Genomic DNA, 56,741 nt, shown 5'->3' on the forward strand with positions numbered 1-56,741 from the left:
CCTGGACGGACAAGGACGAATACGACGCCACCGCACAGAAACTCGTCCAGCTCTTCGTCGACAACTTCGCCCAGTTCGAAGACCACGTCGACGATAGCGTCAAACAAGCCGCACCTGGAACCGTGGATGCCTGAAGTTACCAGGCCCTTCGATCGGGAGAATGCCGGCCATGACGCAGTGGCGGTATCCGCTGCTGCCCACGAGCCGGACAGCCTCGTGGCCATGCCGCCACCGCATAGCGTATGGGCAGCCATTCTCCGGGGATTGAAGGGCCGGTGCCCGCGCTGCAACGGTGCGCGGCTGTTCAGGAAATTCCTCAAGCCAGTGGATACCTGTCCGGCATGCGGACAGGACTGGACGCCGCAGCGTGCCGACGATTTTCCTGCCTATGTCTCCATTCTGGTGACCGGCCATGTCATGGCGCCCGTTATCATCGGGCTGGTTCAGGAAACGCAGCTGCCCGTCTGGGCGCTTGCAACGATTGCAGTCACGCTGGCGTTACTGCTCATCATTGCCACTTTGCAGCCGGCCAAGGGCGGGATCATCGCAATGCAGTGGTGGTTTGAAATGCATGGTTTCCAGCGTGACAAGCCGGAAACGAGGGAAACCATAGACGAGCCAGTTCCGGAACACCTGAAGTGAATACAAGCAATTCGGGCCCGGAGCGGGTTGTCGTCCCGCTCCGGGCCCGAAGGCTGTTGTATTGGACCTGCTTTTAGAAGCTGATCTTGGCGTCGACGCCATATGTGCGCGGCTTCTTGAAAGTCGCACCGGCAAAGCCGAGCGACCCGAAGTCGATGCCATAGACCAGGATCTTCTCGTTAGTGAGGTTGTCGCCCCACACGCCGATTTCCAGTGTCGAACCACCCAACTGAATGTCTTCGATCGACAGACGCGCTCTCAGATTGTTGTCCGGCGGCGACTTGATGTTTTCGTTGAACGGCGTCGTCAGGTCCAGCGCATTGACGTACATCGACGTGCGGTAGGAATAGTCCACCCGCAGCCGGGCGGTCGCGTCGCCCAGCGGCTGTTCGAACTCACCACCGATCCTTGCAGTCCAGCGGGCGGTATAAGCCGGCTTCGCAATATCCGCGACATCGACGATGTCATTCGTATTGGGGTCGCGAAACAGGAACGTCTTGTAGTTGGTATCGACATGGCCGACCGATCCGTCAATCGTCAGGCCAGGTAAGGGCATGATGGCTGCTTCGGCCTCAAAGCCCTTGAGCTGAACCTTGCCCGCATTGACGATCAGTGAAGTGGCGCCGGCTGATCCGGCTGCAAACTGCTGAATCTGCAGGTTGTCATAGTCGGTGATATAGGCGGCAAGGTTCAAGCGAACCCGGCGGTCGAACAGTTCCGACTTGATCCCGACTTCGTATGATGTCGCTTTTTCCGGTTCGAAGGTATTGATGACCGAAGCGCGCGGGTTGATCCCGCCCGAGCGGTAGCCGGTAGAAACGCGGGCATAGGCCATCACATCGCGCGAGAACTTGTAAGATAGCGAAGCCAGCCAGGAGAAGTTGTCATACTTCACCTTGCCACGGAGCACCGGATTGACATCCCCGGCCAGATAAATCGTTTTCTTGTCCGATGTGTAGCGCCCGCCCAACGTCAGTTCGAGCTTTTCATCCAGGGCGGACGGTTTCCAACTTACCTGACCAAATACGGCCTTCGACTTCGCAGTTCCGCCAAATGCCTGAACCGGGAAGAGGTTAAGGCCGACGTTTTCGAGACCAGGATTGAGTGCGGCTACCGCGTCGGCGGTTTCAGGCTCGAATCCGGCATAGGCCAGGGCGGAGACGGGCAGAACCGCAGTCAACGCCTGACGGTTATATTCCGAAGCCTTCTCATAGAAGTAATAGAGACCGAACAGATAGCTGAAGTCGCCCGCCGTACCCAGCGCCTGGAATTCCTGGCTGAACTGGTGTTGCTTCTGCGGTGCGTTGTTGCCGGTATAGGGAACCACGGTCTGAACCGATGTCAGCGTGGGTGAATCGAAATCCAGTACCACACCCTTCAACGTCCCGTTGCCGGTGAGGTTGAGTGTCGTGTCCTGGAAGAACTTGCGATAACCCGTGATCGACTTGATCGTCAGCTCAGGCATCGCTTCGTAGCTGAGCGTCAGGCTGTGCCCCTGAACGCGGGTGATCGAATCGTAACGGTAATTCCCCTTGCGATCGACGAAGCCAGCCTGCTGAACATCCTGGCGCCGCACCGTGTCGACTACGAACGGCGCTCCGCCCAGGCTCTCGGACTGGCCGAAATAGTCCGCATAGCTGGGGGTGGTCGCAACCATCTGGAAGAACGCAGGCGTGCCGCGCCGATGGTCATAGTCGAAATTGTAATTGATGGTCAGGTCACTCAGGTCGGCCTGCAACGCGACGGCCAAGGTGTCGGCATTCAGAGAGCCAGGATCCTTCGAAGACGGGGTCAGCGTATTGTTGGTGTACCCGTTCGCTTCGCGGTGCTGGGCGGAAATGGAAGCCTTGATGGGGGAATTGCCGATATAACCGGTGTCGATCCGGCTGCGGACATACCAGTCGTTATAGCGGGCAAAACCTGCCTTCGCGGTGGCGTGGAACTCGTCGGTCGGCTTCTTCGACACCAGCTGCAATGCACCGCCGATGGTGTTGCGGCCAAACAGTGTACCTTGCGGGCCGCGGAGGACTTCGACGCGTTCGAGATCGAGCAGATCGAAGACAGCACCGGCCGCACGGGCCAGATAGACGCCGTCGAGATAGACGCCCACGCCCTGTTCGGACACAGCGGATGGTTCGTTGTTGCCGATACCGCGAATGAAGATCGATGCTGCCGACAGGCTGGACGGTTGCTGTTCGATGGTCAGGCTGGGGGCCAGCCGAGGCAGCGACGTGGCATCAGTCACGTTCTGCCGTTCAAGAAATTCGCCGGAAAGCGCTGTAACCGCAACGGGCACCGATTGCAGGGATTCGCTCGAACGCCGCGCCGTCACCACGATATCCTGCAGGCCCTGGCTGGTGGTGTCGGCTTGGGGGGCGTTGCCATCCTGTGCGTAGGCCGCCTGTGAAAAAGCCAGCGCGGCCAAGCTTATGGCACCATAACGTGTAAGTATTCTCATCTTGCCCTCTCCTGAGATGTTTTATGTTCATTTTGATTTGTCGGCATTTTGAAGCACGGAGACGGGCAACAAAATACCCTATTGGCCCGTCCCCGCCAAAGCGCGCTGGATATGTCTCAAATGGTTATATTGTCAGATATGGTGTGATTTATCGGACCTGATCCATGCAATATTACAACAATTTCATGAATGAAAATTTCATATCAACGCGGTTGAAATGCGCTCCCCGGCTGCAGGGAGAGCGAGACTGAAAAACGGGGAGACGGATCGCGATAGGGTGATGACGCGGCGATTGCGCCTTGTGCGCTACCCATTGGAAATCGCGCTCGATCTCCGGTAGGCCATGCGGAGATGGCAATCGTACTCGCCTGGCTTCAGTTCGCTGCCTGCATGGCGGTTATCGGCGTTGCCGGGCCGATCCTGACGCGCAATGGTGAACGGATCGCCCGGTTGACCGGCATGTCTCATAGCTGGGCAGGGCTGGTGATGCTGGCCACGGCCACATCATTGCCTGAATTGTACACCGGGGTCAGCGCGTCTGCGCTGGCCGATGCACCGAACATCGCCATGGGCGACGCCTTGGGCAGCTGCATCTTCAATCTTGTCATGCTCGTCGTGCTCGACGCCCTGTCGCGGGACGAGCCGGTTTGGCGGCGGATCGATCAGGGCCACATCCTGACGGCAGGTTTCGGGGTGATCCTGATCGGCTTTGTCGGGGCTCTGGTGCTGGTGGCGCGTGAAGGGCTCGATTTCCGGATCGGCCATGTCAGCGTCTATTCACCGTTCCTGATCCTGCTTTACATCGTGGCGATGCGCGCCGCCTTTTTCTACGAACGGCGCCCGCATCTCAGCGCCAGCGAACCAGTACGGCCGCCGCAGGAAGAGGAAACGCTGCGCCGTTCTGTCGTCCGCTATTGCCTGGCGGCTCTGGTAATCGGCGCGGGCGGCGCGGCGCTGCCATTTGCCGGACTTGCCGTGGCCGAAGCGATGGCATGGAAGACGACGTTCGTGGGGACGCTGTTTGTAGCGGCGGCAACTTCGCTGCCCGAACTGGTCGTGACGATCACCGCACTTCGGCTCGGCTCAGCCGATATGGCGATCGGCAATCTTCTGGGCAGTAATCTGTTCGTGATCCTGGTGATTGCCATCGACGACATTGGCTATAGCCAAGGATCCCTGTTTTCCGCCGTTTCGCCAGCTCATGCTGTTACGGCCTTTGCCGGTGCGATCATGGCCGGAATCCTGATTGTCGGGCTGCTATATCGGCCGGGAAACCGGTTTTTTGGTGTGATCGGCTGGATCAGCCTCTCGCTGCTCGCGGTCTATCTGCTCAGTTCCTATGCCATTTATCTGCACGGGCATTGAGGGCGCTCTCAACGGGTGAGGGCAGTGCGGAAACGTCTCTTCATCAGGGCCAGCGCGAGGATGAGCATTGAGCCCATGAAAGCCACGGCGACAACACCGGCGGGTTGCAGGACGGCGAAGCGGAAAACCCCGGCAACCGGCGGCACCAGAAACAGCAGCATATAGATCGTGGCCGTCACGCCGAGGATAATGGCAAGGGTAAGGTTGTGCCCTTTGCGATGGGCCCCGTGGCCCGTCCGGAAGGTGCGGTTGGCGAGGACGAGAACCAGAACAGCAGCGATCAGACCGGCAAAACATGTCGCCCTGGCGATTTCCTCTCCCATACCGGAAAGGTTGGCCCAGGCAGCAAGTGCCAGCAGGAGAAGCAGCGCAGTTGCGCCTTGTGCCACCGACCATTCGGCAAGCCCGCGTGTTACCAGCGGGCTTGCAGGATCGCGTGGCTTGCGTCGCATGATGTCGCTCTCCTCCTGTTCCGCCTCGAATGCCAGCGAACAGACAGGGTCGATAATCATCTCCAGCAAAGCAATGTGGACCGGCCCGAGGATAAGGGGCCAACCGGTGAGCAGTGGGGCGATGGCAAGTCCGCCGATAGGCAGGTGAACTGCGAAGATGAAGCCGGTCGCCTTGTGGATATTGTCGTATATTCGCCGTCCCAGCCGGACCGCCGTGACGATGGTGCCGAAGTCGTCATCGAGCAGGACAATGGACGACGCCTCACGGGCTACGTCCGTCCCCCGCTGGCCCATTGCGATACCGATATGAGCGGCCTTCAGTGAAGGCGCATCGTTCACGCCGTCGCCTGTCATGGCGACGACTTCACCCGCAGTCTTGAGCGCCCGCACGATGCGCAGCTTTTGTTCCGGCATGACCCGCGCAAAAACGGTGATGGAGCCGATCCGCCGGGCGAGTTCGGCATCGCCCATTTCCGTCATTTCAGGGCCGGATAAGACCTCGCCAGCGGCGATGCCTGCCTGGGCGGCGATGGCGCTGGCCGTAGCCGGATAGTCGCCTGTCACCATGACGACGCGGATGCCGGCTTCCTGTAATTCCCGCACGGCGGCGGGCACGGTGTCGCGGACGGGATCGGCCAGTCCGACGAGCCCGGCGAAAGAGAATGAGAACCGCCGCTGGCTTTCCGGCAGCGCGCTATCGTCCCAGCGCGCTTCGGCAACGCCAAGTACGCGCAAGCCGTGGTTGGCCATGTCGGACACTGCGTCCAACATTGCCTGTCGTTCTGCTGGGGCAAGGCCGCAAAGGTCCGCGATCGCTTCCGGGGCACCCTTCGCGGCCACGATCCGGTCTGCCTGGTCGCCGGTGTCCCACACTTGTGACATGGCCAGCAATTCCGGTGCCAGTGCGTAGTGATGGTGCAGGGCCCAGCCGTTTTCCATATGATCCTGCAGGGATGCCTGCGGATGCTGTCTGGCCAGGGCATGAAATGCCTTTTCCATGGGGTCGAAGGGATCTTCCGGGCAGGCAAGGATGCCGGTGCGGGCAAGTCGGGCGAACTTTTCCGAAAAAGTCGCGCCATTTTCCGCGGGGCAGAGGGCGGTCCCGTCCGGCAGGCGCAGCTCGGCGATTTCCATGCGGTTTTGCGTCAATGTCCCGGTCTTGTCGGTACACAGGACAGTGGCGGCGCCCAGCGTTTCGATTGCCGTACCCTTGCGCGCAAGCACTCGCGAGCGTGACATGCGTAACGCGCCCATGGTCATGAACAGGGTCAGCACTACCGGCAACTCTTCCGGTAGAAGCGACATTGCCAAGGCAATGCCGGACAGGAGAGCATCCAGCCATCCGCCCCTGAGCAACCCGTAAAGCAGCACTGCCAGTAAACTGACGCCGAGCCCGGCAACCGCGAACCAGCGCACCAGCTTGCGGGTCTGAAGCGCAAGACGAGGGGTTTCGGTTTCCAGCGTCGCCAGCGACCGGCCGATTGCGCCAATCTGGGTGAGCGGGCCGGTAGCGGCAACATGAACCAGCCCGGACCCGCGCACGACCAGCGTACCCGAATAGGCATAGGGAACGTCGTCCCCACCCGGCAGAGGCGGGTGGTCCGGTTCCGCCCCATCGACCGGAATCTTGGCGACGGGAATGGATTCCCCGGTCAGAATGGCCTCGTCCGCTTGCAGGGCATCGGCCTCGATGATCCAGCCATCGGCAGCGACACGCCCGCCTTCCGCAATGGCGAGCAGGTCGCCCCGAACCACTTCGCGCGATGGAATGGTCTGTTTCCGACCGCCACGGATAACAGTGGCCTGTGGCATGCTGAGATCGCGCAAGGCGTCTATCGCCCGTTCGGTGCGCGCTTCCTGAACAATGGCGATGACAATGGTCAGCCCGGCAAACGCCATCAGGATCAGTGCATCATGCAATTCGCCAAGCAGGAGGTAGATCAGTCCTGCGGCCAGCAGCAACAGCAGCATCGGCTCCTGCAACACGCCGAAGATAATGCCGAAGACCGAACGCCGCCTGCCGCCGGGAAGCTCGTTCGGCCCGTCAGTTGCCAAGCGTGCGGAAGCTTCCGCCGGGGAAAGGCCTCTCTGGTTCGGCTGGGAAAAACGATCCGTCATATCGCACAATCAGTTTGCTGGTTGTGCATCGCGGTTTCAAGGCGATTTCCGGGCCTTGGATGATTCCTGCCGAGCGGCAGAGCGGGCCCGGACATCGCCGTCAGGCGGAGGCGACGAATTTCAAATTCATATACGCTTCCAATCCTTCGATCCCCCCTTCGCGCCCATGGCCGCTATATTTTACCCCGCCGAACGGTGTTTCAGGGGTGGAAATAGCGAGTGTATTGATACCCATCATCCCGGCCTCGATTGCGTCCGAAACCGCCTGGCTGGTCTGGAGTGAACGAGTGAAAGCGTAGGAAGCCAGGCCGAACGGCAGTGCGTTCGCGCGTTCGATGACTTCATCGAACGTCCGGAAGGGGACGATCGGGGCAATCGGGCCGAACGGTTCGTCCGTCATCAGCTTGCAGGTATCGGGCAGATCTTTGATGACCGTCGGTTGGAAGAAGAACCCCTGATTGCCCAGTTTGCTTCCCCCGGTAAGGAGTTTGCCCCCCGCTTCGCGCGCATCGCGGACGAAGTCTTCCATCGCGTCCACGCGGCGCGGGTTCGCCAGCGGGCCCATCTGGCTTTCGGGATCTATTCCGGGGCCGACTTTCCACGCGGATGCCAATTCCGCAAAGCGGGCGGCGAAAGGTTCGTAGATGTCCTGCTGGATATAGAACCGGGTCGGGGAAACGCACACTTGCCCCCCGTTGCGGAACTTGCCTGCGACAAGGCTCTGGACGGTCTTTTCGACATCGACATCATCGAACACGATCACGGGCGCGTGGCCGCCCAGTTCCAGCGTCGTACGCTTGAGAGTGTCTGCTGCCTGCCGCATCAGCAGCTTGCCCACTGGCACGGACCCGGTGAACGAGATCTTGCGGACCGTATCCGATTTCATCAAATGTTCGGAGACGAAGGCGGGCTGGCCGAATACGACGTTGAGCACTCCGTCAGGAAGCCCCGCTTCGACGAAGCATCGGGCCATCTCAACGCATGTGCCCGGTGTTTCCTCGGATGGCTTGATAATGATCGAACATCCTGCCGCGATGGCCCCCGCGATTTTCCTGATCGGGGTCAGTGCCGGGAAATTCCAAGGTGAGAAAGCGGCGACTACGCCGACTGGTTCCTGCATCACCAGTTGGCGAGTGCCGGGAACCCGGCCGGGGACAATGCGCCCGTATGTCCGCTTGCACTCTTCCGCGTACCATTCGATGACGTCGGCGGCATAGATGACTTCCGTCCGGGCTTCGCCGATCGGCTTGCCTTGTTCCAGGGTCAGCACTTCGGCCACTCGGTCGGCCCGTTCCCGTAACAGGTCGCTGGCCTTTCCCATGATGCGTGCCCGGTCGATCGCAGCCGTCTTGCGCCAGGATTTGAAAGCGGCTTCGGCCGCAGCCAGTGCTTCATCAAGGACTTGCGCCGTGGCCATGGGGCAGTCACCGAGCGAGGCCCCGGTGGCGGGATTGAGCACCGGCTCGGCATCGCCGACGCCATCGCGCCATGTGCCATCGATCAGGAATTGAATTGCAGGATACATGGTGGCCTCGGACGGTTGGTTGCTGGGCGCGCGGCAGAGCTTGATCACTGGGGCCAGGACGCGTCTGGCCCTCGGCAAAAGGGTAAGGCCATCGGAGGGGCGTGTGAAGGCCCTGTCGCTATTGCGTTATTGCCTTGGGGCGACAGGCAACGGTCGCGGTCTGGATACTGCGCGGTGCATATGGAGATTGCGCGGCGATGGCTCTCTAGAGGCCGACCCGCATGGCCCGGCTCGACCATGGCAGGCCGACCAGCAGACCGGCGAACATTCCCGGCAAACCTTCGTAGAGCATGTCCTGCAGGCCCGCCTGACGCCAGGCGAGCGCAACGCCAATTCCAGCCAGCATCATTATGATGGCGCGGATCTGGCTCACCTGTCGGCCTATCGCGAGCAGGATCAGCAGTGGACCGAAAGTGACGGCCAGTGTCGACCAGGCCAGGATGACGAGATCGAATACGCTCGAATTGTCGGAAATCGCGATACCAAGTGCAAGAATCGTGACCCCGGCAGTGGCGAGTTTCATCAAGGCCGGATGTTCGATCCGTTCGGGCAGGAGATCGTGTGTAAGTGCGGCGGAACAGCTCAGCACCAGCGAGTCAGCCGTAGACATGGTCGCCGCGAAGACTCCGGCCAAAATTACGCCGACCAGGAACGGCGACAGCAAATGGCGTGCCATTGTCGGCAAGGCCATTTCCGGGTCGAGCCCGCCCAGTTGGGGCAGGTGCAGGCGCGCGAGCATTCCGGCCATAGTCGCAAGGGCATAGAAGGCCGTGAAGAAGCCGTAATACCACGCCCGCGCGGATGTCATATGGGTGGCGTTGTCCAGTGCCATGAAACGGACCATGACGTGAGGCTGGCCGATTACGCTCAGCCCGGCGAACAGCCATCCGAGAATGAACAGGGCGAGGCCGGGCAGACCGGGCGTGATGAGGTCCGGCGGTGTCAGGTCGAAATAGCCGGGGATTGCCTGCCATTCGGCAACCGTGTGACCTATGCCACCCAGTGCCGACACGCCCGCGAATACGAGAATGGCCATGGCGATGACCATGACCGCGCTTTGTGCGACGTCGGTCCATATGGAAGCACGTATTCCGCCGGCAATGGAATAGGCCAGCACCATCGCGGCGACGATCCATGCACCGGTCGTGCGATCCCAGCCCAGCACCCCTTCGAGGGCCTTGCCGCCGGCGGCGATCTGCGCCGCCGCATAGGCGCCCAGGAATAACACTGTGACCAACGCGGCAATGCGGCGCCATGCCTGCATGTCCGTCCCGTTCCAGCGTGCGAGTACGGCACCGAACGAGGCTTCGCCCGTTTGTTCGGTCGCAACGCGCAGACGCCTGTGAATGAACAGGGAGGCGAGGAAATCCCCGGCGATCCACCCGAACATGAGCCAGATGGAGGCGAGGCCGACGGCGTAGGTGTAGCCGATCACTCCGATGAACATGTAGCCGCTGTTGTTCGTGGCAACTGCCGACAGCCCGACGAACATTGGCGAAACCGTCCGGCTTGCAAGATAATAGTCCTGCCTGTCCCCTCGGGCCTGTCTGGCCGAAGCGAGCCCGATTCCGAGAAAGAGGATCAGGAACCCGAGGAAACTGGCAATGACCATCAGCGGCGATCTGCCCCGGCAAGCGGTCCGTCGACCGGGGTTATGGGAGTGACTTTGCGCGAGGCGATAAAGTCGGGACGCGGGTTTTCGGGCCCGAACGGCTTCACCAGCCGATTGGATACCGCATTGAAGACGAAAAACGCGTTGGAGCGCGGAAACGGCGTAATATTCCCGTTGGAACCGTGCATGACGTTGCAGTCGAAGATCACGACGCTGCCGGGCAGGCCGACCGGTGCGGTAATGCCGTGCTCTGTCGCCAGTTCGGCAAGGCTATATTCGTCGGGAACGCCGTAATCCTGCTTCCTGAGCGATTGCTTGTAGTGATCTTCCGGCGTTTCGCCGACGCAACTTAGGTATGTGCGATGTGATCCGGGGATCAGCATCAACGGGCCATTGTTCGGTGTGTTTTCCGCCAGCAGGACGGAAATCGACAAGGCCCGCATGCGCGGCATGCCATCTTCCACGTGCCAGGTTTCAAAGTCGGAATGCCAGTAGAATTCCTTGCCCTGAAAGCCCGGCTTGTAGTTCAGGCGTGACTGGTGGACGTAGACTTCGTCATCCAGCAGGAACGAAGCGGCGCCTGCCAGGCGCTGATCTTCCGCCAGCCGACGCATCAGTGCGCTCTGTTCGTGGATCGCGAAGATCGAACGCACTTCGTCGCTTCCGGGTTCGAGTATCAGCGTTTCATCGTCCAACGTGGCGGGATCGCCCAGAAGCGTACCGGCCTCCTGCTGGAGCAGGGTCACTTCCTCTTCCGTGAAGACTTCCGGCAGGACGAGGAAGCCGTCACGGTCGAAGCTGGCGGCTTGTTCGGCGCTCAACGGAGCCCCTTCGTGCCATTGGCCATGAAAAACGGGGTCGATCCGCTCGCGCCGCTCCGGCCGCGCGGCGAAGCGCGATGGATAAAGGTCGATCGGAGACTGATCCGTCATGCCTTCAGGCCTCCTCCGCCAATGCGGGGTCGGCCGGATAAGCGCCGGTTTCGTCATGCACTTCCTTGCCGGTGACCGGTGGATTGAACACGCAGGCCGTCAGGATGTCCGTTTCGGGGCGGACGATATGCAGGTCGTTGTTGTTCAGGGCATAGAGGGTGCCCGGCCGCAATTCGTGCGTCTCACCGGTGGCCAGATCTTCGATCGTGCCCGTGCCCTTCAGAACCATCACCGCTTCGAGATGGTTCTGATAGTGCATCTTCAGTTCGGAACCGGCGTAGAGCTTCGTGATGTGAAACGAAAAGCCCATGCCGTCGTCTTTCAACAGCATGCGGGCGCTCTCCCACCCGTCTGACTTTACGTTGAGGTCGGAAGCGCGAGTTTCGCGCAAGGTTCGGATAAGCATGTCTGGAATTCCTTATGCGGCCGCCCCGAGCACCGGGGACATGGCCAGATCGATACATTTGTCGAGGATATCGAGGCCCGCGGTCAGTTCGCTGTCCTCGATGGTAAGCGGGGCAAGAACCTTCACAATCTGATCGTGCGCGCCGCTGGTTTCGATCACCAGGCCGCGTTCGAAGGCCTGGGCGCAGACGGCGCTGGCGGTTTCGCCGTCGCCCATGTCGATTCCCTGCATCATCCCGCGCCCGCAAGTCGTGAGACCGTGCCTGCTGGCGATAGTCGACAGACGATCCCCGAGGATTTCAGAGCGCCTTGCGATGTCTTCCTCGAATGAGTCGTTCTGCCAGAAATGGCGCAAGGTAGCAGTGGCGGTCACGAACGCGTGGTTGTTGCCGCGGAAAGTCCCGTTGTGTTCGCCCGGGGACCAGATATCGAGGTCGGGCCGGAACAGCGTCAGCGCGAACGGCAGGCCCATGCCGGACAGGGACTTCGCCAAAGTGACGATGTCGGGCGTAAAGCCCATGGATTCGAAGCTGAAGAAGCTGCCGGTGCGGCCGCAACCGGCCTGGATGTCGTCGATGATCAACAAAGCGCCATGGCGCTTTGCGATCCTGGCGATCGAACGGAGCCATTCAGGCGATGCGACATTGAGGCCGCCTTCGCCCTGAACAGTTTCGACGAGGATCGCTGCCGGCGCATCCAGTCCGCTGGAAGGATCGGACAGACGCTGCTCGAGCAACTCCGCAGTGTCGACATCAGGGCCGAAATAGCCGTCGAACGGTTCATGCGAGACATGGTTGAGCGGCACACCCGCGCCGCTGCGCTTGCCGGCGTTGCCGGTGCAGGCGAGGGCGCCCAGAGTCATGCCGTGGAATCCGTTGGTGAAAGCGATCACCATTTCGCGTCCGGTCACTTTCCGCGCGAGCTTGATCGCTGCTTCAACCGCGTTCGTGCCGGTCGGCCCGGTAAACATGGCCCGGTAGTCGAGCCCGCGCGGCTTCAGAATGACGTTTTCGAATGTTTCGAGGAAATCGGTCTTGGCGCTCGTGTACAGATCGAGGCCGTGGGTAACGCCGTCGCTGGCGATATAGTCGAGCAAAGCCTCTTTCAGTACGGGATGGTTGTGCCCGTAATTGAGCGAGGAGCAGCCCGACAGAAAATCGAGATAGCGCCCGCCCTCGCTGTCATGCATCCAGGCGCCCTTGGCGCTGGTGAACTCGCGTGGCATGGCGCGGGCGTAGCTCCGGACACGGGACTCCCTCCGCTCGTAAATAGCGGTTTCGGGACGTTTTCGGGTCGGTTTAGGAGTAATCGTCATGGAAGTATCTTCCTCTCGATAAGTGTTTCAGGGCGTCAGAGGCCCAATCGCGATTTGCCATTCGCTGTCGTGTTTGCCGGCGAAATGGCGGTCGCGGTCGAACAGTTCGCTTTCGTTGAGCGGGGCGTCGTGCCTGTTGGCCCAGTTGCGGAACATGGCCCGCGATGCGTCGTTGTCGCGCGTGACAGTCGTCAGGACATGCGTGACGCCCGTCGCTTCGTCACGCTCCAGCAGGCCGTCGAGCATCTTCCCTGCGAGCCCCCGTCCGCGCTGGGACGAAGACACGGCAACCTGCCAGACGAAGAAGCGGCTGGCGTCTTGAGGGAGGCGATAGCCCGAAATCCAGCCGACGACCTTGCCGTCGCATTCCGCCACAATGCATGTGTCCGAGAAATGCGAGCATTGCAGAAGGTTGCAATAGGCAGAGTTGGGATCGAGCGGCGGACAGGATGCGATCAGGGCGGTCACTGCCGGGCCATCTTCCGCCACAGGTTTGCGAAACCGTATTGGCGGATTGCTGGATGTTGCCGTGTCCGACGGCCCACTCTCGGCTGCCGGTACGGACGATGCAACGTCACTATGAATTAGTTCACCCTCCGAAGCGTTATTCTGTTCACCTCAAGGCGGAGTCGGCCCCGCCGCGCGGCCATATGGCCCTAATATGTTGTTTTTTCAACCGCAGGAGTGTCCACCAGCCTGTCAGATATGCTTTGAAACCCGAAATTACCCTTTGAAAATCGAAATATAATCAGTGTGGAAATGTGTGGGAGAGAAGCTAATTTGCGGCTATGGAAACGGCGATCGCCACAGAAACCCTGCGTGCCTTGCGCCGCATTCTCCGCGCATCGGAACTGAGCAGCCGGAAGCTTGCCGCTGCCACAGGGCTCGCGCCTTCGCAGTTGCTCGTGCTGCAAGAGGTGGGACGACGTGGAGAGGCGACCCCCACCGGTATCGCCAGCGCCCTGAACTTCGGCCAGGCGACCATTACGAATATCGTCGATCGCCTTGTCGCGGCGGGCTATCTTTCCCGCACTCGCGCAGATTTTGACCGGCGGCGGATGCTGCTGCACGTAACCGATGCCGGCAAGGCCACCCTCGAAAACGCACCCGATCTGCTGCAGAACAGGTTCAGGGACGACTTCGGTTCGCTCCCCGCGTGGGAACAGGCGATGATTCTCGCTGCGCTTGAACGGCTGGCCGAAGTGCTGGGAGCCGACGATATCGATGCCGCGCCGCTCATTGATGCCGGGACGATCCAGCCGCCTGACCGTTAATGGCCTGAACGTTAATGGGGTGACGGGGGCGGTCGTCCAAGTTAGGACCGCGGGCAATAGATGACCAATTTGGAGAAGGAAGTTCGATGGCGCGCAATGTTGTTGTGACGGGTGGTTTCGGGGCTCTGGGCAGAGTCGTTGCGGATACGTTCAAAGCGCAGGGGGACACGGTTGCACGGGTCGATTTCGCGCCGTCCGCACCGGATGGGTCCGGTGGAGACCTCGATTTTGCAGGCGTCGACCTGACCGATGGCGAGGCGTGCCAGCAACTTGTCGCCAAGATTGTCGACAAGCTCGGTGGCATTGATGTGCTGGTCAATATCGCAGGCGGCTTTACCTGGGAAACGCTGGGCGACGGGCACATGGACAGCTGGCGCCGGATGTTCACCATGAACGTGATGACGGCAGCCACGATCACTCAGGCCGCGCTTGAGCCGATCAAGGCCAGTGCCGCGGGCCGCATCATCAACATCGGCGCTGGCGCCGCGATCAAAGCGGATACCGGCATGGGGGCCTATGCGGCGTCGAAAGCCGGCGTGCATCGCCTGACCGAAGCGCTCGCTGCTGAACTGGCAGGCAGTTCGGTGACTGTAAATGCCGTACTCCCGAGCATTATCGACACGCCCACCAACCGTGCGGATATGCCCGACGCCGATGTCAGCGAATGGGTAAAACCACAGGCGATTGCCGATGCCATCGCTTTCCTCGCATCGTCGGAAGCGCGCGCGATCAGCGGGGCGTTGATCCCTGTGACCCGCGGCGGCGAAGGCTGAGGCAGGAACAGAGCAAGACGTAGGGAGAGCATTTTCTCCCGGCAGGGCACTTGCGAAGGTTCACCCTTCTCAGGTGCCCGCTTGACCGGATCGCCTGGTAGGGCCATCGGGATCCGGTGAGCGATTTGACATCCCCCGAACGTCCGGCACCGGGCCGGTTTACCGCGCCCGGTTCGACTTTGGGCCCGTTTCGATTTCCGGCCTTTCGGGCGATCTGGATCGCCAACCTGTTTTCCAATGTCGGGTCCATGGTTCAGACGGTCGGGGCCGCATGGCTGATGACCGATCTGACCGATTCGCATCGGTTGATCGCGCTGGTGCAGGCATCGACAACTTTGCCGCTGCTGCTGTTCGGAGTTATCGCGGGCGCAATCGCAGACAATTTCGATCGTCGGCGAGTTATGCTGGTTGCGCAGTTCGGGATGCTCGCCGCGTCGGGTCTGCTGGCGTTCGTGACCTTTGAAAAGCTGGTCAATCCCTACATTCTGCTGGCTTTGACGCTGACAGTCGGAATTGGCACCGCACTGAATTCACCGGCGTGGCAGGCTTCTGTACGCGCTCAGGTCGGGCGCGAGGACCTGCCCCAGGCGATCAGTCTCAACACCATTGCTTTCAATCTGGCACGCAGTGTCGGTCCGGCGCTGGGCGGCCTGCTGATCTCATTATGGGATATCAGCCTGGCCTTCGCGGTGAACGCCTTGAGCTATATCTTGCTGATCGTCGTATTGTTGCGGTGGCGACCTCAGGTCGCGCCCCCCGTCAGGGGGCCGATGTTCGTTTCGATCATGGCGGGCCTGCGCTTCTGTCTGAGGTCACGGCCGGTCCGCAAGGTCTTGTTGCGTGGCGCTTCGATCGGGTTCGGGCTGTGTGCCTATCAGGCGCTGCTACCAGCCGTCGTACGGGATCAGCTGGGCGGCGGTGAGATCGGTTTCGGTATATTGCTCGGCATGTTCGGGATCAGTTCGATCATGAGCGCTCTGATCGTTGGGAAGGCCATGCGCAAACTGGGCACTGAAAAGGTGATTGGCCTAGGTACTCTGGCATTCGTCGCGGCGGAAATCACTCTGGCGTTCAGCCATAGCATGGCCATGGCCCTGTGTGCGGCCGTCTTGGGTGGAATTGGCTGGGTTCTCGCTCTCACCACGCTCAACGTGGCGATGCAGGTTCGTTCGCCCGAGGAAATTCTTGGGAGATGCCTGGCGTTTTATCAGGCCATTACGTTCGGCAGTATGGCGCTGGGCGCCTGGGCATGGGGGGCGGTCGCAGATTGGCAAAGCCTCCCGCTCTCGTTGTTGACTGCGGCCGGTTGGCTGTTCGTTTCGCTTGTGCTCTTGCGGGTGTTCGTCCCTATGCCGCAGCGTGGGGAAGGCGTGCATCCCTAGCCGTCGCGGACTTGTCCGTTTGCCGCCCGCATTTCCGTTTTCATAGGTTCACTGTGTTTCGATGCTGCCCGGCAATCGGAGGGGATGGACGTCACCTCAATGATTCGATAATATTGGAAATATCGAATCATTGAGGTGACCCTATGACTCCTTCCGATGCCGTTACGGCGCTGGCTTCGCTGGCGCAGGAACATCGCCTCGCGATCTTCCGCATGTTGGTGCAGGCTGGCGCTGAAGGCTTGAGCGCAGGGGCAATTGCCGAACGATTGGGCGTGCCCCCCAGTTCGCTGTCGTTTCATCTCGCGCATCTGGCACGGGCAAACCTCGTCACGCAGGAGCGGCAATCGCGCAGCCTGATCTACCGGGCCGATTATGCCGCGATGAACCGGCTCGTCGCTTACCTGCTTGAAAATTGCTGTGCGGGAGAGACCTGCGCGGCCGATATCCAATCCCTGTTGGGAGCCTGTCGATGACTGACAAGATCTACAATGTCCTGTTCCTGTGTACTGGCAATTCCGCCCGTTCCATTATGGGCGAGGCCCTGATGAACAAGCTTGGGCAAGGCCGTTTCCGTGGCTTTAGCGCGGGCAGCCGTCCGAAAGGGGAAGTCCATCCGATGGCGCTCGATGTGTTGCGCGGAATGGGGTTTGCAATCGAAGGCCTGCGTTCGAAGAGCTGGGATGAATTTGCCGGACCCGATGCACCGCACATGGATTTCGTTTTCACCGTTTGCGGTAACGCCGCGGGTGAAACATGCCCGGTCTGGCCTGGGCATCCGGTCACGGCCCACTGGGGAATTGACGATCCCGCGGCAGTAGAAGGGCCGGGGCAGCATGATGCTTTCCTGCAGGCGCTCCGCTATCTGCGTCGCCGGATCGAATTGTTCCTCGAATTGCCTGTGGCGAGCATCGATGCGCTGAGCCTGCGCACGCGGGTGCAGGCGATTGGTGATGAACTCTCGCGCCGGGAAGGAGCTGCCTGATGGGCCTGTTCGAGCGGTGGCTGTCGATCTGGGTCGCGCTGGCCATCCTTGCGGGGCTCGGGCTCGGCCTGGTCGCGCCGAACGCCTTTGCCCTGTTGGCAGGGATGGAAGTCGCATCGGTCAATCTGGTGGTCGCGGTACTGATCTGGGCGATGATCTACCCGATGATGGTCGCGGTCGATTTCACAAGTATCCGCGATCTCGCCAAACGGCCGAAGGGGCTCATCATCACGCTGGTGGTCAACTGGCTGATCAAGCCGTTCACCATGGCGGCGCTGGCGGTGCTGTTCTTCGAGCATATCTACGCGTCCCTGATCGATCCTGCTGAAGCACGCCAATATATTGCCGGACTGATCCTGCTGGGCGCTGCGCCATGCACGGCGATGGTGTTCGTGTGGTCGCAGATGACCAAAGGCGATCCGGCCTATACGCTGGTCCAGGTTTCGGCGAACGATCTGGTTATGGTGGTGGCGTTTGCACCGATTGTCGCCCTTCTGCTCGGGGTGACGGATATTTCTGTTCCCTGGAGTACATTGCTGCTTTCCGTCATGCTCTATGTGGTTGTTCCGCTTGGCGCCGGATGGCTCACGCGTAAACGGATCGTGACTCGCTTCGGCGGAGATCTGCATGCTCTCGACACCTTCATCGCCCGGCTCAAACCGGCGTCGATACTAGGCCTGCTGGCGACCGTGGTGTTGTTGTTCGCTTTCCAGGCAGGGACGATCGTGGCCCAGCCTGCACTGATCGCACTGATTGCCGTGCCGATCGTGTTGCAGTCCTACGGCATCTTCGCACTCGGATATGGTGCGGCGTGGGCATGGAAAGTCCCGCATGCCATCGCGGCGCCCTGTGCGCTGATTGGGACGTCGAATTTCTTCGAACTGGCGGTGGCCGTCGCCATCGGCCTGTTCGGCCTGTCCAGTGGCGCAGCCCTGGCGACTGTCGTCGGGGTCCTGGTGGAAGTGCCGGTGATGCTCTCTCTGGTGGCAATCGCCAACCGCACGCGAGCACGCTTTCCGGAATGAGTGTCTGCCTCAGGCCACCGGCGCGGCTACGGGCCGGTGGCGACAGGCCAGAACGAATGAAATGACAGCCCACAGGCTGGCACATGCGACCGCACCTGCCGCAGCATCCAGTCCCAGCCGGGGGACGATGACGGGCAGGCTGGCGAACAGGGCGACGAAGGGAATGGCTCTCAGGATAAATGCCGTGCCTGCCTGCCCCCGCGCGACCAACAGGTTTTCCCAGCTCGCACCGATCAGCTCGATTCCAGCCGCGACCGCAAGCAATTGCATGGGCGTGACAGCGAAGGCGAAGTCGGGGCCGGCTATCAGATTGATGAGCGGTTCGCCCAGCAGAAGCGCAATGGCAATGGTGAGCACGGCGACCCCGGTACTCAACCGCGTGGCCTGACGGACGAGGCCCTTGGCGGCATGCTCTCCGTTGCGGACCAATTCGGGATAGATCGCACGGCCGAGCGACTGGCCGAGCTTGAGAGTGGCCTGCCCGAGTTGGGATGCGACGCGGTAACCCCCTGCGACGGCCGGTCCCCCCGCTGCACCGACGATCAGAGTCACGATCTGCTTGCCGCTGAGGGAGAGGACTGCCGAAAGGTTGGTCGACCACGCAAATCGCCAGAGGCCGGGCTCCCGCCGGGGCAAGGTGATCAGGCTGATGTCGTTCCGGTGAAACGACTGCAGCCGCATTGCAAAATACCAGAACGCCGCAGAGGCGAGCAATTCCGCCACCGCCCAGACAGCCAGAAATGCAACCAGCCCGGGTGCCGTCAGGCTGACGATTCCGGCACCGGCAGCCCGGATGAGCGGCGTGACGGCATCCGCTGCGGCGGCGAGATCGTATCGTCCGTGAAGACGCAGAATGCCGATCGGGGTGGAACGGATTGTGAGCATCATGGCGAGGCAGAACAGGATCATTGCGGTCTCGCTGCCCGGTTCTATGCCAAGGAGGTGGCCAGCCAGGAAGATCGTGGCCACGGAGAGGAATGAGCCGCCTACCAGGCTTGCGAGATCGAGCGCGAAAGCGAAGCCGGTCACGGCCTCCAGATCAGCCGTCCGGCCAGCGGCCAGCGGCTCGGCTCCCCAGCGCACGACGAGTTGCCAGGCCTGGAACGTCACGATTCCGGTGATGGCTTGAGCGAGGCTGACGACCAGTGCGAAACGGCCATAGTCTTCGAGGCCCAGAGCCCGTGTCGCCAATGCGAGATAAATGAGGCTGAGCGCGGCATTCACGCCTTTGCCGCTCAACAGCCAGCCAGTGTTGCCGAGTACACGCCGGATCGTCATGCGCTAGCGATCCCACGACATGAGCGGGGCCTTGCGCCATTCCCCTGGCGAAAGACGGGCGAGGTGGTGGCGGTAAAGGTCGCCGAGGCGTGTGGTATCCAGACCGGCAAACTGTGCAAGCTGGATCATCCGGGTTCCCGGATTCCAGTTTCCTTCAATCATGCTCGGCCCATTCGGCGTAATCGCGACGTCCCACCCGATCACCGTGAAGCTGTCGCGAAAGATGGCGTGGGCCTTGCAAGCGAGGCCGAGGGCATCCGAAAAAAATGGAACTTCCACTCCGGCAATTATCTGCCCGGTCGAAGGATGACTGGCTGATCGCGTCAATTGCCCACCCCTGATCGATACGGCGAGGCCACAGCGTCCGGAGGCGTCGAGAGGCGTGGCAAGGTTGCCCGCGCTGAAGTTGTCCACTGGGCCTGCATGGCTGGCGAGGCGCAGGACGCAGGCGCATGGCTCTGCTTCATTGCACTCGTCCAGGCAGGTGACGATGCGCAGGGTCGGCAAGGCGCCCGGTGCGATCGTTTCGAGATCGGGATGGGCGCGCAGGGCCTGTTGCACAATTCCGCCATGCTTGACGATCCGATGCAGGGATGCCGCCAGAGCGTGATTGTCCATCACGATTGGGCCGGTATGCCAGTCGCCGGATGCCATGCGTTGCCAACGGGTAATGCCGCGGCCGTGGGACCCGAAGGCCGGTTTGGCAATCACATCGGATTGCCGGGCCAGCCAGACTTGCAGTTCGCGGCGTGTGCCGGAGAACGTCTGCGGGTGGGGCAGGCCATGCTCGGAGAGAATTTCAGCGAAGAGTTGTTTGTTCTTCAGCGGGTTTTTGGTGAACGGCGCTGTTCCGGGATTGAGCAGACGGTGGATGCCCCTGCGGTCGGCCATACTCAGCCCGTGTGCGCGGATCGACGGGGGAAGAACCGCACGTTCGGTGCGTGACCATCCGCCGATACCGGCCAGGCCAAGAAGGAAGGCGCCAATCCGCCGATGCGCCGGCCAGTGCCGGTTCAGGGCATTGCGATAAAGGCTCATCAACGCATTGTCCGCCGCCGCAGAGGCAGCGCCAAAGGCTCTCAGCGTCAGCATTGATCAGGCCGCAGCGGGCAAACTGGTCCGGGCGGCCAGCAGTTCTTCGGCAATATCGAAGGTTCGCGCATTGTCGACATCGATTGCCGTCGCGCCGTCCCCGAGCACGACCGGGACAATCGGGAAACCGAAGCGCCCGGAAAAACGCTCGAAATTATCGGCCAATGAACCGATGCCGAACTTGAAGCGCACGAGGTTGGCGAGACCGAATGCGCCAAGGATGCGTTTCGGGTATTTCGCGAACTGACCGCCGCTGCGGAAGGTCTCCGCTGCTGCAAGCGCTGTGCGTGCGCCGAGCCAATACGTGTTGCAGTTGGAATAGCCATCGTCCGCGAAACGGTAGAACCGCCTTTGCCCCTCGGGATGGGCTGCCAGCACCGACGCTTGCCGGGCAAAGGCCACGGCGGCCCCGTTTCCCGCCTTGCGCGCGCCAGTGACGAATTGTCCGACCGCTTGCGGGGTGAGCAATACATTGTCTGCCGTGGTGACGAGCAAGGGAAATGCCGCGCCTTCCGCAGCGGCCAGAACACTGTCGGCCAGATTGAATTCGGCCTTTATCGCCGTCAATCTCCGGTCGCGCAGCAGGCGCGCGCAGATACCGACATTGTTCAGCAAGGCAGGATTGTCGATGACGATCCGGATCGCGCTGATGTGGGGTGAAGCGGCGAGGGCTTCGATCACGTGGGCAATCAGGGGTCTGCCCGCGATCGGGACGAGACATTTTAGCGGCACGCCGGCTCTTTCCGCCAGTGGATCCAATGCGCCATTACGCCGGCCTGCCAGCACCACGGCGGTAACAGTTCCATTTTGCCGGGTGTTCATGCCGCAAACTCCAGCGAATGTTCGCTGATCAGGCCCTGGCGGGCGAGGCTGTGGGCAACGATGGTTTCGACGAGAGTGGTATGGTCCACACCCAGCGTGGCGGCTGAACGGGAAATGGTCTTGCGTGACCAGAGGTTGCAGGAAATGTTGATTTCCATGAACCGTATCGCGCCGGAAAATGGATCGTATCGAAATTCGAGCCTGCCGTAATCGAACGGCCAAAGTTCGGGAATAATACGTGAGGTCAAGTCTTTGAGCTGTGCGGTCAGGGAAGGATCGGTCACCGGTTCCAGTGGATCGAAGGCGTCGATTTCCCCGGCGAGGCCGCGCTTTTCCTCATAATTGCGCAAGTGGTGAGGGTCTTCGGGGCGATAGATCATCGGCGGCAATATCCAGGGGGCGCCATGCCGCCCGCCGATGACCGGGACTGCGATATCGTAAAGCGGGGCCCATTCCTCGACAATGGCATCATGGCCGGTGTCATGGAGGTCGCTCACGTGGCGTAGAGCCGCCTGCCAGTTGTCGACGATGGCAATCCCCCAGGATGCGGAGGATGCGTTGGGCTTCACCACCAGGCGGTCCGCATGCAGAATTCGGTTGGGGGCTATGCCACCCCGGCGAAACGCCACCCAATCCATTGTCGGCACATCGTGGCAGCGGGCAATCAGCTTGCAGGCATGTTTGTCGTCGGCGATTCCGCGCAGGATCGGCGAAGCGCCGAGGAACGGAACATCGCAGCGCGTGGCCAGCAAGGGGGCGAGCATTTCGCTGTTCACGAAGCCCCCGCGATTGAGCAGCGTAACGACGAAATCGGTTTGCGGCCGCTCGAACAAGGCCGCGTAAGTGTTGGCGGTTTCGACCTGCAGACCGATTTCGCGCAACGTGCAGAGCATTTCGTGATGATAGACGGCGTGATTGCCGTCTTCGGGCGACCATATGCCGCCCGCGCACGCATGCTTGGCGAGGAACAGGATGTTGAGGCGCGCCTTGTCCATGTCGAGCAGGCGCATTGTCGGGAGTGTGGCAGCTTGCATGCCCGCCGGTTAGCTGCACGAAATGACATGCCGATGGCCGTTTTATGGCAATGTTTTTACGGAATGATGAAACCTGCAATACAGTGATCCGCCGATGCGGGATTGCCCTGCATCAGGTGCGTTTCTTGCCGCGTTTCCACCAGGGCGCGGAATCGTCGACCCGGGCCAGGGCCTTTCGGGCAGACCTGATCAGACTGTCTCGTTGCCTTTCGGTGTCCTTTTCAAGCAGTTCCAGCTTGGCTTGCAGCCGTGCGGCGGTGATCGGGTCCAGTCCCTTGAACAAGGCCATACGGTGGGTTTGCGCCACGGCCATATCGTTGAGTTCACCGAGCCGGTCCTGCAGTTTTGCAAGAGCTTTGGCGAACCCGCCGATCTCGCTGTCGGCGGCCCCGGCATAGAGTGAGGCGAAGAATGCGACACCGTAGCGTAGCTTCTTCGCTTCGATCCGCACGCGATGCCGGGCCGGATCGTCGATCCGGTCGAGATTCCGGCCGATCCGCCGCAATTTGCGCCGTCTGCGCTTGAGCACTTTGGCGACGAATGGCTCCAGCGGGCCGTCACCGCCCCTGGCGGCGCTCCGTTCCGTCCACTGACCGGCTTCGACCCAAAGCGCGATCTGCAGCAGCAGGCGCTGGAACTGTTCGCTGGAGAGCAGCTTCTGCGCGGTGTTGAGTGTCGCTTTACGCCGGGCCTGCAAATGGGTGAGCAGTTCAACCGCATCGGGATCTTCCGGCCTTGCCTTCGTGGCGACCCGTTCAAGCAGGACGTCCAGATCGCGCACCGCGCCCAGTTGGCTTGTCGCGGCTTTCAATTCCGACCGCAGGAGAGAGGCTTGCTCGTCCTTCACGATCTTGCGGAATAGAATCATCGCTGCCCGCAGGCGGCGGATGGCCACCCGGCTTTGATGAATGGCTTCCGGATCCGCTGCGGCAAGGACAAGAGGATAATTGTCCAGCAACTGTTCCAGGCAATTCCAGGCGATTGCACGAAAGCCCGTGGCGACGTCTTGTTCCGGTGTAAGCGTAACAGCGCTGGCATGAACTGGCGTTGGTGCGATCCCATAGGCAAGCGCATGGCCGCGTTGCCCTTTGGCGGCCACGGACCAGCGCAATTCCGGTCCCAAAGGCAATTGGAGGGCGAGTGCGGCAAGATCCGGGAAGCGGCCGGAAAGCAGTTCCAGCTCCAGTTCTGATACCGGCTCGGTCAGGTTCCCGGCGACTATCTCACCCTGATCGAACGCAACTTCGATCGCAGATTGCCCGTGTTTCAGGTGCCGGGTCGTGCGAGAAACGCGGGTCGTGGCGACCGGTTGCAGTTTGAGATTCCCCAGAACAGGTGCCAGCAGGGCCCGCGCGGGGGCGGGGAATGCTCCGACATCGGGAATGTCGCTATCGACGGGCACTGTCCATTCGCGCCGTTTGACGTGGCTGCTGGTGGGGGACGCCAGTTTCAGTGTCGCTTCCCGGCTGGAACCGCTCTGCCGTATCCGCAATGCCATTCCCGCCTTGTGAAGCTGACTGTCGGCAGTGTCGAAATAGGTGGTGGTCAGCTCCGATTTTGTTTCTTTCCCTGCCAATGCGGGATGATCCTGCAGCCGGGCGAGCATGGATGGTGCGGCCGCCAGCTTGATTTCGGTTTCTACGGGGTCTGCCATGATCCTGATGTCTTAGCGCAAAATGGGACACGAGCATGACTTTGTACGATGTCATTTCGAAGACCAACCGGAAAACGGGCATTGTCAGGGGCGCTGGCGAGGGCGGATGTGCGTCGCGGAAGCAGGAAGAAGGGGGGTGTCGCAACGCGGCAAGTTCCGGCGATACGGAACGTGTGTGCTTTGGCCCTGCCTTCCGGTTCCATCACGGGTTAGCATGCGGATGATGATTGAGTGGCCACAGGCCGCATGGGCAATGATATACAAGCAAGGATGTCCTTGATGACCGGACAAACCGACACCACGCTCACTGCAGAGATCGTGTTCGACCCGCATGATACCCGGTTCGCCGAGGAAGGAATTCCGTTCGACACACTGGCGCGTATCCGGCGTGAACAGCCGGTATACCGCACCCCTGGCGGGACATGGTACTTGTCTCGCAGGGATGATGTCGCGGCGGCATTGGCCGACGTGGGTACGTTTCGCGCTGACCTCGGCCCGATTACCGGAATCCCCGCAGGCATAGAGACTATTCCTGAAGAGCAGCATTATCTCAGCGAGATACTCGAACCGCGGCACAAGGCTATCCGACGCCTGATTACGGCGTCGATGTCGTCCGCGCGTCTGAAGGCGTTGATTCCCCTTTTGCGTGAAGAGTGCGCCCGGTTGGTCGATGCAATGATCGACCAGCCCGTTGCCAATCTTCATGATGGGTACGCCATGGCGATCCCGGCGTTTGCCATGGCGCGGATCATGGATCTGGATGACGATGCGGCCGATCGCTTCATGGACTGGTCATGGGACGGGACCTTGCTCCAGCGCCCGATTTCCCCCGGCGTTCCGCCAGAGGGTCCGGCAAGTCATGTGTTCTTCGAAGCATATCTTGCCGAACAGCGCGCATTGCCGACGCCGTCGAACGATTTGCTGAAACTGCTGATCGAGGCGACCGTCGAAGGTGCGCCGTTGAGTGACGCGGAAATCGTCACCCAGCTACACTTCCTCATCCAGGCGGGGGTACATACCACTCGCTCCCTGCTGACTCACCTGTTTAACCGGCTCGTGCAAGAGCCGGAGACCTGGGCTGCAATCGTGGCTGACCGGAGCCTTATTGAACGCTTCATCGAAGAATCGCTGAGGCGTGATGCCCCGGTACAGCGGACGACACGCCGCTGCATGCGCGATACCGTCTTTGCGGGTGTGGAGATGCGCGAAGGCGATGTTGTCGAGGCGGGAATTGGTTCTGCCAATCTTGACGAGACGGCTCATGATTCGCCCGAAGCCTTCCGGCTCGACAGGGCAGACCCTCGGCGTCACCTTGCTTTCGGGGCGGGGTCGCACATTTGTCCGGGGGCGGCGCTGGCGCGGTTGGAAGCGACAATCGCGATAGAAACACTGCTCGACCGGGTAGAGCGCATGGATAGGGTAGAAGGGGCGATCTATCCGCCTCTGCCCGGCAGCCTGGGGCATCAGCCGATTCCGGCTCGGCTTGTCGCTCGTGACAACGTTGGATCGAATTGATGGAGGGGGCCATGCAGGCTGGCATAATTGGATCGGGCAATATCGGTAGTGCGGTGGCCCGCAAGTTGACCGGGCTCGGCTATCGGGTCGTCATGGCAAATTCCCGTGGTCCGGATTCTCTGGCGGATCGTGCGGCGGATATCGGTATCGTTCCGGGGACATTGGAAGAGGCAGTACGGGCAACCGATTTCGTGTTGCTGGCGATTCCTGAATTCGCTGTGGCTCAATTGCCGGTGGGCCTGTTCTCGGCTTGTCCGCCGGATGCGGTAATATTGGATGCGGGCAATTATTACCCCGGGGTGCGTGACGGGCAGATCGCGCCGATTGACGCCGGAATGCCGGACAGCGTCTGGGTTTCGGAACGGATCGGCCGTCCGGTGCTGAAGATGTTCAATACGATTCACGCCAACCGCATCGTGGAAAGCGGTGTGTCGAAGGGAACTCCGGGCCGGATCTGTCTGCCAGTCGCGGGTGATGATCCCGATATGAAAGCGAAGGCGATCCAGCTTGCGGAAGCCATGGGGTTCGATGGGCTGGATGCTGGCACCCTGGCTGATTCCTGGCGGCAACAGCCGGGCACACCGGTCTATTGCCAGCATTTCGGGCTGGACGATACGCGCAGAGCCCTGGCCGACGCACGGCGTGAAGAAGTCCAGGCGGTGCGTGACGATGCGATGCAGCGTGCGCGCCAATGGGCTGAGGATGGCGCAAAAGTCGGAGTGTGGAACGCTTCTTCCTGAGACGGTCGCTGGGCGGTCTAGCCCAGAGTTGCGGCTATGATCCGCTTGATGACCCGTTGGGTGGCGCGTAGCTCTTCGTCAGTCGATTCTCCGACGGCCTTGAGCAGCACCGCACTCATTTCAGGGACGATGACGGCGCGTGTCTCTTCGCCTTTTGCTGTCAGGCTGACCAGGGTTACCCTGCGGTCGGCCTTGGAGGCCACGCGTTCCACCATCCCTTTTTTGCGCAGGCTTTCGACCAGGCGGCTGGTCGCGGCGGGATCCTTGTAACTGCGTTCGACCAGTTGCGTTTGCGGTAAGGGGCTTTCCTCGTGCAAGAGATTGAGGATCACGAATTCGCGAGTGGTCAGGGGGGCGCCCTTTTCCTCAAAGATCGCATTGAGCGAGCGGGCAAGGCCGTCCGCCGCCTGGCTGAGGAGGAAACCGATCACGGAATTGTAGGTTTCGAACGAGAACATTTCCTCGACGTCAGGCGCGGAACGCCGATTTTCCCGTTCGGTTGCTGACGAGGCGATCATGCTGGTCCCTTTGGCAATACGGTTTGGCTAGGCGGAAAAGTGACTGGTGCGTTGCGCCGTATTCCCGCTCTTACCCTGGCAGCAGACGCACTGAATTTGCGCAAATTCATTGACGATGACAAATAAGTTCTGTTGCCTCTGATGCAAGAGCGTCACGAGGTAAATAGGTGGCAACATCTCGGACGAAAGGGCCTCGCGATCCAGATCGATCGGGTGGGGCCTGTGCTTGGCAGCGAGCATCGCAGGCTATATAGTTTTTGTAGATAATAAAATTAGATTGAGGAGATGGACGATGCCGCAGCCGCCGAAGCTGACAATGGGTCATGTCGCGATGCATTATTCCCGGCCGGAGGATGGCCCGCTGGCGGCGAAGCTGTTGGGGATACTCGGTTTCCATCAGGATGAACCGCTGTCGTTCGACGGTGGTGTGTCGAATTTCTACCGTCTCTGGACGGACAAGGATACGCCGCGGCACGATGGCATCGTGTTTCTTTCTTACCTGCCCAAATCGCTAAGGGATTTGCAGGCGCGCATACGAGAGGCACTGGATGTCGGCGGGCGGGATGAAGATCCGGTCGTCGCGGCGTTCAAGGCGACGGAAGCAGACGATCCCGAACTCTGCTTCCACGTTGGCTTGATGTATGCATCCCTGGACGAGCTGGAAGCACACGTCGCCGCAATCGAGGCCGATCCGAAATTGAACGGGCGGATCAAGATCGTGGCCAATCGCCCTCCTGCAGGGCATGATCCTGAAATAGATGCGATCATCGATGCTTCGCCGATCTTTTCGAAGACCGAGCGCACGACCTATGGCCACTTTGGCGTCCAGGTATTCATTGTCACCGATCTGCTTTCCGGCGGGCCGCTGGGCGAACAGATGACAGTCGAACTGGACTACGTGTTTCCAGGCCACCCGCAGAACGTCTTCACCGAAGTCGCAGCATAGCCGGAGTGCATGCCGGAACTGGTGTTCAGGCGTGCCACATCTCCGATTTCACTCCCATCTGCTTGCGCTTGTCGAGAGTGAGAGTCCTGCCATTGGCGCGCTTCTGGATTGCAGCGGCCTTTGCGCGGGGATTGAAAAACTGGCCATACCAGATGCGTAACCGGGGGTAAGGGCCGTCAGCGGGAATAGCCATCGGGTTTACGCAGGCCTGCTTGTGGTTCCAGATTTCAACGTCCTGGGCGAGCCCTGCAATGCCGATGTCAGCGAACTCCTTTGCCTCGGCCAGTTGCTCTGACGTGGCTGGTGAGGTCCCGTCGTTGACCTTGACCATCATGCCCGTCCACATGCGCTCCACACCATCTTCGATCGGGGTGCTCGCGATCAGCCAGAAACCGTGGAACTGCCCGATCATATCGGATTCAAGAATGCCCGGACCGGTCCGCCAGGTATCGAGCACGAGCATGTTTTCGTCGCCACCCTCGATAGCCCTGCGGTGGGTTGTCCCGAAATACTGATGCACCACATGGTCGGTGAACTCGTTGGCGAAATAAATGCCTTCCTTTGACCCGTGGACGGGCGCCATGTGGCCGTAATCAGCCATGTTGTCGATGATTTCGCAGCCATGGATGTCGAGGTCGCCCAAATGGATCATGTCCCATTTCATCCATCCCGGTTCGCCGTAGTGGCCCCCGAAATCGGGCAAGGGATAATCGGGCTCCAGCCCTTCCGGATCATGCCAGGTCCAGATGATCCCGGCACTTTCCGTCACCGGATAGGTCTTGAGACAGGCTGCCTTGGGAATGAAATCGGAATAGGGAATGTGATCGCATTGGCCGTTTTCATCATAGCGCCAGCCATGAAACGGGCACCGGATCGAATCACCTTCCACGTGTTCGCCATCCTGAACGATGTACGAAGTCGCATTGCGCGCGAGATGGGCCCCCATGTGCGGGCAATATGCCTCGACCAGATGCGGTTTCCCGCTCTTGCCACGATAGAGGACCATGTCGGTGCCGAAGTATCGCACGGCTTTCGGGGTTTGCGTCGCTTCTTCTGCATTGGCGATCATGAACCAGCCCCTGGGGAACTCGAACTCGCCGAACCCGTAATCCTCTGCCTTTGCCATGGCGCACCTCTCCTCATTCGCTCTGGCGTTTTGCCAGGCAGGTTAGTGCTAACTCACCACGATTGCGGCGGTATTGTCAATTTCGTATTGCGTCCGATCATGCCTCGACCGGGCCGCGCAATTGCACTCAATTTCCTTGCTCCGTTTAATATTGGCGTAATGGCGACCCGTCTCAACATATTGAAGGTTGAGGAATTTTGCTCGCAGCGCTTGCCAAAGGAATTGCCATGTGTAGCGTCGTCCCAAAATAGTGCTTGGGAGAGTTGGGCCTATGTATTTCGGTTGGCGGATGGTTGCTCTCGCGGCGTTCCTTTACATGCTGATGATGGGGACGACTTACGGCGCATTCGGGCTGTTCGTCATTCCGGTATCTGACGAATTCGACCTCTCCCGCGCCAACATGAACAGTGCGCTGATCCTGTTCAACATCGGCACCGCGCTGCTCAGCCCGTTTATCGGACGCCTGCTGGACCGTTATCCCACGCGATTGATCATGGCGGTTTCGGCGATTCTCTTCGGGGCCAGTTTCGTGACTCTGGGATTCTCTCAATCGATATGGGTCAACGCCGCAATTCTGGTCCTGCCGCTGGGTGTGGCGTTACCTGGCGCGGGAACTCTCACCATGTCGGTGTTGCTGGCGCGGTGGTTCACGATTCAGCGTGGTCGGGCGATGGTCCTCGCTGCCATGGGCATGTCCGTTGGCAGCATTGTCGTCACTCCCATGGTTGGCTGGCTGATTGAGGAGCAGGGGTGGCGGACAGCGCTGATGGCGATAGGCGTTATAGTGGGGGCGATCCTGCTGGTACTGTCCGCACTGGTTCGGGAGCGGCCGGGGCCGGACGATATCGAGAGTGGCAGCCAGCAACAGGCGGTCAACAATTCGGGCGGGATATCGACTTCTCCCACATCGGAAAAGCCGCTCAGCGTCGCAACCATCCTGAAGATGCCGACATTCTGGACGGTCGGCCTCAGCACCGCTCTGGCGATGGGTATCACTCAGGCGCTCTCGATCACATTCGTGCCCCTTGGTATCGACAAGGGGCTTTCCATGATGGAAGCGACCAGCCTGATGTCGATTACCGGCGCTGCCGCGATAATCGGAATGCTCGGTCTCTCGGTCGTGGCTGACAAGATTGACCGGACGTTGCTGATGACCGGCTTTTTTACCCTTGGGGCGCTTCTGAACGCCACACTGCTGGTCAGCCACAGCTATATCATGCTGGCGGGCTGTGCCGTCATTCTGGGGATCGCGGCGGGGGCCATGGCTCCTATATTCTATGCGCTTCTGGCCGATTGCTTCGGCACGATGTCGTTCGGGACGGTGCGCGGGCTGACGACTCCTCTGCTCGCGCTTTTCAGCGCCGCCATAGTGCGCTTCGCAGGGGAAGTTTACGACTACACGGGCAATTACCAGTTGCTGTTCACGATCTTTGTATTTGCGGAGCTGCTGGCGGCTTTGCTCATGTTCGCGACGCGATACGGCCGCAGCAAGGCATTGGCGGCACAACCTGCCGGTTGAGGGCAATTTTCGCGCCCGCCTGCCAGTTCCTGGCCGGATACGGCTGGCGATAATATTCCACTGCTCCAGTTCGTCCACGCCTGATCCCCACAGAGAGGGCGTGCCATGTTCGCGCTTGTCAGCGGTGCGATGAGCATGTTAGTTCGTTCGAACGAATTGTTGCTCTCATATGACTCAGCTTGTTCTTCTCGAAACGGCTATAGACCGGTTTGGTCGCCTCGGATTCGACGGCGCGAGCACGCGCGCCATTGCGGCGGCGGCGAAGACCACGATGTCATCGATCACCTATCATTTCGGTGGCAAGGAGGGATTGTACCTCGCTGCGGCCGACCATATCGGGCGGTCGATCGGCGAAAAGATGCAACCGCATCTCGACGGCATCCAAGCCGATTTTCCAGCCAATCGCGAGGCAGCGGTGCTCGCTGTACAGGATCTGGCCGTCACGCTCTCGCGGATGATGGTGGACCCGGCGTCGGAGCCGTGGGTGCGCTTCATGCTGCGGGAACAGTTCGATCCCAGTGAAGCATTCGATCGCATATACGAACAGTCTCTGGGGCGGATATGCGGGGTACTCGCCCGTCTTGTCGCAGTGGCACGGCCGGACCTCGACGAAGCGGGTTGTGCGGCCACCAGCATTCAGATTCTCTCGCAGGCTTTGATCCTGCGCGCCGGACGTGCAACTGTATGCCGGGTCATGGGAGTGGCTGAACTCGAAGGGCCAGCGTTTGATACGCTGCTTGTCACTTTGCGTGCGAATGTCCGTGCTATCCTTCTCCCTGACGGAGTCCTTCGATGAATCGCAGGAAAGCCATTCTGATTGCTGTGGGTGCCGTGTTGCTGCTGGCAGCGACACTGACAAAAGGATTCGGCCTGTTTGGCGACGACGGCAACGGGCCGCTGACGCTCTATGGCAATGTCGACATTCGCGAAGTGGATCTCGCCTTTCGCGTTGGCGGCAGGATCGACACGATGGCGGTCGACGAAGGTGACAAGGTGACGAAGGGTCAGGTTCTCGCGGTACTCGATACCGCGACTCTGGACAGCCGCCTGCACCAGGCAGACGCCCAGGTTGCAAGCGCCCGTGCGCAGTTCATCCGGGCGAAGACCGGCAGCCGGCCGCAGGAAATCATGCAGGCGGAAGCACGCGCCAAGGCCGCCCGGGCGGCTTATGAAACCGCGCAGGGGGACTATGATCGCCGCAGGGGATTGGTCGATCCGGGGGCGATCAGTCGTGCGGCCTGGGATCAGACGGTTGCCCGGCGCGACAGTGCGGCAGCCCAATTGCGCGAGGCCGAGGCCGTGCTGTCCCTGATGCGAGAGGGAAGCCGGGTCGAAGACGTGGAAGCGGCGGCGGCGCAGCTCAAGGCGGCGGAGGCAGCACGCGACGCGATTGCCATCGACACCGGGGATGCGAAGCTGTTGGCGCCCAGTGCAGGCACAATCCTGACGCGGGCGCGCGAACCGGGGGCGATAGTTCAGCCGACCGAAACGGTATTCACCTTGACGATCGACCGCCCGATGCGGGTTCGGGCCTATGTCGCGGAAAGCGATCTGAGCCGGATTGCGCCAGGTATGGCGGTTACAGTGACGGCAGACGGCAATCCCAAGACTTACCACGGGAAGATCGGCTATATTTCTCCGCGTGCGGAATTCACGCCGAAAACCGTCCAGACAACCGACTTGCGCACCGATCTGGTCTACCGGCTGCGGATCGTCGTTAGCGATCCAGACGGTGCTTTGCGGCAAGGACAGCCGGTTACGGTAGATATAACGAAGCCCAATCCGGCCAGGGCCGACTGACGGGCAATGGCGGGCCCGGTCGCCCCGGACAGTGTCGCCAGCGCGGTTGGCATAACAAAGGCTTTCGGGCCGGGCCTGCCTGCGCTCGACAGCGTCGGTATCACTATCAGGCCCGGCAAGGTGACCGGGCTGGTCGGGCCGGATGGCGCGGGCAAGACCACGCTTATTCGCATTCTCGCTGGCCTGATGTCCGCCGATGCGGGAACGGTGACCATCCTTGGCGGGGCGCCATCGGAACGGCTGGACGACATCGGCTACATGCCGCAGCGGTTCGGCCTGTATGAAGATCTCACAGTGCGTGAGAACCTGACGCTCTACGCCCAGTTACGCGGTCTTCCGGGGGAAGAGCATGAGGCTGTGTTCGGGCGGCTCTATCAGTTTACCGATCTTGGCCGCTTTCAGGATCGTCTGTCCGGCAAGCTCTCCGGTGGCATGAAGCAAAAGCTGGGGCTGGCCTGCGCACTGGTGCGGACCCCGCGAGTGCTGCTGCTGGACGAGCCGGGAGTGGGCGTCGATCCGATCAGCCGCCGGGAATTGTGGGCAATGGTCGGCGAATTGACCGAGCAGGGGATCGGCGTTCTCTGGTCGACAGCCTATCTCGACGAAGCCGAACTGTGCGACGATGTCTATTTGCTCAGCGAGGGCAAGCAGGTCTTTACCGGGCCACCGGCAGACCTGACCAGGCGTGTGGATGGGCGTGTCATTCGTGTCACCGGCTTCGCCGACCGACGGCGCATGGCCTTGACCGAAGCGCTGGATCGTTCGGACGTGATAGATGGCACGATTCAGGGCCGCGCGGTCCGACTGCTGATTGGGCCGGGGGTTCCCATTCCCGATGCCGAGGCGCTGGGAATGGGTTCAGACACTCTGATTGAACCAGCGCATCCCCGCTTCGAAGATGGATTTATCGAACGGCTGGGCGGGGGGCCGAAAGGCACAAGTGCGCTTGCGACTTCCTACCGTGAGATTCCTCCTAATGATGAACCCGCGATCGAAGCGCAGGGTTTGACGAAGCATTTTGGCGATTTTGTCGCTGCCGGAGATATTCGTTTTACTGTACCCCGAGGCGAAATCTTCGGCCTGCTGGGCCCTAATGGCGCGGGCAAATCGACCACGTTCAAGATGCTTTGCGGATTGCTGACGCCGAGTGAAGGCACAGGCTCCGTCGCCGGACATGACCTGCGCCATGCGGCCGCCAGCGCGCGCGCCTCGCTGGGCTACATGGCGCAGAAATTCTCTCTCTATGGGGATCTCAGCGTCGCACAGAATCTCGATTTCTTTGCGGGAGCCTACAACCTTCCACGTGCGCGGGCCCGCCAAGCGATCGAACGGATGGTCGAGATATTCGATCTGGGCGACAGGCTGAGCGTGAATGCGGGCACTCTGCCGCTCGGTTTCAAGCAGAGGCTGGCGCTCGCCTGTGCGGTCATGCACGAGCCTCCAGTGCTGTTTCTCGACGAGCCGACATCGGGCGTCGACCCGGTCATGCGCCGTGAATTCTGGATGCATATCAACGGTCTCGTGCAGAAGGGCGTTACCGTGCTGGTCACGACGCATTTCATGGATGAGGCGGAATACTGTGATCGGGTGACGCTGATCTACCGGGCAGAGCAGATCGCAACCGGAACGCCCGACGCGCTAAAGGCTCAGGCCGGGGCTCTCGGGCAAATCGAAGATCCGACAATGGAAGACGCCTTCATTGCGCTGATCGAGGAACAGGATCGGCGCCACACGCAGGGGGAGGCGGCATGAAACTGCCCCGTGTACGGTTCAGCGGGCGTCGGCTTCTGGCGCTGGTCGTCAAGGAATTCTGGCAGATCGTGCGGGATCCATCGACTTTCCTGATCGCATTCGTGCTGCCGATGATTCTGCTGTTCCTGTTCGGTTTCGCAATATCGCTGGACAGTTACGGCACCCGAGTGGGGCTGGTGGTCCAGGATTCAAGTGCCCCTGCCATGCGGCTCGCCCAGGCCTATCAGCATTCGCCCTATTTCGAGGTGACCACTTCCCGCAGCGTGGAACCGTTGCGCAAGGGTATGATAGATGGCGATCTGCGCGGCATTATCGTCATCCCGGCGGATTTTGGTGATGGCGTCGCACGTATGCAGCCCCCGCCGATCCAGATCATTACCGATGGGTCGCAACCGAATACCGCGCAATTCGTTGCCGCCCATGCCGAAGGCGTGCGGTCTCAATGGGCGACGATCGAGAATGCGGAGCGCGGGGTTTCCATCTCCGCGCCGGTCGATGTTTCGGCCCGCTTCTGGTTCAATCCGGAGCTCAACAGCCGGTATTTCCTCGTCCCCGGTTCCATCGCCAATGTCATGACGATGATCGGCACTTTGCTGACAGCGATGGTGGTCGCGCGCGAATGGGAACGCGGCACCATGGAGGCGATGATGGCCACGCCGATCAGCATGGGCGAGTTCATCGCGAGCAAGCTGTTGCCCTATTTCGTCCTTGCGCAATTTTCGATGACGATGTGCGCACTGGCGAGTGTATTCGTCTTCGGGGTGCCGTTCCGTGGGTCGGTGCTGACGCTGTTCGCGATTTCCACTGCGTTTCTCATGCCCGCGCTGGGTCTGGGGCTGTTCATTTCCGCGGCCACCAAAAACCAGTTCGTCGCGAGCCAGCTTGCGCTAATTACGGCATTTCTGCCGACAATCATGCTGTCGGGCTTCGTGTTCGAAATCCAGTCGATGCCGGTCCCGATCCAGTTGCTGACGCACGTCGTTCCGGCGCGCTATCTCATTCCCGCCCTGGAAACGGTGTTCCTTGCCGGAGATCAATGGGGCCTGATCCTGCCTAATATCGGCATGATGCTGTTGTTCGGCGCGATCTTTTTCTTTCTGGCATTCCGTTTCACCAAACGGAGCCTCGACTGATGCAGCGCATCTGGGCGATGATCGTGAAAGAGATGTGGGCCGTTCTGCGCGACCCCAAGGCCAGACTGGTGCTGGTCGCTCCGCCGCTCATCCAGCTGTTTATTTTCGCTTATGCAACCACGCTGGACGTCAAGCATGTCGACATCGGCCTGCTTGACCGCAGCTCGGGCGCGCATTCGTCCGAACTGGTTTCGCGGATCGCCGGAAGTCCCTATTTCCGGCATATCGTTCCGTTCGAAAACTTCGGGCAATTGCGCAAGGCAATCGACCTGCAGAAAGTTCACGCCGCGCTTGTCATTGACGAGGATTTCGATGCCCGCCTCGCGCGGGGGGAACCGGCGACACTTGGTCTGGTGCTCGATGGGCGGCGTTCCAACGCGTCGCAGATCGTCAATGGCTATGTGTCCCGGATCGCGGGAGAGATGGGCTTGGAACTGTTGCCGCCGCGCATGCAGGCTGCGGCAGGGGGCAGTACGGTGACCAACTGGTTCAACCCGACGCTCAGCTATTTCTGGTTTACGCTGCCATCGCTCGTCGCGCTTATCACATCGGTTTCGGGTCTGGCCGTCACATCGCAAAGCGTGGCGCGCGAGAGGGAACTGGGCACGTTCGATCAGCTGATGGTCTCGCCGCTGCGGGTCCATGAGATCCTGATCGGCAAGATGGTTCCGCCCCTCATCATCGGCATGTTGAACGGCAGCATCTACCTGATCGTGGCGCCTGTGTTCTTTGGTGTGCCGTTCACAGGATCGGTCCTGCTCTTCTTCCCTGCGCTGTTCATGTACATGCTCACCGTTATCGGCATCGGCATGTTCATTTCCGCGCTGTCGCAAACGCAGCAGCAGGCCTTCCTCGGCATGTTCCTCGCGGCCGTGCCGCTTATCATCCTGTCCGGCTACGCCACGCCGATCGACAACATGCCCGGATGGCTGCAGATCGTCACATATGCCGATCCGGCGCGATACTTCATCGTCATTGTGCAGGGCCTGTTCCTCAAGGCCATGCCCGCTTCGGTCGTCTTCTCCCAGCTATGGCCCCTGTTCGTGATCGCCTGCATCACATTGAGTGCGGCAGCCTGGCTGTTCCGTGCCCGAATGGAATGAGCATCATGTCCAAACCCTCTCCCTCCCTTCTGCTGATTGCTGCGCCCGTCACGCTGCTTGCCGGCTGTGCTGTCGGCCCTGACTACAAGCCGCCTCACACCGCAGCGGTTGAAGCTGCAGGGAACGACTGGGTGGAGGGGGAGACCGGGGGAACGGTCGATCGGGAATGGTGGAAACGGTTTGACGATCCGGTGATGGCCGCGCTGGTGGAAAAGGCCATGACCGACGCGCCCGACAGCCGCGAGGCCGAAGCGCGTCTGGCCGAAGCCCGTGCCCAGCGCGATGCGATCTTCGGGGGAAGGTTTCCGGCGGTCGAGGCCAGGGGCAGTGCGACTGACAACACACTGAGCGAAAACGGGCAGTTGCCGATCAAGCAGTTTCCGGGGTTTGATCGCAACTTCAACCTGTTTGACGTTGGCTTCGACGCGAGTTGGGAACTCGATTTCTGGGGCAGGCGTACCCGGCAGCTCCAGGGCGCGAGCGCTCGGGTGGAAGCGGCGGAAGATGGCAAGCACGAGGTATTGTTGAACCTCGCGGCAGAAACTGCCCGCGCCTATATCGAGTTGCGGGCTGCTCAGGCGGCTCTCGCCACGGCAGAGAGTACTGCGGATTCCGCGGCGGAATTGTCGCATCTGACGAGTTTGCGCTTTGCTGCAGGAGATGCGAGCCGGGTGGATGCCAATCGGGCCCAGGCCGATGCTCGCGATGCTTCGGCGGCGCTTGCCGTCGCCCAGGCAACGCTGGCGGCCAACCGCTATCGTCTGGGCGTGCTGGTCGGCGTTGCGCCGGAACAGGTCGATGGATTGTTGGGCGATGTGCGGCCCATTCCCGCTGCGCCACCGTCAATTCTCACTGGTGTGCGATCCGAGTTGTTGGAACGGCGGCCCGATGTCCGCGTGGCGGAACGTCAGCTGGCTGCGGCAACCGCCGATATCGGCGTGGCTACTGCCGATCTGTTCCCACGCTTCTCGTTGCTTGGTTCGTTTGGACAGCAGGCGCGCGATACCGCCGATCTGTTTTCGTCAGACAGCTTCCGCATGGCGGTGGGGCCGCAGTTTTCCTGGCCGATTTTTGCAGGAGGCGCGCTCAGGGCACAATTGAGGGCGGCAGACGCGCGGGGGCAGGCTGCGGCTGCGCGATACGACAAGGCCGTGCTGGGGGCGCTGGCGGATAGCGAGACGGCGATCAACCGCTTCCTCAACAGCGGGCATGCGCTGGCACAGGCTGAAACTGCGTTGGAGAAGCAGGAGAATACCTTCCACCTGGTCGAGCTGATGCTGTCACGCGGGGAAGTCGACCGTCTGTCTCTGGCTCAGGCGCGGATCGCGTTGAACCAGTCGGAAACGAATGCACGAGAGGCTAGATCCGCCCATGCCAGCGCGGCAGTGGCATTGTTCAAATCACTTGGCGGCGGCTGGTAGGTGTTCCGTTCCGTTTCGGCAGCGGTGATCGCCAACTGCCGGCCGTATTGCGGATCACCTTGGCGAAAGACGGCCTTCATCCAGACCGGTCAGGCGACAATGTGAAATCCATGATCGGCGAAGACGGTCGATCCAGTCATCGGTGCAGCCGCGCCGCTGGCCAGAAAGGCCGAGATTCGGCCGACCTGCTCGATGCTGACCAATTTGTGGGCCGGGGTGGCTTCCTGCACGTGGTCGAGGATGGCATCGAAATGTTCGATACCCGACGCTGCGCGGGTCTGGACCGGCCCGGACGAAAGCGCGTGGACTGAAATCCCGCGTTCGGCAAGGTCGGCAGCGAGAGTGCGAACCGTGGCCTCCAGCGCGGCCTTGACCGGCCCCATCAGATTATAGTGTCCGACCACATGCTCGGCTCCGTAATAGGTCACCGCCTGCATGTTCCCGCCATCCGGCATCAGCGGGAGTGCGAGCCTGGCCATGCGGATGAAGGAATGGCACGATACATCCATGGCCATGGCAAAGCCTTCGGCAGAGCAATCGACCAGGCCGTTATGCAGATCGTCGCGCGGGGCGAAAGCGATGGAATGGAGCAGGAAATCAAGCTTGCCCCATTGCCGGGCGATGGTTTCGAACACCGATTCCAGTTCCCCCGCGTTACGCACGTCGCAGGGCAGGATGATCGGTGCCTCCAGCCCTTCGGCAAGGGGGCGTACGTAGGGTTCTGCGTGATCGTTGAGGTAAGTTACCGCCAGCTCGGCTCCGGCATCGCGAAAGGCGCTTGCACAGCCATAGGCAAGGGAATGCTCGTTCGCGATCCCGACCACGAGGCCGCGCTTTCCGGCGAGACCAGCAACAGGCGCCATCGTAATCCTCCGTTTCAGTTAAGGCAGGGAGCAGGTATCCGGCAGGTGGAAAAGGCTTCGTCTGCAATCACCTGCTCTTCATCCGTCGGAATGACGAGCACGGCGACTTTGCTGGATGGGGCATGGATACGCGTGGCATTTGCCATATTGGCCGCCTCGTCCAACTCTACGCCCAACCAGGCGAGATGGCGGCATACGGCTGCACGAACCGGGGGCTGGTGTTCCCCGATACCGGCTGTGAAAATCACTGCATCCAACCCACCGATCGTCGTGGCGAGAGCCGTAGTCTGCCGTGCCACCTGCAGCGCGAAATAGGCCACCGCATGGTGTGCGGCAGGCGCACCGCTTTCCAGAAGATCGCGGCAATCGGCGCTGATCCCTGATAGGCCGAGCAGGCCGGAGCGGTGATAAAGCATATCCTCCACATCGCCGAGCGGCATCTGACGCTGCTTGAGCAAATGAAGGATCACACCGGGGTCGAGCGCGCCGCACCGCGTGGCCATCGGTAGGCCATCGATTGTCGAAAAGCCCATCGAACTGTCGCGGCTCTTGCCGCCTTCCATGCCGCACAGGCTCGCACCGCTGCCCAGATGCGCCGCAACGACCCGGCCTTGGGCGAGCGTGGGTTCCAGCTCGGCGAGACGGTTGGCGATGTATTTGTAGGACAGGCCATGAAAGCCATAGCGTTTCACCCCGTCGTCGAACAATTCGGCGGGAATGGCGAAATGACGGACCAGATCGGACTGGCTGCGATGGAAAGCGGTATCGAACGAGGCCGTCTGCACCAGTTCCGGGCGTAAATGGCGCAGCGCATGGACAAGCTGAAGGTTATGCGGCTGGTGCAGCGGGGCCAGCGGGACGAGTGCCTCCATTGCCAGGAGATTTTCATCGTCTATCCGGACAGGGCCGGAAAACCTGTCACCGCCATGGACCACGCGGTGACCCACCGCCAGCAGACCGTCGAGAGGAAAGTGTTCGCCAAGGCAGGAGAGCACTTCCTCGATCACTTCGTGGAGGTCGTCAGTCAGCGGTGCGTTGAGAGCGATGTCGTCGATCACTGCGCCTTCGCGCATGTGGAGCATCAGAGGTTCGCGTCGCAAGTCGACAATCCCCCCGCCGATATGCACCGGTGAACCCGATGCGCAGTCGAACAGCCCATATTTGATGGTCGACGAACCGGCGTTGAAAGTAAGGACCAGCTGCTCCTTGCCTGTCATGCGGCAACCTCATTCGAACGGAGAGCGGCAAGCTTTGCCAGAGCGACCGAGGCCAGCCGGACTTTCAGGGAGTCTGCCCGGCTGGTGAGAATGATCGGCACGCGTGCACCAAGCACCAGCCCCGCCGCATCTGCGCCAGCGAGATAGATCAATTGCTTGGCCAGCATATTGCCGGCTTCGAGATTCGGGACGAGCAGGATGTCGGGATGCCCGGCGACGGGCGAATTGATTTCCTTGATCCGCGCGGCGTCGAGACTGATGGCATTGTCGAAGGCCAGTGGGCCATCCACCCGCGCGCCCTTGATTTGCCCGCGCATCGCCATGACGGTCAAAGCCGATGCGTCGAGCGTGGCTGGCATGGCCGGATTGACTGTCTCCACTGCCGCGAGAATGGCGACGAAAGGATCGGGGACGCCCAGCACATGCAGCAGATCAATGGCGTTCTGACAAATGTCGCGCTTCTGATCCAGCGTAGGGGCAATGTTGATTGCAGCGTCCGTGATCGTCAGCGGCTTGTGATAAGACGGTACGTCGAGCACATACACATGGCTGATCCGCCGATCTGTGCGCAGGCCCGATGTCAACGCGACCACCGCGCCCAGCAGTTCATCGGTATGCAGGCTACCCTTCATCAGGGCGGCCACTTCGCCCGCCGTGGCCAATTCCACCGCTCGTGCGGCGGCGGCGTGGCTGTGCTCGGTCGGCTCGATGCGAATGCCTTCCAGCGACAGCGCGGCCTTGTTGGCAGCGGCTTCGATCTTGTCGCGCGGTCCGACCAGAACGGGTTCGATCAGCCCCTCATCGCGGGCTTCGATGGCTGACTGGATCGCTTCCACATTGCAGGGATGGACAATGGCGGTGGGCATGGGCGGCAGCGCACGCGCTTGTTCCAGAAACGGTTTGAAGCGGTCGACCTCGCGGATGGTGACTTCGGGCACCGGCATCCGGGGGAGCGAGAGCTTTTCCTTGGGGGCAATGACCGTGGCAGTGCCGGAAAGGACTTTGTCACCTTGCTGGTTGGTGCAGACGGTATCGAACAGCACGATGTGCTTTTCGTCCCGCTTTTCCGTGACCGTTACAGTGGCGGTGATCGTGTCCCCTGGAGCGACCGGGCGCAGAAAGCGGAGATCCTGGCCGAGGTAAATCGTTCCCGGCCCCGGCAACTGCGTACCCAGCAGAGTGGAGATCAGCGCGGCTGTCCACATGCCATGGACGATGACATGGCCGAAGATGTCGCTTGCGGCATATTGCGCGTCCAGATGGGCCGGGTTCACGTCGCCTGAAACGGCGGCGAACAGCTTGATATCGTCGGGTGTAACGAGGCGAACCAGTGAGGCCGCATCCCCGATTGCCAATTCGTCGAAAGTGCGGCTCACCAGTGGCGCCGCGGCCGATTTCATCATCATGATTGCAACACGTATTTCCCTGGGGCGTTGGTCAGTTCGTCAGAATCGCTGCCGGGCAGGCCCATCGGTGGCGGGGCGACCCGGTCGGGCACGGAATGGCCAGCCAGCCAATCATCCCAGGCGAGCCACCACGACCCTTCGCGCTGTTCCGCAGTGGGGATCCATTCATCGGCTGAGAGGCAGACTCCCTCCGGAGTGTACGTCGCGATGCGGTAATGGCGGTGCGGGTGTCCGGGTTCGCTGACGATGCCGGCGTTATGGCCGCCGCTGGCGAGCAGGAAGGTGACTTCGGTGTTCGCCAGATAGTGGATCTTGTAAACGGAGTGCCATGGCGCGACATGGTCGCGTTCCGTACCGACGGCGAAGATCGGTGCCTCGATATTATTGAGGCTGACGGGGTGTCCGTCGACCACATAGCGACCGGCGGCCAGATCGTTGCGCAGGAACATGCTGCGCAGGTATTCCGAATGCATTCGGTACGGCATGCGGGTGGCGTCGGCATTCCACGCCATCAGGTCGATCATCGGGCTGCGTTCGCCCATCAGGTATTCGTGAACCAGCCGCGACCAGATGAGATCGTTCGACCGCAGGATCTGGAAGGCGCCCGCCATCTGCGAAGCGTCGAGCAATCCGCGTTTCCACATCATTGCTTCCAGCAGGGACACCTGACTTTCGTTGACGAACAGCTCCAGTTCACCGGGCTCGGTGAAATCGGTCTGCGCGGCAAACAGGGTCATTGTTTTCAGGCGGTCGTCGCCGAATTCGGCCATCGCCGCCGCTGTCAGAGAAAGCAGGGTGCCGCCCAGGCAATAACCGGCGGCATGCACTTTGGTATCCGGAACGATCTGGGAAATTGCATCCAGCGCCGCCATCGGTCCGTATAGCCGGTAATCGTCGAGCGAAACGTTGCGGTCCTCCGCCGTCACGTTGCGCCATGAAATGCAGAACACCGTATGCCCGCGATCGACGAGGAACTTCACCAGAGAATTTTCGGGTGAAAGATCCAGAATGTAATATTTCATGATCCAGGCAGGGACGATCAGGATCGGTTCGGCGGCGACCTTGTCCGTGGCAGGCGCGTACTGGATCAGTTCGATCAGGTGGTTGCTGTAAACGACCTTGCCGGGGGTGACGGCGACTTCCTTGCCCACGGCGAACTCTTCCGTTCCCGCCGGGGGGCGATGTGCGGCAAGGCGGCCTGCATCGTCGATCCAGTTGAGCATTCCGGTCAGGAAATTGAGGCCCCGGGTTTCACGAGCCTTGCGCATGACCTCAGGGTTGGTCAGCGGGAAATTGGAAGGAGAGAACACATCCAGCCATTGGCGGGCGGAAAACGACACCATCTCCGCATTGCGGGGTTCGACGCCCCGGACGTCCGATGTGGCGCCACGCCACCAGTTTTCCATGACAAGAAATCCGTCGCGCAGAAACCGATAGGGCATTCCGTCCCATCCTGCGTCGCGGAAGCGGTTGTCCCCGCGTTCAGGCTCGATCGGGGCGGGCGTACCGGCATCGAGCAGCGCGCTGGCCACGTTTTCCCAATAGCGCACGGATGAACGCCAGGCTTCGAGGCCTAGTTCGGTCCGTTTGCCGGGCATGGCGGCGAGATGCATCGACCAGTCGGCCATGGCCAGAACGGATGCGACGGAGGAAAGCCCGCCTGTCAGCCGCGCTCCGGTCGCGGCGGCAAAACGGTCGAGATTGGCGAAGCCGGCCTCCATCTCGTGTTCCGACGCTCTTGCGCTGGAAGAGGGGGGCGTGCCGGGGGCAGTTGCATCGCCGGTGGATCGGGCGACCGAACGGGAAGATACGATGTCATGCACGCGCACTGTTCTCCATCGACATGGATCAGGTATCCTCTCGCCAAAGTCGTGAACACAAGCGAGCCGTGCGATTTTTCCGATCCATGTAGCATGGGATCGGGTGTGATCGCAAAGGCGGGTATGCAATACCACGCAGGCTTGTCAGCCGGCTCATCTGGCCGTGTGGAATGCCCATCACGCTTCATGTCCTGTCAGGATACGCTCTCGCGTTCCTTTCGCGACATCCCTATGCGGTCAGTATGAACGAGGTGTTACAGTGGAGCGCTTTTGCCCGGCATGGCTTCTGATGCGGCATCAATCACCGATACCTGAAACGGCTGCTTTGTTGCGATCCGCTGCTACGCTGGTAAGGCGGGGGCAATAAGGGGAAACATTTCGCATGAACAAGGCAGCTGCGATGCCGCGCCGGGAATCGAACAAGGCGCGCATTCGTGCGGCTATAATCCGCGCAGGTGTGGCAAAGTTCGCGGACAAGGGGATCAGCGCCGCGACGATGGACGAAATCGCGGAACAGGCGAAAGTCAGCCGGGCCACCCTGTTCAATTACTTCCCCAGCAAGGCGGAAATCGTCGGCGCGATCATCAGGCAGATGGATGACGGTTTCGTTGCGCAGGTCGACCACTTTGCCGCACTGGATATGCCTGTGGCGGCGCGGGTCGAGGAATTGTTCCGGGCGAGCGGTCGGGATCTTGAAAGCCGCGGAAAGAAGTTTCGCCCACTGGTCGGCATATCGGAACAGGGATGGGGCGAGGATGTCGGCGCACGGCGCTTCCGACGGTTGAATGACGCGTTCGAGCGTCTGGTTCACGATGTGCCGGAGCAGGATCTGGTCGCTTATGCGGAGGTTCTTACCGGGGCATATATCGGTATCGTCCATAACTGGCGGTTTGAGTCGGACTATCCGCTGGAAACGCGGCTGGCGGAAGCCGCCCGGCTGATTATGAGATCGTTTAAGTAGATTGAATTCAATACGAAATTTAAGCGCTTGCATTCCGCTGAAAAATAATAGACTTTAGTCTAAATTTTTACAGCGGGGAGAGGGCTATGGGCCTGCCGAAAGATGTGGGTGTCATTGACACGATGATGGGCATTCCGACGCGGGAGGACCGCTCGGACTGGTATGATAATTTCCGGCCGCTTCTGCGTGATGCGGAAAGTTTGCAAGCCTTCGAAATGCCCGCGCAATATATGTTCAAGGGCGTGCCGGACATTGGCGATTGTGACGATTACATCGCCTGGACCGTCGAACAGATGGACCGTTACAACATCGACAAGGCGATGGTCGGGCTGGACGATCGCTGGTCCAAGACCACGCTGGAGGCCAAGGAGCGTTTCCCGGACCGCTTCTTCTTCGACGTACCGGCCGACCCGAACGGCGGCATGGAAGAAGTGCGCCGGATCAAGCGGCTTCACCGCGATTACGGGATCAAGGCGGTCAGCGTCTTTCCTTGTGGCACATTCCCGCAGGTTGCGATCGACCACAAGTATATGTTCCCGCTCTACGCCGCTTGTGTCGAAATGGATGTCCCGATGGTCATCAATGCAGGCGTGCCCGGCCCGCGCGTGCCGATGTCGCCGCAGAAGGTCGAGCGGCTGGATGAAATCTGCTGGTTCTTCCCCGATTTGCGCATAGTCATGCGGCACGGGGCCGAACCATGGGACGAACTGGCCGTGAAGCTGATGCTGAAATGGCCGAACCTTTACTATTCGACCAGTGCCTTCGCCCCGCGGCATCTGCCGAAATCCATCATCGATTTCGCCAATACCCGCGGTTCGGATAAAGTGATTTACGCGGGATATTTCCCCATGGGCCTCAGCCTCGAACGCATTTTCAGGGAGCTGAACGATCTGCCCATCAAGGACGAGGTCTGGCCAAAGTTCCTGCGCGATAATGCGCGTCGTGTGTTCAAGCTGGATTGAGGAGAGACGGCCATGAGCGAGACTGAAACCCTGGTTACCGATGCCCGCACGGCGCCAGTGGCGACCTGGCAGGTCGTGGGTGCGATGAGCCCTGAAGAACGCGCGGCCTGGCGTATGGCCGACATCGAGAATAATGTCGGCGCGGCAGAGCGTGGTGCGGACCGGCTGCCTTTCGGGGTTGGCTGGTATGCCGCCTGCTATTCGGACGAGATTGCCGTGGGCGAAGTCAAGCGGCTGCGCGCCTTCGGCAAGGAACTCGCGATGTGGCGCGGGGAAGATGGCAAGGTTCGCATCGTCGATGCCTATTGTAAACACCTGGGCGCACACATGGCCTATGGCGGCAAAGTTTCCGGCAACATGCTGGAATGTCCGTTCCATGCCTGGCGCTATGACGAGGAAGGGTCGGTCAAGGAAATCCCCTATGCCCGGACCATTCCGCCACAGGCCAAGCGTCCTTGCGGTGGCTGGCCGACGGAGGAAGGCAGCGGTTTCATCTGGTTCTGGTATCACCCCAATGGCGAGCCGCCAGAATGGGAGCGCGTGGATTTTCCCGATGTCGGCAGCGATGAATGGACGGAATTCGACCGTTACGACTGGATCGTGCATGCTCCGTTGCAGTTTCTGGCGGAAAATTCGGCGGACACGGCCCACTTCCGGTATGTGCACGGTACGGCGACCTTCCCGGATGCGGATATCAAGTTCGACGGCATTCGCCGCACGGGTGTGGTCGTAGCAAAGCTCGGCACGCCCAAGGGTGAGGTCGAAGGACGCATTACCAATGCCAATATCGGTCCGGGCCAGGCCTGGACGCGCTTCAGCGGCATTTCCGAGACTCTGTTGATCGCGGGCATGACACCGATTGATCACGATGCGGTCCGCGTACGGTTTGCCTTCACCCAGCCCAAGACACAGGCGGAAGGGCCGATGGCAGGGCTGGCCAAGGCATTGATCCGCGATATCGTGAAGCAGTTCGATCAGGACAAGGTCGTCTGGGATCGCCAGCGTTTCGTTGAAAAGGCGCTGATTTGTGACGGCGACGGGCCGATCGCCGATTTCCGCCGCTGGTATTACCAGTTCTACGCCGAATGGGGTGGCCGTAACGGGCCTCCTCAGGCCGTCGCGGCGGAATAAGCGCGCTCATGCAGTTCACATTTTCCGAAGACGAGACACTGCTCCAGCAGAGTGTCGCCGGTTTCTGCACGACGCATGGTAGTTCCGCATCCACCCGCAAGGTGATGGAGACCGAGGCCGGATACGATTCCGCACTCTGGCGGGCTGTCATGGGCGAAATGGGGCTGGGCGGTATTGCGCTGCCCGCTCGCCATGGCGGGGCCGAGATGGGCCACGTGGGGCTTGCGATCGCGATGATGGAGATGGGGCGTGTGCTGTTGCCTTCGCCCTATTTCTCCAGCGTCGGTATGGCCGCCCAGGCCATTCTGCTCGGCGGTACGGACGCACAGAGGGATGCTCTGCTACCCTCTATTGCCACGGGTGAGTGCATCGCGGCACTGGCTTGGCGCGGTGCTGGTCGAGGGCACGAGCCCGATGTGCGGCTGGACGATGCCCTGCGTCTTAATGGTGTGGCGGGCTTCGTACCTTTCGGACATGTGGCGGATCTGCTGGTGGTTGCCGCACGGCGGGAGAGCGGCGAAATCGTCCTTGTTGCGGTCCGTGCAAACACGCCCGGCGTCACTATCGAGCGGCACGTGTCGCTCGATCTGACACGGCCATTGGCCACGGTCCGTTTCGCGGGCGTGGTCTTGTCTCAGGACGATATCCTTGGTTCGGGTGAAGATGCAGCGGCGGCACTGGCGCGCACGCTGGATCTCGCGCGGATTGCCCTTGCCGCCGAACAGGCGGGCGGGGCCGAGGCAGTGCTGGACATGACAGTCGCCTACACCAAGGACAGGGTCCAGTTCGGTCGTCCCATCGGTAGCTTTCAGGCGCTCAAGCACCGGATGGCGGACATGATGGTTGAGGTCGAAACGGCGAAAACGGGCGCATACTATGCTGCCTGTATCGTCGATGAAGGATCGGATGAACTGGAGGAGGCAGCCGCCATTGCAGCATCCTATTGCGGCGAGGCCTTCATGGGATGCAGCGGCAATGCGATCCAGTTGCACGGCGGGATCGGCTTTACGTGGGAGCACGACGCCCACCTCTACTTCAAGCGGGCGCGAGCCGACGCGATGCTGTTGGGCGATGCCTATTCCCAACGTGAACGGATTGCCGGGATGATCGGCTTGGAAAAGGTGGCCTGACATGCGGACCGGTTTTACTCCCGAACAGGAGGCGTTCCGCCGGGAAGTCGCGGAATGGCTGGATGACCAGCTGTCCGGCCCGTTTGCCTCGATCCGCAATCTTGCGAGCATGAGCGCCATGATGCCCGAACGCCGAGAATGGGAAAGGGCGCTTGGCAAAGGCGGCTGGAGCGCGATCGGCTGGCCTGAGGAACATGGCGGTCGCGGCGCCAGCATTGCCGAGCAGGTGATCTTTGCCGAGGAATATGCCCGGGCAGGCGCGCCGGGGCGTATCGGGCATATCGGTGTTACCCTGGCCGGGCCGACGCTCATCCACTTCGGCACCGAAGAGCAGAAACGCCGGTTCCTGCCTGCGATCCTCAGCGGTGAAGAGCTGTGGGCACAGGGGTATTCCGAACCCAACGCGGGCTCGGATCTCGCCAATATCCGGACAAAGGCGCGGCTGGAAGACGGCCCCAACGGCCTGGAGTGGGTGATCGAAGGGCAGAAAATCTGGACCAGCCTGGCGCAATATGCGGAATGGATCTTCGTTCTGTGCCGGACGGAAGAGGGCAGCCAAGGGCCGAAAGGGCTGTCGTTCCTGCTCGTTCCGCTCGATCAGCCCGGCGTGACCTTGCGGCCGATCCGCCAGATGACCGGCGATGCCGAATTCAACGAGACGTTCTTCGACGGTGCCCGCACAGCGGCAGCGAATGTGGTCGGGCAACCGGGCGAAGGGTGGAAAGTGGCCATGGGCCTGCTCTCGCACGAACGAGGCGCGTCTTCACTCGCCATCCAGATGACGTTTCGCAACGAATTGCAGAAGATCATCGCAGCGGCGAACGCAAACGGCGCGGCGCGCGATCCCCTTATCCGGCAACGTATCGCCACTGCTCATGCCGGGCTGAAGCTGATGCGCTTCAATGCCCTGCGCACCTTGTCGAAGGGCGACAACGAGATGCTCTCGCGTGAATCCTTCATTCACAAAATCTACTGGGGCACCTGGCACAAGAAGCTGGGCGAACTGGCGATGGATGTCGTGGGTGCGCCGGGCCTGATCGCGGAAGGTGATGCTTACGCCTTCGGAGAACTTCCGCAGATATACCTCTATACGCGGTCGGAAACGATCCATGGCGGAACCAATCAGATCCAGCGCAATATCATTGCCGAGCGCGGCCTGGGCTTGCCCCGCGAACCGCGTGGGTGACATGTGCTGGCGTTGACGCGGGCTTTCCTATCCGGCGGACGTGTGCAGCAGTTGCCGTCCGTCCAGTGTGTGAACGGGAATGCCCAGTTCTTCCAGCAACGGCAGGCTGACAGCTCGCCTTCCCGAAAGCATGCTTGCGGGGCGCGAGCAAAGGGCCAGCGCGGCTTCCGCCATGGCTTCCACCGGTTCGAGCGTCATATCCACGCTCAGGTCACCGGCCATTACGGCTCCTTCGCTTGCAACCCCTTCTACCGGGGCCAGCGTGTTGACGGCAATGTTGTGGGGGGCGAGTTCCGCCGCCATGCCGGTCGCCAATCGTTCGGTTGCGGCTTTGGTGGCGGCATAAAGCGTCGGCCCGGAGTGCTGATGGAACTGGACGTAACGGTCGGCCGGATCAAACGGGCCGGGTCCCGGATGGTCGGACGTGCCGCTCGAAATGTCGAGGATCCATCCTTCGCCCCGGTCGATCATCCCGGGCGCTACGGCGCTGGCGAGTTCCAGCGGGGCCAGTGTGTTCACTTCCAGAGCAAGGCGGATATGCCGTTCCACCAGCAGATGCGTTGGGCCGAACCGTGCCCAGGCGGCATTGTTCACGAGAATGTCGACCCGTCCGAAATGAGCCAGCGCACCTTCGACGATGGTGCGGCGGCTTTCCGGTTGGCCAAGATCGGCAACGATGGGAAAACACTCTCCCCCGTTTGCTTCGATGCGATCCTGCGTCTTGCGCAGAGAGCCGGGCAGTTTCTCGCTTTCGTCCAGCGTTCGTGCGGTAATCACCACGCGCGCGCCCTCTGCGGCGAAACGGATCGCAATCGCGGCACCAATTCCGCGGCTTGCGCCCGTGACAATCGCGACTCTATTCTCCAGCATACCCGGCATGTCCGGCGACCCTTCCCATTCTGGCAATTTCTTCGTGGATGTTCGATCAGAAAATAGGGTGCTGGTCAATTTGGCATTATGTTACATAATTGAAATATAAAAATTAATTTGAAATTTAAAGTTAGTGAAGGGGAGTAACCTGAGCGTGCAAATCGATCCTCGCGCCCCCGGCCTTACCGGCCCTGGAGAGCCTTTCGAAATCTGCGAGCAAGAGGTGAACGGGCGGCAGATGCGCGTTTTTGCCGGGGCGACCGGCAACTTGTCCGCCTTGTTCGCCACTATGCCGGGCAGGGGCGATACCGACTTCATCGTCGATGGAGAGCGGCGGATTTCCTATGCCGGGTTCCATGCCCTTGCGGGTTCGGTGGCAGCTGCCCTGACGGACGAATATGGCGTCCAGGTCGGGGACCGGATTGCTATTGCCATGCACAACAGCCCGGAATGGATGATTGCCTTTGCCGCGCTGTCCGCGCTGGGCGCCATTCCCGTACTGATAAACAGTCGCGGTTCAGGCGAAGAGATGCGCTATTGCGCCGAAGATATCGCTGTATCGCTGATAATCGCCGATGTCCGTCGCGCCGAAAAGCTGGCGGAAGCCGGTTATCAGGGAAAGTCTCTGGTATTCGACGAGGCGATGCTGGGCGACATGGTCGCACGCTATCCTGATCAGGCGCTGCCGGACAGTTCGGCGGGTACCGACGATCCTGCCTGCATCCTGTTTACTTCCGGCACGACCGGACGGCCCAAGGGCGCGATCATCTCGCACCGCGCGATGTTGACCGGCATCCTGATGGCGCAGCATGCAGGCGCGCGTTTTGCCGCGCGCATGGCTGCACAAATGGGAATCGACCCTGCGGCGATGATGGCTGGTCGTCCGCAATCGGCCATATTGCTGATCTTCCCCCTGTTCCACGTCAGCGGTTGCCAGTCGATGTTTCTCGGCATCATTGCCCGTGGAGGAAAGATCGTCTTCCACAAGCGCTGGAACCCTGCCGAGGCACTGCGGCTGGTCGAAGAGGAAAAGATTACCGAGTTTACAGGCCCGCCCATGACCTTGTGGGATCTGTTGAACGAGCCGACGCGCGCGACGCGGGACCTGTCGACCATCGGATCGATTGCCAGCGGTGGTCAGGCGCTGGCGCCGAACTTGCTGGCGGCTTTGCAGGAAGCATTTCCCCGCCGGGTTTTCGGCGGCGGCTATGGCATGACCGAGACGACCGGCTCGGTCAGCCTTGCCATGGGTGACCTCTACACCGCGCGTCCGGAGTGTTCGGGTGTGGCGCACGATGTCGCCGAAATGCGCGTCGTGGACGAAAACGGTTCGGTGTTGCCTTCGGGGGAAGTGGGCGAAATCTGCGTGCGCGGCCCGATGGTGATGTTAGGATACTGGAACAGGCCGGAGGAAACGGCAGCGGCAATTGATGCCGATGGCTGGCTCAGGACCGGAGATCTCGGGACGATTGACGAGATCGGTTACGTGGCCATCGTTGATCGCAAGACCAATATGGTCATTTCCAAGGGCGAGAACATTTATTGCGCTGAAGTGGAACGGGTAATTTCCGAACATCCCGACGTGGCCGATGTCGCTGCCTTCGGGATGCCGGACGAACGGCTGGGCGAAAGGCTGGCGGTGGCGGTAACGCCTGAAGCAGGGCGGGACCTGTCCGCCGATACCGTGCGCGAACACGTCCGTAAGCATCTGGCTGATTACAAGGTCCCGGCCGATGTCTATTTCCGCGACACGCCGATGCCGCGCAATGCGACCGGCAAGGTGGACCGGTTGATCCTGCGTCACGAGATCGGACTGGCATGAGGAGGCAGGCTTGACCGGCGGAGCGGGCGACCCGAGAGCATTCATCGCGGCACAAAAGGGGCGCAGCTACACTTCGGAATGGATGGAAATCGATCAGGAGATGATCGACGGCTTCGCCCAGACCACGCGCGATTTTGAATTTATCCACGTCGACCCCGTCCGGGCCGCCGAAACGCATCTGGGCGGGACGGTTGCGCATGGATTCCTCATTCTTTCACTGATCCCCCATCTGCGGGATTCCACGCAGATGCCGATTGTTCCCGGGGTGGTCATGGGCCTCAATTACGGGGTCGATCACGTGCGGTTTACCGCCCCGGTCCGCTCGGGCACCAAAGTGCGCGGTGTTTTCACTATCGCCGATACGGTGGAGAAGCTGCCTAATAACTTCCAGCAGACATTGGATATTGTGGTGGAACGGCAGGGCTTGGACAAGCCCGCGATGGTCGCGCGCTGGCTGGTTCATTTCGCCATTGCTGGCGACCGGGAAGCGGGCGAAGCATGACGCTGCACAAGGTTATGTTGGCCGGGGCCGGGATTGAAATCGCCGCTGATGTCGGCGGGCCCGAGCAGGGAGTGCCCGTAGTGCTGCTTCACGGTGGTGGCCAGACCCGCTTTTCCTGGGGCAAGACAACCCGGCGGCTGGCTGCCACAGGCTATCGCGTCTGCTCCGTCGATCTGCGCGGCCATGGGGAGAGCGGTTGGGCTCCTGATGGCGATTACCGTTTCGAGCGTTTCATCGAAGATCTGGCGGGTGTGCTTTCCACCTTCGATCGACCCGCATTCGTCGTGGGTGCGTCAATGGGCGGCATGGCCGGTCTCTTGACCGTCGGTGAGGGGCATGCGGAAGCCGCCGGTCTGGTGCTGGTCGATATCGTGCCGAGAATGGAACGCGATGGGGCAATGCAGGTCGGGCAGTTCATGCTGGGCAATCCGGAAGGCTTCGCCAATGTGGAAGAGGCTGCGGAAGCGGTGGCCGCATTCCGCCCCAATCGACCGCGTCCCCGTGATCCAAAGGGGTTGCTGAAGAACCTGCGACTGGCCGACGACGGCCGCTATTACTGGCATTGGGACCCGGCGTTCATGGCGCAGGATGCGAGTGCGGGCGATCTGGATGCTGTGACCTTGCGGCTACAAGCGGCGGCCCAGCAGCTTACCGTCCCTGCGGCCCTGATAAGGGGAGGCCTGAGCAATATCGTCAGCGCTCAAGGCGCGGAGGAATTTCAGGAACTGGTTCCCCATGCCGAAGTGGTGACGATCGAATCCGCGGATCACATGGTCGCCGGTGATCGTAACGATCATTTCAGCAATGCGGTGATCGCATTCCTCGACCAGCACGGCGGAACGGGGAGCTAGCGGTGTGGGCAAGGGGGAAAGCAGTGGGCGAGCCACGCCTTCCCCTCATGGCCTAGTTCCAGAAGGAGCGCAGCGAAGCGATCTTTCCTGACGGTGACATCTTGTAGATGTTGATCATCTTGTTGGCGCGCACGGTGCCGTCCTTCATCGTGATTGTCATGGTCACGAAGCAGGCGGCTTCATTTCCGCAGCCCACCAGGTGATGGACCTCGAAGTCGAGCGATTGCTGGGAAGCGCTGAACATGTCGTAGAACTTGCCGATCGCTTCCTTGCCGCGCTGACCTTCCCCGGTCAGATCCCATGGGTCGAAACCGCCGACCGGATCTTCGACCACAGCATCGTCCTCGAACAGGGCCAGCCAGCCTGCACGGTCGCCTGCCTTAACGGCACCCATGGATTTCATAGGCAGATCTTCGGGTTTCATATTCCGTTCCTCTCTCGATTATCAGTTGTGTTTGGCAATGACGCGTTCCGCATAGCGGCTGATCGCGTCCTTCTTGACGGAAAGCTGCGAAATGTCCGCGCCATCCGGAATGAATGCTTCGACCTCCCATGGCGTGGGGAACCAGGGGATTGCGACAGTGTCACCGACCCCGCCTGCTTCCAGCCGGGTGGCGGCGTCTTCCGTCAATGGTTCTATCAGGGAAACGCATGGGCGGAATCCGTCGGCAGGCAGACCCATTTCCTGGCGCATGGCCTGCATCTTGCCGACAATGGCCAGATTGTCGTCGACCGTTGCCGGCAGGCCGAGCCAGCCGTCGTTTGCCGCCGCGCGGCGCAAGGCGGGTGCGGCCTTGCCGCCAACCCAGATCGGGACCAGCTTGGGCGGGATCGGGCGCAGGATAACGGAATCGAACTGAAAGAACTCTCCATCATGGCTTAGTGTTTCGCCAGCCCAGAGCTTGCGGCAGATGCCGAGTATTTCATCGAGCCGGCGGCCACGGCTGGCGAAGTCCACGCCCGCAGCGTCATATTCCTCTTTCAGCCAGCCTGCCGAAACACCGCAAACAACCCGGCCGTTGCTGTACGCCGCGGCGGTCGAAACGCTCCGCGCGACGGTAAACGGGTCGCGCAGGGCGGCAAGATAGATATTGGTCGCGAGATGCAATGTGCTCGTTTCCGCGCCCAGCAGGGTCAGCGTAATCCAGGGATCGGGCCAGGGGGCGTCGATCGGCCAGAACAGCTTGCCATCGGCGGTATAGGGATACGGCGTTTCGACATTGGCCGGCATGATCAGGTGATCGGCATATGTCACCCCATGGAAACCGCAGCTTTCGGCGTGCCGGGCCAGCTCAACCAGCTGGTCGAGTTCAGGCACGGCCATCATGGACAGCCAGAAACGCATCCATTTACTCCCTTTGATTGTTTTCTCAGTTATCGGGCGGGGAAAATGTGAAGTCCACCATGATCTCGCCTGAGATGGCCTCAAGTGCGGATTGGACATCTTCCGCCGTTGTGCCGCGAGGGACGATCACCACCGCATTCATGCGGAACAGCAACTCACCCGACCAGGCGCTGTTTTCAGTGCCGGTGGAAAAATCTTCGATGTTGACGCCAAGGGCAGTCAGAACCCCGGTCACTTCCCGCACGATGCCGCGGCGGTCCTGCCCGACAAGTTCGATCCACAGCGGTTTGCCTTCCGGCTGCGGCTCGTCGCCGGCCGGAACTATCGTAACGCGTAGCCCGCTGGCATCGACGGCGTGGATGTGGCTTTCAAGCGCTGGCAGGCGTTCCGGATCGAGTTCGACAAGGACCGAGCCGACATATGTTCCCCCCAGGCGGCTGAGGTGGCTTTCAAGCCAGTTCCCTCCTGCCTCCAGTACAGCGTCGGCGAGCGCCTGGGTCAGGCCCGGCCGGTCGCTTCCCGCGACGGAGAGGATCACGCGCGATGTCATTGGTATCTCTCCCACCCTTGTTCCAGTCAGGCCGTCAAGTGCAGGGCTAGTCTGCCATGCGGCTGCGTCAATGGGAAAGACGCCCCTGAAAGCGTCGGCATCGCGTTTGCCGGGTGTCCTGTGAGATGGCCCATGATATGCCATGTGTTCGAGCCTGCGCGATCAACCATGAAACGCCGGGCCGGAATGGGAGAAGGTGCATATGAAATTATCCCTGGCAAAGCTCGTTTCCATTGGCGTTGCTCACGCGGAAATTGAAACCACCCAGGACCTGGAAGGGTTGCTGGCGACCATGGAAGGCGAGCCGGTGTATGAATTCTATCCGCTGGGCCGCAGATTTCGGGGAATGGCGGAAACCCGCCGCTATTACGAACATTTCATGAAGGATGTGCAGCCGCGCATTCTTGGTGCGACCATGTTTAGCGAGGCCATCGGCAGCGAAGGACTGGTGCAGGAGTATACCGTCACTGTCGCGCACGAAGGAGATGCTGAGCCGACCGTGCACCGCATTATGGCGATCCTGACATTCGGTGAGCAGGGCCTGTCCGGCGAGCGCATGTATTCCGACGACAAGTTCTTCCGAACGCTCGTCGGCCCGCTGTGGGACGAACTGGAACCAATCAGTTGAGCGGAAAGGGGGAAAGCATGAACGCAGACCTCGACAGCCTGCTGGCGATCCGTGCCATCGAACAGAATATCATTCGCTTCGCGCGGGCGATGGATGAACGGGATTGGCACGCTCTCGAAACCATTATGGCGAGCGATGTGGTAGCCGATCTGGGCACCGGGCTGTTGCATGGGCCGGAGGCAATTGTTGGCCTGATACGACATTTCCTCGACCGGTGCGGCACAACGCAGCATCTGGTGGGGAACATTCTGGTGACTGTTTCGGGGGATACGGCAACCAGCCGGGCCTATGTTCATGACAGCCACTTGCCTGCGGATGAGGATCCCGGCGAAGTCTATTACACTTTGGGCGATTACAACGATCGGTGGGAGCGGAAAGACGGGTGCTGGCGCATGGTCGAACGGATCAAGCACAACCGGGCGAATGTCGGCTCGCTTGAACGCGTTTTCGGGCTCAAGGATGTGAACCCATGAAGATGGGCCGGGCACAGGGATATACTCTGTGCCCGATCCTGAACGGTCAGCGCAGGTCGATTGTCACCTTTTCGATCTGTCCGCCCTTGTAGGCATACCCAACAGGCGCATCCTCCGGATATTTCCCGGCGGGCGAGCCGGTATCGACGCCGACGTCGAAAGTCTCGTCGATTGAGAACATCGCCAGCGGAGTGGCGGGCAGCGTGTCGTTGGCGACGACCTTCCCATTTACCGACAGGCTGAGAGTGCCGCCCTTGCCGTAGCCTTCGCCATCATAGTCGAAATCGACCTGCAGGTTATTCTCGCCCGAAGGAAGCGGGTCTCCCTTGAGATTGACAGTCTTCAATTCGAACAAGCGGTAGGTGAAAGTCGGACGGCGGTCAGCATCGAGATAGAGCGACCAGCCCGCAGCGGTTCCACCCAGAGTGGCAATAACCCCGTGGGCCTTCTCACCGGTCTCGATGTCCGAAGTGAGCGACCATGAACGGTTCAGAATATGGGGGATCGCCTTTTCGGGTACTCCCACTGTCCCCTCATGATAAGTGGCGCTGGTGACGCCCTTGGCCAGATCGGGCAGGCCGCTGGGGATCTGTTGGCCCTTGAGCGGGAGAACCTGATTGGCGGCGGCTTCCTGCATGAAGAGCGCCTTCAATTCCTCCAGTTTTGCCGGATATTTGGCGGCAAGGTCGTCGGCCTGCGAGAAGTCCTTGCGCAGATCGTAGAGTTCCCACGTGTCCTGATCGAATGGCTTGGGCTCGACACCGAAACCGCTCGTCCAGGGCAGGCGTTGGTGGAAGGCGGAGGCCATCCAGCCGTCATGATAGATCGCGCGGTGGCCGAACACCTCGAAATACTGCGTGGTGTGGCGCTCTGGGGCCTTGGCGTCATTGAAGCTGTAAACCAGGCTGGTGCCATTCATCGGCTTCTGGACGATGCCGTTCACTTCCTTGGGCGCATCGATCCCTGCCGCTTCCAGAATAGTCGGCACGATGTCGTTGACGTGACCGAACTGGCTGCGCAGCCCACCTGCATCCTTGATCCGGTCCGGCCAGGTAATCACCATCCCGTTACGTGTGCCGCCAAGGTGCGAAGCGACCGTCTTGGTCCATTTGAACGGTGCATTCGTCGCCCAGGCCCAGGCCGAATTGATGTGTGCATAGGCATCGGGCCCGCCAATGCGGTCGATTCCCGCGATCTTTCCCTCTTCCGGCTCAGGCAAGCCCTGCAACTGCCCCATGTAGTTGAGACTGCCGCCGAGGCCGCCTTCCGCGCTCGCGCCGTTATCGCCCACGATATAGACGAACATCGTGT

The 56,741-nt window shown here is 60.9% G+C and carries 52 protein-coding genes; 28 read left to right on the forward strand and 24 right to left on the reverse strand.

All coding sequences use genetic code 11. The features are described from left to right. Window positions 1-126: 126 nt before the first annotated feature. Window positions 127-642 carry a DUF983 domain-containing protein gene (locus MB02_RS16460; protein ID WP_328585428.1) on the forward strand — a complete coding sequence of 172 codons (516 nt, stop codon included), beginning with the start codon at window positions 127-129 and terminating at the stop codon, window positions 640-642. Window positions 643-715: 73 nt separating this feature from the next. Here MB02_RS16460 and MB02_RS16465 read toward each other — a convergent pair whose 3' ends face one another. Next, on the reverse strand, window positions 716-3,100 hold the full coding sequence (locus MB02_RS16465; protein WP_067540412.1) for a TonB-dependent receptor: 2,385 nt from the start codon (window positions 3,098-3,100) through the stop codon (window positions 716-718). Window positions 3,101-3,451: 351 nt separating this feature from the next. Here MB02_RS16465 and MB02_RS16470 point away from each other — a divergent pair, with 351 nt between their 5' ends. Continuing rightward, a complete protein-coding gene (locus MB02_RS16470) occupies window positions 3,452-4,465 on the forward strand; it encodes a sodium:calcium antiporter (protein ID WP_067540415.1) in 1,014 nt (337 codons plus the stop codon). An 8-nt stretch (window positions 4,466-4,473) separates the two neighbouring features. Here the strand turns inward: MB02_RS16470 and MB02_RS16475 are convergent, their stop codons facing one another. From MB02_RS16475 to ectA, 7 genes are all read right to left on the reverse strand, one after another. Beyond that, window positions 4,474-7,035, reverse strand: coding sequence for a cation-translocating P-type ATPase (locus MB02_RS16475; RefSeq protein WP_067540418.1), 2,562 nt, complete (start codon window positions 7,033-7,035; stop codon window positions 4,474-4,476). A gap of 100 nt (window positions 7,036-7,135) precedes the next feature. Further along, the gene (locus MB02_RS16480) at window positions 7,136-8,560 is read right to left on the reverse strand and encodes an NAD-dependent succinate-semialdehyde dehydrogenase (protein ID WP_067540551.1); all 1,425 of its coding nucleotides are present in this window, start codon (window positions 8,558-8,560) and stop codon (window positions 7,136-7,138) included. Window positions 8,561-8,765: 205 nt separating this feature from the next. Then, window positions 8,766-10,172, reverse strand: a complete 1,407-nt coding sequence (locus MB02_RS16485) for a sodium/proline symporter (protein WP_170304776.1) — start codon at window positions 10,170-10,172, stop codon at window positions 8,766-8,768. Continuing rightward, window positions 10,172-11,104 (reverse strand): ectoine hydroxylase, encoded by a 933-nt coding sequence (gene thpD, locus MB02_RS16490; RefSeq protein WP_067540424.1) that lies wholly within the window; start codon window positions 11,102-11,104, stop codon window positions 10,172-10,174. The genes MB02_RS16485 and thpD overlap by 1 nt, the downstream gene beginning before the upstream one ends. A gap of 4 nt (window positions 11,105-11,108) precedes the next feature. Next, window positions 11,109-11,510, reverse strand: coding sequence for an ectoine synthase (locus tag MB02_RS16495; RefSeq protein WP_067540427.1), 402 nt, complete (start codon window positions 11,508-11,510; stop codon window positions 11,109-11,111). Between the two features lie 12 nt (window positions 11,511-11,522). After that, complete coding sequence (gene ectB, locus MB02_RS16500; protein ID WP_067540431.1) at window positions 11,523-12,824, reverse strand: diaminobutyrate--2-oxoglutarate transaminase; 1,302 nt, start codon at window positions 12,822-12,824, stop codon at window positions 11,523-11,525. Window positions 12,825-12,851: 27 nt separating this feature from the next. Next, a complete protein-coding gene (gene ectA / locus MB02_RS16505) occupies window positions 12,852-13,313 on the reverse strand; it encodes a diaminobutyrate acetyltransferase (RefSeq protein WP_328585429.1) in 462 nt (153 codons plus the stop codon). Window positions 13,314-13,612: 299 nt separating this feature from the next. Here ectA and MB02_RS16510 point away from each other — a divergent pair, with 299 nt between their 5' ends. From MB02_RS16510 to arsB, 6 genes are all read left to right on the forward strand, one after another. Next, entirely contained in the window at window positions 13,613-14,098 is a 486-nt protein-coding gene (locus tag MB02_RS16510; RefSeq protein ID WP_067540434.1) for a MarR family winged helix-turn-helix transcriptional regulator, read from the forward strand. Window positions 14,099-14,184: 86 nt separating this feature from the next. After that, a complete protein-coding gene (locus MB02_RS16515) occupies window positions 14,185-14,871 on the forward strand; it encodes an SDR family NAD(P)-dependent oxidoreductase (RefSeq protein WP_067540436.1) in 687 nt (228 codons plus the stop codon). Between the two features lie 116 nt (window positions 14,872-14,987). Next, complete coding sequence (locus MB02_RS16520; RefSeq protein WP_235829559.1) at window positions 14,988-16,253, forward strand: MFS transporter; 1,266 nt, start codon at window positions 14,988-14,990, stop codon at window positions 16,251-16,253. Window positions 16,254-16,396: 143 nt separating this feature from the next. Then, window positions 16,397-16,726: an ArsR/SmtB family transcription factor gene (locus tag MB02_RS16525; RefSeq protein ID WP_067540439.1), complete on the forward strand. Its 330-nt coding sequence runs from the start codon at window positions 16,397-16,399 to the stop codon at window positions 16,724-16,726. Further along, on the forward strand, window positions 16,723-17,235 hold the full coding sequence (locus MB02_RS16530; protein WP_067540442.1) for an arsenate reductase ArsC: 513 nt from the start codon (window positions 16,723-16,725) through the stop codon (window positions 17,233-17,235). Before MB02_RS16525 ends, MB02_RS16530 begins: the two co-directional genes overlap by 4 nt. Beyond that, window positions 17,235-18,260: an ACR3 family arsenite efflux transporter gene (gene arsB / locus MB02_RS16535; protein WP_067540445.1), complete on the forward strand. Its 1,026-nt coding sequence runs from the start codon at window positions 17,235-17,237 to the stop codon at window positions 18,258-18,260. Before MB02_RS16530 ends, arsB begins: the two co-directional genes overlap by 1 nt. Before the next feature lie 9 nt (window positions 18,261-18,269). Here the strand turns inward: arsB and MB02_RS16540 are convergent, their stop codons facing one another. The 5 genes from MB02_RS16540 to MB02_RS16560 form a co-directional block, all read right to left on the reverse strand. Beyond that, entirely contained in the window at window positions 18,270-19,538 is a 1,269-nt protein-coding gene (locus MB02_RS16540; RefSeq protein WP_067540448.1) for a lipopolysaccharide biosynthesis protein, read from the reverse strand. 3 nt (window positions 19,539-19,541) lie between these two features. Then, entirely contained in the window at window positions 19,542-20,630 is a 1,089-nt protein-coding gene (locus MB02_RS16545) for a sugar-transfer associated ATP-grasp domain-containing protein (RefSeq protein ID WP_067540451.1), read from the reverse strand. A gap of 3 nt (window positions 20,631-20,633) precedes the next feature. Next, window positions 20,634-21,452 (reverse strand): NTP transferase domain-containing protein, encoded by an 819-nt coding sequence (locus MB02_RS16550; RefSeq protein ID WP_067540454.1) that lies wholly within the window; start codon window positions 21,450-21,452, stop codon window positions 20,634-20,636. After that, window positions 21,449-22,486, reverse strand: coding sequence for a D-alanine--D-alanine ligase family protein (locus MB02_RS16555; RefSeq protein ID WP_067540457.1), 1,038 nt, complete (start codon window positions 22,484-22,486; stop codon window positions 21,449-21,451). Before MB02_RS16555 ends, MB02_RS16550 begins: the two co-directional genes overlap by 4 nt. Window positions 22,487-22,598: 112 nt before the next feature. Then, on the reverse strand, window positions 22,599-24,140 hold the full coding sequence (locus MB02_RS16560) for a CYTH and CHAD domain-containing protein (protein WP_067540460.1): 1,542 nt from the start codon (window positions 24,138-24,140) through the stop codon (window positions 22,599-22,601). Window positions 24,141-24,419: 279 nt separating this feature from the next. On the opposite strand from MB02_RS16560, the gene MB02_RS16565 reads away from it, so the two are divergent. Further along, window positions 24,420-25,655: a cytochrome P450 gene (locus MB02_RS16565; protein WP_170304777.1), complete on the forward strand. Its 1,236-nt coding sequence runs from the start codon at window positions 24,420-24,422 to the stop codon at window positions 25,653-25,655. Window positions 25,656-25,666: 11 nt separating this feature from the next. Continuing rightward, the gene (locus MB02_RS16570) at window positions 25,667-26,395 is read left to right on the forward strand and encodes an NADPH-dependent F420 reductase (protein WP_067540560.1); all 729 of its coding nucleotides are present in this window, start codon (window positions 25,667-25,669) and stop codon (window positions 26,393-26,395) included. A 17-nt stretch (window positions 26,396-26,412) separates the two neighbouring features. Here the strand turns inward: MB02_RS16570 and MB02_RS16575 are convergent, their stop codons facing one another. Further along, entirely contained in the window at window positions 26,413-26,913 is a 501-nt protein-coding gene (locus tag MB02_RS16575; RefSeq protein WP_067540466.1) for a MarR family winged helix-turn-helix transcriptional regulator, read from the reverse strand. A gap of 292 nt (window positions 26,914-27,205) precedes the next feature. Here MB02_RS16575 and MB02_RS16585 point away from each other — a divergent pair, with 292 nt between their 5' ends. After that, window positions 27,206-27,859, forward strand: coding sequence for a hypothetical protein (locus MB02_RS16585; protein ID WP_067540472.1), 654 nt, complete (start codon window positions 27,206-27,208; stop codon window positions 27,857-27,859). A gap of 25 nt (window positions 27,860-27,884) precedes the next feature. On the opposite strand, the gene MB02_RS16590 is transcribed toward MB02_RS16585, so the two are convergent. Continuing rightward, window positions 27,885-28,985 carry a Rieske 2Fe-2S domain-containing protein gene (locus MB02_RS16590; RefSeq protein WP_067540475.1) on the reverse strand — a complete coding sequence of 367 codons (1,101 nt, stop codon included), beginning with the start codon at window positions 28,983-28,985 and terminating at the stop codon, window positions 27,885-27,887. A 271-nt stretch (window positions 28,986-29,256) separates the two neighbouring features. Here MB02_RS16590 and MB02_RS16595 point away from each other — a divergent pair, with 271 nt between their 5' ends. The 7 genes from MB02_RS16595 to MB02_RS16625 all read left to right on the forward strand — a co-directional run bounded on the left by MB02_RS16595 (window position 29,257) and on the right by MB02_RS16625 (window position 37,713). Then, a complete protein-coding gene (locus MB02_RS16595; RefSeq protein WP_067540478.1) occupies window positions 29,257-30,504 on the forward strand; it encodes an MFS transporter in 1,248 nt (415 codons plus the stop codon). A gap of 169 nt (window positions 30,505-30,673) precedes the next feature. Then, a complete protein-coding gene (locus MB02_RS16600; RefSeq protein ID WP_067540481.1) occupies window positions 30,674-31,300 on the forward strand; it encodes a CerR family C-terminal domain-containing protein in 627 nt (208 codons plus the stop codon). After that, a complete protein-coding gene (hlyD, locus tag MB02_RS16605) occupies window positions 31,297-32,304 on the forward strand; it encodes a secretion protein HlyD (RefSeq protein ID WP_067540484.1) in 1,008 nt (335 codons plus the stop codon). Before MB02_RS16600 ends, hlyD begins: the two co-directional genes overlap by 4 nt. A 6-nt stretch (window positions 32,305-32,310) precedes the next feature. Beyond that, on the forward strand, window positions 32,311-34,056 hold the full coding sequence (locus MB02_RS16610) for an ATP-binding cassette domain-containing protein (protein ID WP_067540487.1): 1,746 nt from the start codon (window positions 32,311-32,313) through the stop codon (window positions 34,054-34,056). Further along, a complete protein-coding gene (locus tag MB02_RS16615) occupies window positions 34,053-35,189 on the forward strand; it encodes an ABC transporter permease (protein ID WP_067540490.1) in 1,137 nt (378 codons plus the stop codon). Before MB02_RS16610 ends, MB02_RS16615 begins: the two co-directional genes overlap by 4 nt. After that, entirely contained in the window at window positions 35,189-36,292 is a 1,104-nt protein-coding gene (locus tag MB02_RS16620) for an ABC transporter permease (protein ID WP_067540493.1), read from the forward strand. Before MB02_RS16615 ends, MB02_RS16620 begins: the two co-directional genes overlap by 1 nt. Window positions 36,293-36,297: 5 nt before the next feature. Beyond that, entirely contained in the window at window positions 36,298-37,713 is a 1,416-nt protein-coding gene (locus tag MB02_RS16625) for an efflux transporter outer membrane subunit (RefSeq protein ID WP_067540563.1), read from the forward strand. Between the two features lie 89 nt (window positions 37,714-37,802). Here the strand turns inward: MB02_RS16625 and fabI are convergent, their stop codons facing one another. Genes fabI through MB02_RS16645 form a run of 4 tightly spaced genes read right to left on the reverse strand, consistent with a single transcriptional unit; the run spans window position 37,803 to window position 43,022 of the window. Next, complete coding sequence (gene fabI / locus MB02_RS16630) at window positions 37,803-38,576, reverse strand: enoyl-ACP reductase FabI (protein ID WP_067540496.1); 774 nt, start codon at window positions 38,574-38,576, stop codon at window positions 37,803-37,805. A gap of 14 nt (window positions 38,577-38,590) precedes the next feature. Beyond that, window positions 38,591-39,793, reverse strand: coding sequence for an acetate/propionate family kinase (locus MB02_RS16635; RefSeq protein WP_067540498.1), 1,203 nt, complete (start codon window positions 39,791-39,793; stop codon window positions 38,591-38,593). Next, window positions 39,790-41,199 (reverse strand): bifunctional enoyl-CoA hydratase/phosphate acetyltransferase, encoded by a 1,410-nt coding sequence (locus tag MB02_RS16640; protein ID WP_067540503.1) that lies wholly within the window; start codon window positions 41,197-41,199, stop codon window positions 39,790-39,792. The genes MB02_RS16635 and MB02_RS16640 overlap by 4 nt, the downstream gene beginning before the upstream one ends. Further along, window positions 41,196-43,022, reverse strand: coding sequence for a PHA/PHB synthase family protein (locus MB02_RS16645; RefSeq protein ID WP_235829560.1), 1,827 nt, complete (start codon window positions 43,020-43,022; stop codon window positions 41,196-41,198). The genes MB02_RS16640 and MB02_RS16645 overlap by 4 nt, the downstream gene beginning before the upstream one ends. A gap of 379 nt (window positions 43,023-43,401) precedes the next feature. Between MB02_RS16645 and MB02_RS16650 the strand changes: the two genes are divergently transcribed. From MB02_RS16650 to MB02_RS16670, 5 genes are all read left to right on the forward strand, one after another. Continuing rightward, the gene (locus MB02_RS16650) at window positions 43,402-43,980 is read left to right on the forward strand and encodes a TetR/AcrR family transcriptional regulator (protein ID WP_067540509.1); all 579 of its coding nucleotides are present in this window, start codon (window positions 43,402-43,404) and stop codon (window positions 43,978-43,980) included. Window positions 43,981-44,066: 86 nt separating this feature from the next. After that, entirely contained in the window at window positions 44,067-44,942 is an 876-nt protein-coding gene (locus MB02_RS16655; protein WP_067540512.1) for an amidohydrolase family protein, read from the forward strand. A gap of 12 nt (window positions 44,943-44,954) precedes the next feature. Then, window positions 44,955-46,073 (forward strand): Rieske 2Fe-2S domain-containing protein, encoded by a 1,119-nt coding sequence (locus MB02_RS16660; protein ID WP_067540515.1) that lies wholly within the window; start codon window positions 44,955-44,957, stop codon window positions 46,071-46,073. Window positions 46,074-46,081: 8 nt separating this feature from the next. Then, the gene (locus tag MB02_RS16665; protein ID WP_067540518.1) at window positions 46,082-47,203 is read left to right on the forward strand and encodes an acyl-CoA dehydrogenase family protein; all 1,122 of its coding nucleotides are present in this window, start codon (window positions 46,082-46,084) and stop codon (window positions 47,201-47,203) included. Window position 47,204: 1 nt separating this feature from the next. Further along, window positions 47,205-48,389: an acyl-CoA dehydrogenase family protein gene (locus MB02_RS16670; protein ID WP_067540521.1), complete on the forward strand. Its 1,185-nt coding sequence runs from the start codon at window positions 47,205-47,207 to the stop codon at window positions 48,387-48,389. A gap of 27 nt (window positions 48,390-48,416) precedes the next feature. Here MB02_RS16670 and MB02_RS16675 read toward each other — a convergent pair whose 3' ends face one another. Next, on the reverse strand, window positions 48,417-49,259 hold the full coding sequence (locus MB02_RS16675) for an SDR family NAD(P)-dependent oxidoreductase (protein WP_235829561.1): 843 nt from the start codon (window positions 49,257-49,259) through the stop codon (window positions 48,417-48,419). A gap of 154 nt (window positions 49,260-49,413) precedes the next feature. On the opposite strand from MB02_RS16675, the gene MB02_RS16680 reads away from it, so the two are divergent. The 3 genes from MB02_RS16680 to MB02_RS16690 are packed head-to-tail and all read left to right on the forward strand — an operon-like array spanning window position 49,414 to window position 52,434. Then, the gene (locus tag MB02_RS16680; protein WP_067540526.1) at window positions 49,414-51,081 is read left to right on the forward strand and encodes a class I adenylate-forming enzyme family protein; all 1,668 of its coding nucleotides are present in this window, start codon (window positions 49,414-49,416) and stop codon (window positions 51,079-51,081) included. Window positions 51,082-51,091: 10 nt separating this feature from the next. After that, window positions 51,092-51,583, forward strand: a complete 492-nt coding sequence (locus MB02_RS16685) for a MaoC family dehydratase (RefSeq protein ID WP_235829562.1) — start codon at window positions 51,092-51,094, stop codon at window positions 51,581-51,583. Next, window positions 51,580-52,434: an alpha/beta fold hydrolase gene (locus tag MB02_RS16690; protein WP_067540529.1), complete on the forward strand. Its 855-nt coding sequence runs from the start codon at window positions 51,580-51,582 to the stop codon at window positions 52,432-52,434. The genes MB02_RS16685 and MB02_RS16690 overlap by 4 nt, the downstream gene beginning before the upstream one ends. A gap of 52 nt (window positions 52,435-52,486) precedes the next feature. Here the strand turns inward: MB02_RS16690 and MB02_RS16695 are convergent, their stop codons facing one another. The 3 genes from MB02_RS16695 to MB02_RS16705 are packed head-to-tail and all read right to left on the reverse strand — an operon-like array spanning window position 52,487 to window position 54,329. Further along, a complete protein-coding gene (locus MB02_RS16695; RefSeq protein WP_067540532.1) occupies window positions 52,487-52,858 on the reverse strand; it encodes a nuclear transport factor 2 family protein in 372 nt (123 codons plus the stop codon). A 21-nt stretch (window positions 52,859-52,879) separates the two neighbouring features. Continuing rightward, window positions 52,880-53,779 carry a TIGR03619 family F420-dependent LLM class oxidoreductase gene (locus MB02_RS16700; RefSeq protein ID WP_067540535.1) on the reverse strand — a complete coding sequence of 300 codons (900 nt, stop codon included), beginning with the start codon at window positions 53,777-53,779 and terminating at the stop codon, window positions 52,880-52,882. A gap of 25 nt (window positions 53,780-53,804) precedes the next feature. Further along, the gene (locus MB02_RS16705; RefSeq protein ID WP_067540538.1) at window positions 53,805-54,329 is read right to left on the reverse strand and encodes a glycine cleavage system protein R; all 525 of its coding nucleotides are present in this window, start codon (window positions 54,327-54,329) and stop codon (window positions 53,805-53,807) included. 202 nt (window positions 54,330-54,531) lie between these two features. Here MB02_RS16705 and MB02_RS16710 point away from each other — a divergent pair, with 202 nt between their 5' ends. Both MB02_RS16710 and MB02_RS16715 read left to right on the forward strand, forming a co-directional pair. Then, on the forward strand, window positions 54,532-54,957 hold the full coding sequence (locus MB02_RS16710; protein WP_067540540.1) for a hypothetical protein: 426 nt from the start codon (window positions 54,532-54,534) through the stop codon (window positions 54,955-54,957). A gap of 17 nt (window positions 54,958-54,974) precedes the next feature. Then, a complete protein-coding gene (locus tag MB02_RS16715) occupies window positions 54,975-55,430 on the forward strand; it encodes a nuclear transport factor 2 family protein (RefSeq protein ID WP_067540544.1) in 456 nt (151 codons plus the stop codon). A gap of 46 nt (window positions 55,431-55,476) precedes the next feature. Here the strand turns inward: MB02_RS16715 and MB02_RS16720 are convergent. Next, on the reverse strand, window positions 55,477-56,741 hold a 1,265-nt coding region (locus tag MB02_RS16720; protein WP_156495567.1), incomplete at its 5' end, for a sulfatase-like hydrolase/transferase.

The sequence above is a fragment of the Croceicoccus estronivorus genome (assembly GCF_001625325.1).
Lineage (GTDB): Bacteria > Pseudomonadota > Alphaproteobacteria > Sphingomonadales > Sphingomonadaceae > Caenibius > Caenibius estronivorus.

Bases quoted from the DNA above. Each gene is read 5' to 3' on its own strand.
- MB02_RS16715 (WP_067540544.1), top strand. From the start codon at position 54,975: ATGAACGCAGACCTCGACAGCCTGCTGGCGATCCGTGCCATCGAACAG.
- MB02_RS16695 (WP_067540532.1), bottom strand. From the start codon at position 52,858: ATGAAACCCGAAGATCTGCCTATGAAATCCATGGGTGCCGTTAAGGCA.
- MB02_RS16710 (WP_067540540.1), top strand. From the start codon at position 54,532: ATGAAATTATCCCTGGCAAAGCTCGTTTCCATTGGCGTTGCTCACGCG.
- MB02_RS16530 (WP_067540442.1), top strand. From the start codon at position 16,723: ATGACTGACAAGATCTACAATGTCCTGTTCCTGTGTACTGGCAATTCC.
- MB02_RS16660 (WP_067540515.1), top strand. From the start codon at position 44,955: ATGAGCGAGACTGAAACCCTGGTTACCGATGCCCGCACGGCGCCAGTG.
- MB02_RS16640 (WP_067540503.1), bottom strand. From the start codon at position 41,199: ATGATGATGAAATCGGCCGCGGCGCCACTGGTGAGCCGCACTTTCGAC.
- MB02_RS16510 (WP_067540434.1), top strand. From the start codon at position 13,613: ATGGAAACGGCGATCGCCACAGAAACCCTGCGTGCCTTGCGCCGCATT.
- MB02_RS16690 (WP_067540529.1), top strand. From the start codon at position 51,580: ATGACGCTGCACAAGGTTATGTTGGCCGGGGCCGGGATTGAAATCGCC.
- MB02_RS16480 (WP_067540551.1), bottom strand. From the start codon at position 8,560: ATGTATCCTGCAATTCAATTCCTGATCGATGGCACATGGCGCGATGGC.
- MB02_RS16635 (WP_067540498.1), bottom strand. From the start codon at position 39,793: ATGACAGGCAAGGAGCAGCTGGTCCTTACTTTCAACGCCGGTTCGTCG.
- ectB (WP_067540431.1), bottom strand. From the start codon at position 12,824: ATGACGATTACTCCTAAACCGACCCGAAAACGTCCCGAAACCGCTATT.
- MB02_RS16495 (WP_067540427.1), bottom strand. From the start codon at position 11,510: ATGCTTATCCGAACCTTGCGCGAAACTCGCGCTTCCGACCTCAACGTA.
- MB02_RS16705 (WP_067540538.1), bottom strand. From the start codon at position 54,329: ATGACATCGCGCGTGATCCTCTCCGTCGCGGGAAGCGACCGGCCGGGC.
- MB02_RS16625 (WP_067540563.1), top strand. From the start codon at position 36,298: ATGTCCAAACCCTCTCCCTCCCTTCTGCTGATTGCTGCGCCCGTCACG.
- MB02_RS16565 (WP_170304777.1), top strand. From the start codon at position 24,420: ATGACCGGACAAACCGACACCACGCTCACTGCAGAGATCGTGTTCGAC.
- fabI (WP_067540496.1), bottom strand. From the start codon at position 38,576: ATGGCGCCTGTTGCTGGTCTCGCCGGAAAGCGCGGCCTCGTGGTCGGG.
- MB02_RS16540 (WP_067540448.1), bottom strand. From the start codon at position 19,538: ATGACGATCCGGCGTGTACTCGGCAACACTGGCTGGCTGTTGAGCGGC.
- MB02_RS16650 (WP_067540509.1), top strand. From the start codon at position 43,402: ATGAACAAGGCAGCTGCGATGCCGCGCCGGGAATCGAACAAGGCGCGC.
- MB02_RS16595 (WP_067540478.1), top strand. From the start codon at position 29,257: ATGTATTTCGGTTGGCGGATGGTTGCTCTCGCGGCGTTCCTTTACATG.
- MB02_RS16670 (WP_067540521.1), top strand. From the start codon at position 47,205: ATGCGGACCGGTTTTACTCCCGAACAGGAGGCGTTCCGCCGGGAAGTC.
- MB02_RS16665 (WP_067540518.1), top strand. From the start codon at position 46,082: ATGCAGTTCACATTTTCCGAAGACGAGACACTGCTCCAGCAGAGTGTC.
- MB02_RS16655 (WP_067540512.1), top strand. From the start codon at position 44,067: ATGGGCCTGCCGAAAGATGTGGGTGTCATTGACACGATGATGGGCATT.
- MB02_RS16550 (WP_067540454.1), bottom strand. From the start codon at position 21,452: ATGAACACCCGGCAAAATGGAACTGTTACCGCCGTGGTGCTGGCAGGC.
- MB02_RS16610 (WP_067540487.1), top strand. From the start codon at position 32,311: ATGGCGGGCCCGGTCGCCCCGGACAGTGTCGCCAGCGCGGTTGGCATA.
- MB02_RS16585 (WP_067540472.1), top strand. From the start codon at position 27,206: ATGCCGCAGCCGCCGAAGCTGACAATGGGTCATGTCGCGATGCATTAT.
- thpD (WP_067540424.1), bottom strand. From the start codon at position 11,104: ATGACGGATCAGTCTCCGATCGACCTTTATCCATCGCGCTTCGCCGCG.
- MB02_RS16470 (WP_067540415.1), top strand. From the start codon at position 3,452: ATGGCAATCGTACTCGCCTGGCTTCAGTTCGCTGCCTGCATGGCGGTT.
- MB02_RS16600 (WP_067540481.1), top strand. From the start codon at position 30,674: ATGACTCAGCTTGTTCTTCTCGAAACGGCTATAGACCGGTTTGGTCGC.
- MB02_RS16590 (WP_067540475.1), bottom strand. From the start codon at position 28,985: ATGGCAAAGGCAGAGGATTACGGGTTCGGCGAGTTCGAGTTCCCCAGG.
- MB02_RS16545 (WP_067540451.1), bottom strand. From the start codon at position 20,630: ATGCTGACGCTGAGAGCCTTTGGCGCTGCCTCTGCGGCGGCGGACAAT.
- MB02_RS16555 (WP_067540457.1), bottom strand. From the start codon at position 22,486: ATGCAAGCTGCCACACTCCCGACAATGCGCCTGCTCGACATGGACAAG.
- MB02_RS16460 (WP_328585428.1), top strand. From the start codon at position 127: ATGCCTGAAGTTACCAGGCCCTTCGATCGGGAGAATGCCGGCCATGAC.
- MB02_RS16575 (WP_067540466.1), bottom strand. From the start codon at position 26,913: ATGATCGCCTCGTCAGCAACCGAACGGGAAAATCGGCGTTCCGCGCCT.
- MB02_RS16615 (WP_067540490.1), top strand. From the start codon at position 34,053: ATGAAACTGCCCCGTGTACGGTTCAGCGGGCGTCGGCTTCTGGCGCTG.
- MB02_RS16570 (WP_067540560.1), top strand. From the start codon at position 25,667: ATGCAGGCTGGCATAATTGGATCGGGCAATATCGGTAGTGCGGTGGCC.
- MB02_RS16700 (WP_067540535.1), bottom strand. From the start codon at position 53,779: ATGCGTTTCTGGCTGTCCATGATGGCCGTGCCTGAACTCGACCAGCTG.
- MB02_RS16525 (WP_067540439.1), top strand. From the start codon at position 16,397: ATGACTCCTTCCGATGCCGTTACGGCGCTGGCTTCGCTGGCGCAGGAA.
- MB02_RS16465 (WP_067540412.1), bottom strand. From the start codon at position 3,100: ATGAGAATACTTACACGTTATGGTGCCATAAGCTTGGCCGCGCTGGCT.
- MB02_RS16485 (WP_170304776.1), bottom strand. From the start codon at position 10,172: ATGGTCATTGCCAGTTTCCTCGGGTTCCTGATCCTCTTTCTCGGAATC.
- MB02_RS16620 (WP_067540493.1), top strand. From the start codon at position 35,189: ATGCAGCGCATCTGGGCGATGATCGTGAAAGAGATGTGGGCCGTTCTG.
- arsB (WP_067540445.1), top strand. From the start codon at position 17,235: ATGGGCCTGTTCGAGCGGTGGCTGTCGATCTGGGTCGCGCTGGCCATC.
- MB02_RS16560 (WP_067540460.1), bottom strand. From the start codon at position 24,140: ATGGCAGACCCCGTAGAAACCGAAATCAAGCTGGCGGCCGCACCATCC.
- MB02_RS16675 (WP_235829561.1), bottom strand. From the start codon at position 49,259: ATGCTGGAGAATAGAGTCGCGATTGTCACGGGCGCAAGCCGCGGAATT.
- hlyD (WP_067540484.1), top strand. From the start codon at position 31,297: ATGAATCGCAGGAAAGCCATTCTGATTGCTGTGGGTGCCGTGTTGCTG.
- MB02_RS16515 (WP_067540436.1), top strand. From the start codon at position 14,185: ATGGCGCGCAATGTTGTTGTGACGGGTGGTTTCGGGGCTCTGGGCAGA.
- MB02_RS16475 (WP_067540418.1), bottom strand. From the start codon at position 7,035: ATGACGGATCGTTTTTCCCAGCCGAACCAGAGAGGCCTTTCCCCGGCG.